Raw genomic sequence first — 57671 nt, forward strand, 5'->3', positions numbered from 1 at the left:
GAAGTACAGCCTCCGATCCAATACGAAAAATTCTATAAAGATCGCCTATTATTGGATAAAGAGCAGATCGAAGAGATGATTCGCTATTTTATTGACTTAGGGAAACAGTTGAATATTCCTGTTATCGCCACAGGAAATGTTCACTATATGGAGCCGGAAGATGAAATCTTTCATGAAATTTTAACGTTAGCACAAAATAAATTTGGAGCAAAAGGAGAGGTCGGTGCTTTCTTCTATACAACCGAGGAAATGTTGAAAGCTTTTGAATTTTTAGGGGAAGAAGAGGCCAAAAAAATTGTTATTGATGCTCCTAATCATTTATTGAATGAATTTGAAGTCTTTGATCCTATTCCTTCAGGGAAATATCCACCTAAAATTGAAAATGCAGAGGAGGATTTGAAAAATCAAACTCTTGCTACCTCTCGGAAAATCTATGGAGATCCTTTGCCTGAAATTGTAGATGCACGTTTGAAAAAAGAGCTCGATTCTATTATTGGAAATGGATATGCTGTAATGTATAAAATTGCCCAAGAATTGGTGCAAAAATCAAACGATGATGGCTATTACGTTGGGAGCCGAGGGTCTGTAGGTTCTTCTCTGGTTGCAACAATGTCTGGTATTACGGAGGTAAATCCTCTAGATCCTCACTATGTTTGTCCCAATTGCCAATATAGTGAATTTATAACCGATGGAAGCTATAGTTCTGGAGTAGATTTGCCAGATAAGGCCTGTCCTCAATGTGGAACAGCGTTAAAAAAAGACGGCCATCAAATTCCTTTTGAAGTATTTTTAGGATTCTACGGGGACAAAGAACCAGATATTGATTTGAACTTTGCGGGAGAATATCAATCCAAAGCCCATAAATTTATTGAGGATACCTTTGGATCCGGCTATGTTTTCCGTGCAGGAACCATAGGCACACTAGCGGAAAAAACCGCTTATGGCTATGTTCAAAAATTTTGTGAACAAAATCAACTTGTAAAAAATCCAGTAGAAATTGATCGATTGAGTAAAGGAATTGTTGGAGTAAAACGAACCAGCGGACAACATCCTGGCGGAATCATGATTGTACCCAAAACCAACGATATCCATGAATTTACTCCTATTCAATATCCAGCGGATGATAAAAGAAAAAATGTAATTACCACACACTTTGATTATCATTCCATTAGTGAGAACATTTTGAAGCTAGATATTCTTGGCCACGATGCTCCGACTATTTTAAGAATGTTGGAAGACTTTACAGGAGTTTCCATGGATTCCATTAACATCCGCGACCCTAAAGTTATGGATTTGTTCTTAAGCTCAGATTCTTTGGAGATGAATGAAGATATTTTCAAAACAGAGACGGGAACTTTAGGAATCCCCGAATTTGGGACCAATTTTGTTATTAAAATGCTCAAGGAAACGCAACCAAAAACCTTTTCCGAATTGGTTAATATTTCTGGTTTATCTCACGGAACGGATGTATGGACGGACAACGCACAAACTCTCGTTAAAAATGGAGTGGCAAGCATCGGAGAAGTTATTTGTACTCGTGAAGATATTATGAATTATCTAATCCAAGCAGGGGCAGAAAATAAAATGGCTTTTGATGTTATGGAAGCCGTTCGAAAAGGGAAAGGACTTCCTGAAAAATATATATCGGATTTGAATGAATTGGTTCTTCCACCATGGTATTTGGAGAGTTGTCAAAAAATTAAGTACATGTTCCCAAAAGCCCATGCAGTTGCCTATGTAATGACCAGCGTTCGAATTGCATGGTATAAAGTCTATTATCCATTGGCTTTCTATGCCGCTTATTTTACAACAAAACTTTCTGATTTTAACGGGGCGATTATGATAAAAGGACTAGAAGGAATTCAAGACAGAATGAAAGAAATTGAAAGTTTGGAAAAAGAGCCTACGAAAAAGGAAAAAGATGAATACAACGTTTTACAAATCGCACTGGAGATGTATTCTAGAGGCTATGAATTTGCCCCTATTGATTTGTATGAATCTCACTACAACCGGTTCAAAATTTATGACGATAAGGTTCTTTTGCCATTCCAATCCCTACAAGGCGTTGGAGAAGTTGTTGCAAAAAATTTAATGGAAGAGGCACAAAAAGGAGAATTCTTATCTGTAGAAGATATGGTTCGTAGAACCTCTGCTTCTAAGTCGGTAATTGAAGCTTTAGAAGAAAATGGAGTTTTGGAAAAACTGCCAAAAAACAATCAGCTTAGCTTAATGGATATTATTGGATAATTTATAGAAAGTATGATATACTATATCTATAAGAAGACGTTGGCGGACTAGAGTGGGAATTCCCACTCTAGTTTTTTTAGCGGGAGGTGAACTTTGAAACAAAAAGAATTGATGACTCATTTGAATGAAATCGGCCAAAAAGCGGCTGAATCTATTGGTTACGAATTGGTAGAGGTAAAAATACAAAGAAAGCAGAACCCAAATATAGTTCTATTTGTTGTCTTTCATCCAGATGGAGTGAAAATCGATGACTGTTCCGTTATTTCAAAGAAAATTGATGAAGAAATGGATGCAGAATTGTTTGATCAACCGTATATGTTAGAAGTTTCTTCTCCAGGTTTAGATCGGCCTATAAAAACGCAAGATGACTTAAGAAGAAACAAGGGAAAACTTGTGGAAGCGCATCTTTATGTTCAACACGAAGGCCAAAAAGAATTTCATGGATATATAGAATCTTTTGATAAGGACACTGTTACATTAAAAATGGAAGACGAAGAAAGCTCTGTTACTTTACCACTTTCTTCTATCTCTCTAATGAGACAGCTCATCCTTTTTTAGGAGGAAAAAATGAACGAAGAATTTGTACAAGCTTTAAATGAAATCGAATCAGAGAAGGGAATTCCAAAAGAAGTTATTTTTGAAGCCTTAGAATCTGCGTTGATTTCTAGCTATAAAAAGAATTTTGGAACTTCTCAAAATGTATTGGTAGATATCAATCGTGAAACAGGAGATATTTCTATGTCAGCAGAAAGAGCGGTTGTAGAAGAAGTTTACGATGATATGGCTGAAATTTCTTTAGAAGAAGCAAAATCTATCAATAGCAAATATGAAATCGGGGATGTTTTGTATGAAAAAATAGCCCCTGAAAAATTTGGTAGAATCGCTGCTCAAACAGCAAAACAAGTCGTAATTCAAAGAATCAAAGACGCCGAAAGAGATATTATCTTTGATGATTTTACCGATCGAGAAAATGAAATTATTACGGGAGAAGTTCAAAGGGTCAATAAAGGAAATGTCTATGTGGACTTAGGAAAAACAGAAGCCATTTTGCCTTTATCTGAACAAATTAGAGGAGAACAATACAACCATAACGACCGATATAAAATGCTAATCCTTGAGGTAAGTAGAACCACAAAAGGACCACAAATTGTACTGAGCCGTTCTCATCCAAATCTTGTAAAAAGACTTTTTGAACTGGAAGTACCAGAAATTAATGATGGTATTGTAGAAATCTACTCTATTGCTAGAGAGGCTGGTTCTAGAACAAAAATTGCGGTCTTCTCTAAAGAAGAAGAAGTAGATCCATTGGGAGCCTGTGTAGGGTACAAGGGAAACCGTGTAAAAGCCATCGTTGATGAACTACATGATGAAAAAATTGATATTGTTATTTGGGAAAAGGATCCAGCGACCTTCATTGGGAATGCTTTAAGCCCTTCTAAAGTAGTAGATGTTTTTGTAGATACCAAGAGCAAATCTGCTTTAGTAATCGTCCCAGATTATCAATTGTCTTTGGCCATTGGAAAAGAGGGGCAAAATGCTCGTTTGGCCGCAAAATTAACCAATTGGAAAATCGATATAAAATCAGAAACACAATTCCAAGAATATCTAGATAATAATGAGCTAACAAAAGAAGATGTTGTTAAACTCTATGAAGAGGGAATTGGAGAAGAAGAGGGAGAAGAAGTTCTTACAGAAGATATAAAAGAGGAGACTTCTAATGACCTTCTTGAAAGTGAAATGGATACGGCTACAGAAAATGAAATGCATTTTTCTGACGAGGAGTAATTCATGCAAAAAGTAAGAAAAATACCTATGCGAAAGTGTATTGGGTGCGGAGAGTCGAAACCGAAGAACGAATTAATACGCGTTGTAAAAAACAAAGAAAATGAGGTTTTTTTAGATTTCACTGGTAAAGCCCATGGTAGGGGCGCTTACTTGTGTAAGGATGAAAATTGTTTGAATAAGGCCATTAAATCCAAAGGATTAAATCGGTCTTTTGGATGCGAGATTTCAAAGGAAGCATATGAAGAACTGAAGTCATCCTTAAAATAACGGAACCTCAAAAAAGGAGGTACTCCATTGTCAACTATGAGAGTGTACACATTAGCAAAAGAGTTAGGATTAAGTAGCAAAGATTTATTGCTTTTATTGCAAGATTTGAATATTGATGCAAAAAGTCATATGAGCACGATTGATGAAAAAGACAAACAAAAGGTTTTGGACAAAATTCAATCAGAAAGCAATCCAACAACTCCTAAAGAGAAAAAAGAAAGCGAAAAGAAGAATACAAAAGAATCGAAAGATTCTGAAGAAAAGAATTCCAAAAAAATAGAGAAAGAAAATAAGAAGTCCTCTGATAAGGAAAAAAACAAAGGCAAAAAAGAGAAAAAATCCTCTGAAGAAGACCCACGAGAAAATCTTTCAAACCACAATCGCAAAAATAAAAAGAACGTAGAACGTTTTAGCAAAAACAATCTAGGGGATGAGGAAGAAGAACCTACTAGACCTAGAAAAAAATCTCGAAGCCAAAAACGCCGAGAAAATAATGCAAAAAGAAAATCTCAAGAAGAAAATAAAGGGGATGAAACTATTATAAAGATCCAGGCGCCAATCACTGTTAAAGAATTCTCTGAAGCAATCGATGTTAATGTTGCTCAGATTATTAAAAAATTAATCGGCTATGGTATTATGGCTACGCAAAATGAAAGTATTGATGAAGATACGATTTTAATTTTAGCGGATGAATTTGGAAAAGAAGTAGAGTTCGGATTCGGTGATGATGAAAAATCAGTGGAAGAAATTTTTAATCTTGATGCAGAAGATCCTGAAGAATCTTTGAAACCAAGATCACCTGTTGTAACAGTTATGGGCCATGTTGACCATGGTAAAACATCACTATTGGATGTTATAAAAAAATCTCATGTTACAGCAAGTGAAGCAGGAGGAATTACACAACATATTGGAGCTTATACTGTAAATGTAAAAGGAAATAAGATTACTTTCCTAGATACTCCAGGCCATGAGGCATTTACGTCTATGCGTTCAAGAGGAGCAAGCATTACAGATATTGCCATCCTTGTTGTTGCAGCAGACGATGGTGTAATGCCACAAACCATTGAGGCAATTAACCATGCCAAAGCAGCAAATGTTCCAATTATTGTTGCGATTAATAAAATTGATCGCGAGGGCGCCAATGTAGATCGTGTAAAACAAGAGTTAACAGAGCACGGTTTAATCCCTGAAGATTGGGGCGGAGATACCATTACAGTAAATGTATCTGCCGTTACTAAAGAAGGGATTCCTGACCTATTAGAAATGATTCAATTGGTTGCAGAAGTACAAGAATTAAAAGCGAATCCAAACCGATTGGCTGTAGGTTCTGTTATTGAAGCAAAATTGGATAAAGGAAAAGGACCTATGGCAACGATTCTTGTGCAAAAAGGAACCTTAAACCATGGTGATTTCCTTGTTTCTGGTACAAGCTATGGGCATATCCGCGCCATGACAGATGATAAAAAGAAAAAAGTTAAAAAAGCAGGCCCATCTTCACCAGTTGTAGTTTTAGGATTAAATGAAGTTCCTAATGCTGGAGAAATGATTTATGCTGTTAAAGATGAAAAAACAGCAAAAGCTGCTGCAGCCAGAAATTTTGAAATCAACCGCGAAGAAAAATTGGCTTCAAAAAGCAAAATATCATTGGATAACCTATTTGATAAAATCAAAGAGGGCGAATTAAAAGACTTAAATATTATTGTTAAAGCAGATGTAAAAGGTACTGTTGAGGCAATCAATCAATCTCTAATGAAATTGTCAAATGAGGAAGTAAAAATCAACATTATCCATTCTGGTGCTGGCGGAATCAACGAAGGGGATGTTAACCTTGCTTCTGCTTCCAATGCTTTAGTTGTTGGATTCAACGTTCGTCCAAATATCAATGCCTTAGATTTAGCAAAACAAGAAGAGGTAGATATTCGCACTTACCGTGTGATTTACGACATTATCAACGACGTAAAAGCAGCGGTAAGCGGTCTATTGGAACCAACCATTGTAGAGGAAGTATTAGGACGTTGTGAAGTTCGCGATACTTTCAAATTACCAAATAACAATATTGTAGCTGGTATTTATGTACTAAAAGGCAAAATTGTTAGAAATGGATTGGTAAAAGTTCTACGAGATGACATTGTTATTTTCGAAGGACCTATCGCTTCCTTAAAGCGTTTCAAAGATGATGCAAAAGAAATTGCACAGGGATACGAAGGAGGTCTAATGGTAGACAATTTTAACGACATCAAAGTGAATGACCTTCTAGAATGTTACGTTGAAAAGGAAGTTAAGAAGGAGTTGGATTAATATGAATAACCGCCGAGTGAGCAGAATTTCTGAAGAAATAAAAAAAGAGCTTTCAGAAATTATTCAATATAAATTAAAAGATCCAAGAATTCCTCCGATTACAACGGTATCCTATGTGGATGTTACACGGGATTTATCTTTTGCAAATATTGGAATTTCCGTATTGGGAAATGAAGAAGAAAAAGAAAATGCCATCGAAGGCTTAAAAAGTTCCGAAGGTTTCATTAAAAAAGAGTTGGGGAACCGTCTAAAATTGCGAGCTATGCCAAAATTAATCTTTGGATTGGATGAAAGTATTAAAAAAGGCATGGAAATGCAAAAATTGATTAACGAAGTGAATCATCCTGGAGAATAATTTATGGATGAAAAATTAAAAGTTTACAACACTATCCAAGAATCTTCCACTATCGGGATTGCTTCTCATGTGAATCCCGATGGGGATAACTTAGGTTCCTGTGTGGCCATGCTACATGCGCTGAAAAATTTAGGAAAAAAAGTATATTTTTTAGATAATGATGAAGTTCCGGAGGATTTCCATTTTTTAGACTCTGTAAAGGATCGGTTTTCTGTTGATTCCTTTCCTGCTGCTTTGGACCTTTTAATTGTATTGGATTCATCTGACTTTGAGAGAATCGGAGAATCTCATTCCAAGCTTCTAGAAATTTCTAAGACCATTGTAAATATAGATCATCACAGAAGCAACCAAGGCTATGGAGACTATAATTTAGTTATGGAAAAAGCAACCTCTACAGGGGAAGTGGTCTATGACTTTTTAACGACTGTAAATCTTCCTATAACGGAACCAATGGCAACCGCTTTATATACGGCTATTTCAACAGACACTGGAAGTTTTCAATACGATTCTGTAAATAGTAAGACCCATCGCATTATCGCGGATTTATACGATAAGAAGGCAGATTCACAATTGGTGGTTCAAAATCTGTACCAATCCAAGTCTGTAGAAAAGGTTCGATTAATGGCTAGAGTTTTAGATAAAATAGAATTCTTTTTTGATGGTCTTGTGGCATTTTCTTCTTGTACACAAGAAGACTTAAATGAAACAGGTGCCAAGTCATCGGATACAGAAGGAATTATCGAACAAATTCGAAATATAAAAGGGATAGAACTGGCCGTTTTTGTGAAAGAAAAAGAGAATTTGAATCGAATTAGTCTTCGCTCAAAATCTTTTATCGATTGCACAAAGGTAGCTTCTGTGTACTCTGGAGGAGGACATGTAAGAGCTAGTGGCGCTACTTCTTATGATTCCTTATCCAAAACCAAAGAAACTCTACTAAAAAGAATAGAGCAGGTACTATAATGGAGGGAATTCTTCTAATTTACAAAGAAAAAGATTGGACATCCCACGATGTTGTAGCCAAAGTTCGAAGAATTTATAATACAAAAAAAGTAGGACATACGGGCACTTTGGATCCTATGGCAACTGGATTGTTACCAATTTGCATTGGCAGAGCAACGAAGTTGGCCGACTATATTTCCCAAGACCGAAAGGCCTATATTGCTTCTGCTGACTTTGGATACCAAACGAACACTTATGATATAACAGGAGAGGTTACAGAAAAATCTGATTCCATTCATTTGGAAGAGTTAGATTCTGTTTTTGAAAATTACCTAGGAGAAATACATCAAATTCCTCCCATGTTTTCTGCGATTAAAGTAAATGGAAAAAAATTATACGAATATGCACGAAAGGGAATGGAAATAGAGAGAAAATCTCGTAAAGTTACCATTTATTCTCTTAAAATTTTGGAAAGAAATAGCTCTTCTCTAAAATTTTATGTAGAGTGCTCTAGTGGAACTTATATTCGCAGTTTAATTGATTCTATGGGAAAAGATTTAGGTTGTTATGCCACAATGACTGATTTGGAAAGAGTTTCTGTCGGAGAATTTGACGTAAAAGAAGCGATTCCTATCTCTGAACTGGAAAAAGTATCTGAAGAAGAAAGAATTGAATTATTAAAACCTTTGGATCAAGCGATACAATTTTTACCTAGAGTAAATATCTCGAACCAATATCGTAAATATGCGTTAAATGGGAGAGCCATTCCTGTAAAAAATCTCCCCAAAGAAAAGATTGACTCCTATAGGGTTTATTTAGATAATGAATTTATTGGCCTTGGATTTTATACAAAAGAAAATGGACAAGCCTATTTTAGAATGAAAAAAGTTATTATTTAGAGGTGAAAATGAAAATAATAGAAATTGACTTAACCACAAAGGCAGAAGAACCTAGTTTCATAGCTCTTGGCAATTTTGATGGCGTCCATCTAGGTCATCAAAAATTAATTGAAACCGTAGTATCTTCTTCTCGAAAAGCCTCTATAAAAAGTTCCATTTTAATTTTTAAGGAACACACAAAAAACACATTAAAAGGGAAAGCTCCAGATTTAATTAGTTCCCAAGATATAAAATATAAACTCTTAGAATCTATGGGCGTTGATATCATTTATGAAATTGACTTTAACGAAGCAATCATGCAGCTTACTCCTGAAGATTTTGTCAATAATCTTTTATTTGATCATTTATTGGTTCGTGGTATTGTTGTTGGTTACGATTATAGATATGGCCATAAGGCGAAAGGAAATACCGACACGCTACAAGAGCATTGCGAAAAATTGGGAATCGACTTGCATATTATTGATGCCGTTTACAAAAATGGATCTGTTATTTCGAGCACCGTCATTCGCAAACACATTGCAGAAGGAAATATCGATTTAGCCAATGAGCTTTTAGGGCATAGATTTACTATCTCGGGGATTGTCCAAAAAGGGAAAGGCCTTGGAAAAACGATTAATATACCTACTGCAAATGTACCATTGCCTGAAAAAATTATCACACCAAAATTTGGAGTTTATTCTGGTTTTGTAAATTATAAAGAAAAAAAATATTTGGCTGCCATTAATGTGGGAAAAAATCCTACTTTTGAAGAAATTGTACCTCGCGTTGAGGTATATATTTATGATTTTAATGAGAATATCTACGGAGAAAAAATTGAGGTTGAGTTCGAGTACTATTTGCGTCCAGAAATTCGATTTGAAACTTTAGAGGAATTAATGGAACAGATGGACGCGGACCTTGAGGAAATACGCCAAAATTCCTCATTTTAGTTTACTTTTTACCACTTATATGGTATTATCTTATAGGTACCGTTTCTCGGCAAAACGATCCTCAACGTTTGCGGGGTAATGGTGAATGAAAATTTAGGAGGAAATTATGTTAACAAAAGAAGTAAAACAATCCATTATTAAAGAATACCAATTGAAAGAAGGAGATACAGGTTCTCCAGAAGTTCAAATTGCTGTATTAACTAGTCAAATTAATTCTTTAAATGAACATTTGAAAGAGCATAAAAAAGACCATCATTCAAGAAGAGGTCTTTTGAAAATGGTTGGTAAGAGAAGAAACCTTTTACGTTATCTAAAAAATAAAGATATCGAAAGATATAGATCTCTTATTGAACGTTTGAATATTAGAGGTTAGTTGTAAGAGCGGGGAATCCGCTCTTTCTTTTTAGAAAGAATTAAGGAGAAATCATGGCAAAGAAATATACAATGCAACTAAATGGTCAACCCTTAGAAGTAGAAATTGGTAAGGTTGCGAAACAAGCTAACGGAGCTTGTTTGGTTTGCCACGGCGAAAGTGTCGTGTTGGTTACAGCTACTGCATCTACTAAGGCAAAAGAAGGGGTAGATTTTTTACCATTAAGTTGCGATTACGAAGAAAAAATGTACTCTTCCGGAAAAATTCCTGGAGGATTTAATAAGCGTGAAGGTCGTCCTAGCAATGATGCTATTTTAGTAAGTCGACTAATTGACCGCCCAATTCGTCCACTATTCCCAGAAGATTACCACCATAGTCTTTCTGTTATGGCGACTGTACTATCTTATGATCCAAATTACCCAACAGATATTTTGGCAATGATTGGTTCTTCGATTGCTTTATCCATTTCAGATATTCCTTTCCAAGGACCTACTGGATCAATCCGCGTAGGTTATAAGGATGGGGAATATATTTTGAACCCATCTGTTGATGCACAAAAAGAATCAAAATTAAACTTAGTTGTATCTGGAACAGACAAAGCCATTATGATGGTGGAAGCTGCTGTGGATTTATTGGATGAAGAGCAAGTGTTAAAAGCCATTCTTTTGGCACATGAAGAAATTAAGAAAATTGTCGCTTTTGTAAACGAAATTACTTCAGAAATAGGGAAAGAAAAGCAAATTGTAGAAGCTTTTGACGTTCCTGAAAATGTAGAAAAGTTTATGAGAGACTCTGTTTATGATCTTGTTACAAATGCTTTGAATATTGCTGACAAAATGGAACAAGGCCATGAATTATCTAGAATCAAAGATGAATTTATAGCAAAATGTGAAGAAGATGAAGTCGAAATTGACGAATTTACAATTGGCTATATATTTGAAAAATTTACACAAGAAGCTTTTAGAAAACAAATCCTTGTAGATAAAAGAAGAAGCGATGGTCGTTCTTTCACACAAATTCGTCCATTAAGTTCTGAAGTGGGACTATTGCCAAGAACGCATGGTAGTGGTTTATTTACAAGAGGACAAACCCAAGCACTAAGTGTTGTAACGTTGGCTGGCTTAGGAGATGGACAAATTATTGATGGATTGGATCCAGAATATACAAAAAGATACGTTCATCACTACAACTTCCCTCCATTCTCTGTTGGGGAATCACGCCCTCCTAGAAGCCCAGGTAGACGTGAAATTGGGCATGGAAACTTGGCGGAGAGAGCCTTAATTCCCGTTCTTCCAACTGCAGATGAATTCCCTTATTTTATTCGTGTTGTATCAGAAGTTTTGGAATCTAACGGTTCTTCTTCTCAAGCAAGTATCTGTGGATCTACCTTATCTCTAATGGATGCGGGTGTTCCGATTCAAAATCCTGTTGCAGGAATCGCCATGGGATTGATTAAAGATGAAGGAGACCCTGTTATTTTAACGGATATTCAAGGGTTGGAAGACCATTACGGAGATATGGACTTTAAAGTAGCTGGTACGGCAGATGCAATTACAGCCTTGCAAATGGATATTAAAATTGATGGTGTTGATGAAAATATATTAAGAACTGCCTTGAAACAAGCGAAAGAGGCTAGACTCGAAATTTTAGATCATTTACATGGTACAATTGAAGCACCAAGAAGTGAGCTTTCTAAATATGCTCCAATGATTACAACATTATTAATTGATCCTGATAAAATAGGAGAAGTTATCGGTAGCGGTGGAAAAACCATTCATAAAATTGTCGATGAAACAGGAGCAAACATTGAAATTGAAGATGATGGTAGAGTCTCTATTATCGCTTCTGATATGGAATCGGGAAATCGAGCAAAACAAATTGTTTCTGAAATTGTAAATGAAATCAAAGAAGGAGACATTTATAAAGGAAAAGTTACAAAGATTGTGAACTTTGGCGCCTTTGTTGAAGTACAATGGGGCAAAGAAGGTTTGCTTCATATTTCTCAATTGGAACATAGAAGAGTAGAAAATGTAGAAGATGTTCTAAAAGAAGGAGATATTGTTGAAGTAAAAGTTATTGGCTTAGATAAAGGGAAAATTAGCTTATCTAGAAAAGCTTTATTGCCAAAACCTGAACGCCAAGAGAAAAAATCGGAAGAGCAATAAAAAAACCGCTTCGGCGGTTTTTTTTGAAGAAATATGGAGGTCTTATGAAAGTTTATCTTTACAATAAATCATCAAATCCCATTCCTGAATATGCAACAATAGGGTCTGCGGGGGTAGATTTGCACGCAGATCTTTCCTCTGAAATGGTTATTGAACCTGGTAAGAGAGCTCTTGTTCCTACAGGAATCCACTTAGAACTTCCCAATGGAATCGAAGCACAAATTCGCGGAAGATCTGGTTTATCCATAAAAAAAGGCGTTGGATTGGCAAATGGAATTGGAACTATTGACAGTGATTATAGAGGAGAAATCAAAGTTATACTTATCAATTGGGGGGATGAGCCTTTTGTCATTCATCATGGGGACCGTATCGCTCAAATGGTATTTGCAAAATATGAACAACCAGAATTTGTTGAGGTAAAATCTTTGGAAGCTCTTAGTGAAACCGAGCGAGGAGAGGGAGGATTTGGACATTCTGGCGTATAAATTATAACTCTTTTCACGATTTGAATCCTTCTATGATATAATAATAGAAACGAACATATATTTGATTTGGAGGATTTATGACAAGAAAAACAGGAAGTAAAAATAAAAAAAATAAAAGTTCAAATAAATTTTCTGAATTTGAAATGCGTCAAAGGCAACAAATATTGGGAGGATTTTTCTTAATATTGGCCATATTGTTTTTTGTGAGCCTTTTAAGTACGGAAATGGGAATTTTTGGAGAGTTTATTCGCAAATCCTTCCATATCTTAATGGGAAAAAGCAGCTATGTATTTTCTATTTTATTGGCTGTTATTGGAAGTTTTTACATTTTCCAAACCCCTTCCTATACAAAAAAAAGAATTTTTTTAGCCACCGGTGTTTTGTTTTTAACTTCTTTGGTTTATTTTCAAGCCAATTCACAGTTAAGCTCTTTAACTTGGTCCAATCGAGTGGAGAGAGCTTCCTTTCCTCCTGTTGATGGAGGAATCTTAGGAGAATACATTGGAGAGGCCTTTATTCAATTTTTAGGAACTGTAGGAACGAGCATTCTATTGATTGCTTTACTGATTTTTTCTATTTCTTTACTAATTACCAAAGAAACGAGACAAAAAATAGTTCAATGGACTCAAAGAAAGTATTCTGAACTTAAAGAAGCAAAAGAAACAAAAAAATCCAAAGAAATGGATCAATCCATCCAAAAAACTTCTTCTAAGAGAAAACCCTCTAAAGAACGAGAAAAAATACAAGAGGGTAACGAATCTCTTCGATCTTCTTCCGAGATTTTTTACGAAGAAAATCATTTGAATAAAGAGCCTGTTATTGTGGACTACAGACCCACTACTCCTGCAAAACCTGTTAAAGAAACCAAATTGAAACAGGAAGAAAAAACGGCTTTTGAACAAGAAATCCGATTGGAGGAAGAGGCTGAATCTTATGAGTATCCTTCTTTGGAGTTGCTAAACGAATACGAAAACACAAGGGTGGATGACAATGAATTGATCAAAAGGAATGCTCGATTGATTGAAGAAACAATGGAAAACTTCAATATCGATTGTAAGGTTAGTTCTATTAATCGAGGTCCCTCTATTACTTGTTATGAATTGCTTCCCGCTCCTGGAGTACGGTTGAATCGAATTGTAGCTCTTTCAGACAATTTGTCTTTAAGTTTGGCGAGTCCCGATATTCGTATAGAGGCACCAATTCCTGGTAAATCTGCCGTTGGAATCGAGGTCCCAAACTCTGAAAAAGATAGCGTTTCTTTGAAGGAAATTTTATCCAGCGATGAATTTAAGAAGATTGATACAAAGGTTCCTCTCTCTTTAGGAAAAGACGTAAGTGGGAAAACCATTATTTCTTCCATAGATAAAATGCCTCATTTATTAATTGCTGGGGCAACTGGTTCAGGAAAATCTGTATGTATCAATACAATTTTAATGAGCATTTTATACAAGTCTTCACCGAATGATGTGAAATTAATTCTTATTGATCCTAAAGTTGTGGAATTAGGAATTTATAATAATATTCCCCATCTTTTGATTCCTGTCGTTACCGATGCAAAAAAGGCAGCCTTTGCTTTATCTTGGGCTGTGGATGAAATGGAGAAAAGATACAAATCTTTTGCTGCTGAAGGAGTAAGAGATATTAATGGATACAATCACAAAGTAGATACAGAAGAAATCAAAGATAGAAAAATGCCTAGAATTGTTATTGTTGTTGATGAATTGTCAGATTTAATGATGGTTGCAGCTAAAGAGGTAGAAGATTATATTACACGTCTTGCTCAAATGGCTCGTGCCGCAGGAATTCACTTGATTATTGCAACTCAAAGACCTTCTGTAGATGTTATTACAGGTACAATTAAGGCCAACATCCCTTCCCGCATTGCTTTTGCTGTATCTTCCCAAATTGATTCTCGAACCATTTTGGATATGGGGGGAGCAGAAAAATTATTGGGGAAAGGGGATATGCTTTTTTATCCGAATTCCGCTCCAAAGCCAATTCGATTGCAGGGAGCCTTTGTAAGCGATGAAGAGGTGGAGAAGGTCATCGATTTTATAAAAAATAATTCTCAAGAAAGTGAATACAATAACGAGGCCATTGAAGCCGTAGAAAGTAAAATCTCTGCCGATTTAACAGATAGAGATGAACTTTTAGATGAAGCAATCCGCTTAGTCCTTACCCAGGAACAAGCCTCTATTTCTTTTATTCAAAGAAAGTTAAAGGTTGGCTATGCAAGAGCCGCACGGATTGTTGATCAAATGGAAGAAACCGGGATTATTGGTCCTCATGAAGGATCTAAACCTAGAAAAATTGTTTTATCAGATGAAGAAATTAATGAATATTTGAATAGTGAGGAAGAATAGTATGAAAGTATCTATTGTTACATTGGGGTGTTCAAAAAACGATGTAGATACAGAACAAATGAAAGCCCTTCTTGATGAAGAAAAATATACCTTTACCTCTAATCTAAAAGAGGCAGAGGCTATTGTTGTAAATACTTGTGGTTTTATTGACCAAGCGAAGGAAGAGTCTGTTGATACCATTTTAGAAATGGCTGAATTCAAAAAAACAGGCCAACTTAAAAACCTTCTTCTGGCTGGTTGCTTAGCTCAACGATATCCTGATGAACTTTTAGAATTGATTCCTGAAGCGGATGGAATCATTGGCCCTGGATATCTATCTTCTATTAATGAAGCTCTTGATGGTATGCGAGCAGGAGAGGTTGTTAAATATACAGAAGTGATAGAAGCTCCTTATCTTGAAAATGTCTTTCGAAAAGAAGTCCACGTAACAGAATACGTGAAAATTTCTGAAGGTTGCAATAACAATTGCACGTATTGCATTATTCCAAAATTAAAAGGGAAAAACCGTAGTAGAAAGATGGAAGATATCCTAGAGGAAGTCCGTTATTTAGCAGAAAATGGTTGCAAAGAAGTGATTCTAATTGGACAAAATACAACGGACTACGGAATTGATTTATATAATGAGTACAAACTATCGGAATTATTACATGAATTAGAATCCATTGAAGACTTAAAATGGATCCGCATTTTATACGCTTATCCAGATCATTTTACAGATGAACTTATCTATGAGTTAAAAAATAACTCAAAAGTTGTTCCTTATATAGATATTCCTTTGCAACATATTTCTGATTCTATATTAAAGAAAATGGCACGTCGTACTTCCAAAAAAGAAATTCTTTCTCTTATCTCAAAATTGCGACAGGAAATTCCCAATATGGTTCTTCGTAGTACTTTTATTGTAGGATTCCCAGGAGAAACAGAAGAAGACTTTGAAGAGTTAATGGAATTTATAGAACAATACCCATTGAATCGTGTTGGCTGTTTCATCTATTCCAAAGAAGAAGGAACTCCGGCTGCATTATTGCCTAATGAAGTTGAGGAGAGTATAAAAGAAGAAAGACAACGTATTTTAATGGAAAAACAGTATGAAATTTCCAACCAGATAATGGAAAATTATCTAGAAGAGACAATTGAATGTTTGGTTCAAGAAAAAGTGGAAGACGGGTTATTTATTGGCCGTACTTTGTATGATGCACCAGATATTGATGGAGTGATTTACATTCGTACCAAAGAAGATTTAGACATAGATTCTTTCATCATGGTCCATGTAGATGAGTCTATGGAATACGATTTAGGAGGTGATTTTGTTGAATATAGCAAATAAACTTACTGTTTTTCGCATTCTTTTGGTGCCTTTCTTCGTATTTTTTCTTATGCAAGAAAGTTCTTCTATGCAACTTCTTGGAGCCATAATTTTTACGGTGGCTGCTACTACGGATTTTCTGGACGGATATTTGGCTAGAAGTCGAAATTTGGTAACAACCTTTGGAAAATTTGCTGATCCTTTAGCAGATAAAATCCTTACTATGAGCGCCTTTGTTCTATTGGTTGAGCAGGAAATCTTACCTGCGTGGGGAGTTATTATCATTATTTCAAGAGAATTTATTGTTACTGGATTCCGTATTTTGGCCGCTTCAAACGATATTACAATCGCTGCCAGTCCTTATGGTAAGGCAAAAACGATTGCTCAATTGATTGCTTTGATTTGGATTTTATTCCAAAATATTTTGCCTTTATCCATAGGTATTGTTATTTTTTATATTTCTTTGGCCCTTACCGTAATTAGTGGCATTGACTATTTATACAAAAATCGCGAGATTATGGACCTAAACAATTTATAGGAGAAGACTATGAAAGCTGAGATTATTACTGTTGGCACAGAACTATTAATAGGAAATGTTATAGACTCTAATTCCGTTTATTTATCTAGACGCCTAACGGAGCTTGGAATTGATGTTCGATTCCATACATCAGTTCGAGACAATAGAGAGGATTTGTACCATGCCATTCAAATCGCATTGGAACGCTGTGATTATTTGTTTTTAGCTGGTGGATTAGGACCAACGGATGACGATTTAACAAAAGAAGTTCTAGCAGAAGTCCTAGGTAAAGAACTTCTTTTAAGCGATGAAACTTGGGAGTTAATAAAGAAAAGACTGGAGTTTTTCTCAAAAAAAATAACACCAAACAACAAAAAACAAGCATTGTATATTGATGGTTCTTATATCATTCCAAATCCAAACGGTTCTGCTCCTGGAGAATATATTGAGATGGATCATTGCAAAGTTTTTTTATTGCCCGGTCCTCCAAAAGAATTTGAACCGATGGCAGATGGGATTTTGGATACTTATTTCAAAGATATTTATGAAGAATTTTTTATTGAATCCTTAAATTTATGTTTTATTGGAGAATCTCAGTGCGAAGAACAAATTCGTCTTCTTAAATTAGAAAAAGATTATTTAGAAATAAATACCTTTGCGAAAACTCACGAAGTAGAAATTAAAATCATTGCCAATGCTTCTGCGGAAAATAAAGAGATGGTAAAACATGATTTTGAAGAAGCGATTTCTGTGCTAAAGGAACATTTTCAGGATTACATCTATGCTATTGGACAGACAACCATTCCAAAAACTCTTGTTTCTATCCTAAGAGAAAAAGGAAAAACTATTTGTTTTGCTGAATCGGTAACCTGTGGATTATTACCAAATTTAATTGGATCCGTTCCTGGAGCTAGTGATTGTCTAAAGGAAAGTTTTGTTGTCTATTCCAATGAATCCAAAGTGAACTTGTTAAAAGTCAATCCAGAAGAAATCGGTGAATATTCTGTTGTTAGCCAAAAAGTGGCTTCCTCTATGAGCAAAGGAGCTTACGAGCTGTCTAAAGCAGATTTTGTCATTAGTACGACTGGAGAAGCAGGCCCTACCACCTCCTCCAATGAAAGTCCTGGCACCGTATGTTATTCCATACGATGCGGGGGAGAAGAAGTCGCCAATGAAAAAGTTCATTTTTTAGGAAATCGAGAAGAAGTTCGATTAAGAGCCGCTAAATATATTCTTGGAAAAACTATTTTCTTATTAAAGGAGGAATAAAATGGAAAACGAAAGCAAAAAAAGAGCACTAGATGAAGCCATTGCAAAAATTGAGCGAGAGTACGGAAAAGGTTCTATTATGCGATTGGGCGATGGTTTGGATTTGAATCTAGATGTTATTCCAACCGGAAGTTTATCTCTTGACATTGCCTTGGGAATAGGTGGGATACCAAAAGGGCGTATTATAGAAATCTATGGTCCAGAATCCTCAGGTAAAACCACTTTAGCCCTTCATATTATTGCAGAAGCGCAAAAACAAGGGGGAATCGCCGCCTTTGTAGATGCTGAACATGCCCTAGATCCTTCTTATTCAAAAGCTCTAGGAGTGGATACAGAAAATCTAATTATTTCCCAACCAGATACTGGTGAACAAGCATTAGAAATTACAGAAAGCCTTGTGCGTAGTAATGCGGTAGATGTTGTTGTAGTGGATTCCGTTGCTGCTTTGGTTCCTAAGGCCGAAATTGATGGCGAAATGGGAGACAGCCATATGGGCTTGCAAGCAAGACTTATGAGCCAAGGACTAAGAAAATTAACTGGTGCCATTAGTAAATCGAAATGCTCCGTTATCTTCATTAACCAATTGAGAGAAAAAATTGGTGTTATGTTTGGAAATCCTGAAACAACCACAGGGGGTAGAGCATTAAAATTCTTTACATCTGTTCGTATGGATATTCGCCGTATTGAAAGTTTGAAAAAAGGCGATGAAATCATCGGGAACCGAGCTCGTGTTAAAGTGGTAAAAAACAAAGTAGCTCCTCCTTTTAAGCAGGCAGAATTTGATATTATGTATGGAAAAGGAATTTCAAAAGAAGGTAATATACTCGATGCAGCTGTTGTCGCTGGAATTGTCGATAAGTCAGGATCCTGGTTTAGTTATGGAGATATTAAATTGGGCCAAGGAAGAGAAAATGCGAAAAACTTTTTTATAGAAAATCCCGATATTGTCCAAGAAGTTGAATCCAAAGTTCGTGAAAATTTTGGTTTGGCAAAAAGTGAAGAAAAAACAGAAGGGGAGGAGTAATCTTTGAGATTCCTCTATTTTACAGATAGTCATATTCGTGGAACGAGTCCAAAATCACGAATTGATGATTTTTTTCTAGCCGTACAAAAAAAACTTATAGAAATTGTAGAATTATCAAAAACCTATGAAGTGGATTATATTTTACATGGCGGCGATCTTTTTGATCGCCCAGATGTTTCCATTTCGGTAATCAATGAAATTGCTCCTATTTTACAGCAATTTGAAGTTCCTCTTTATTCGATTAGTGGAAACCATGATATCTATGGTCATAACCCTAAGACCTTGCATAGAACTACGTTAGGATTATTAAATGCTTTAGGGATTGTAATTGACTTAAATTACAAAAGCATCTTACTTGAGAAAGAAGATACTTGCGTACAATTATCTGGATCTCCTTATATTTATGGCATTGATAGAGAAGAGCATCGCCATTTGTATATCGTTGATAAAGTAGACCCAAAGGCAACTTTCTCTATTCATTTGGTACACGGATTTTTAATGGATAAAAAATTTTTGGCCCAAGTACCTCACACGCTTATTTCAGAAATAAAAGAAACCAAAGCTGATTTAACCATTTGTGGCCATTACCATTTTGGATTCAAAGAACAAGAAATTGACGGTAAGAAGTTCATCAATCCAGGTTCCATTGTTCGTATATCTAATTCTACGGTTGAAATCAATAGAAAACCGAAAGTTCTTCTTATTGATGTAAATGGAAATCAATGCGAAATGAAAGAAATTTTCTTAAAATCTGCTAAAAATGGGAATGAGATTTTGGATCGAACAGAAATAGAAACCCATCGTTTCAAAAGACAAGAAATGTTGTCTTTCAAAGAAACCATTGAACGAACTACCAATTTGAATAAAGTAAATTTTATCGATTTAATTACGGAAATTGCTACAAATTATGAAATCGATAAGGAAGTGCGAGAAGAAGCTTTGGATCGAATTGCTCGTATTCAAGAAGAAGGAAAGAACTAGTTGTTATGTATATAAAAAAACTTATCCTAGAAAATTTTCAATCTCATAAATATTCAGAATTAGATTTTTCTAAGGGTATGAACGTAATTGTAGGCCACTCCGATAGTGGGAAGACCTCTATTTTACGGGCTATCCGCTGGTGCTTATACAATGAGCCGGGAGGAATCGATTTCTTGAGAGAAGGGGAACGCCAAATTTCTGTTACGATTCATTTTCAAAATGGGGTAATTCTAACTCGACTTCGTTCTCCAAGTAAAAACCAGTACATCCTTCAAAAACCAAACGAAGAAGATTTAATTTTAGAAGGATTTGGAACCCTAGTCCCATTCGAAGTGGAGGAAAGCACTCGCATTTCAAAAACAAAATTAGACGATAAAAGAGCCTTACCTTTGAATTATGCTGCCCAATTGGATGGACCTTTTCTTTTGAACGAAAACGATTCCTTTAAGGCCGCTTCTATTGGTAGGCTTGTTGGAGTGCATATTATTGATGAATCCATGAGGGATACTTTACGGGATAAAAAACAAATTACTTATGACTTGAAAAAGAAAAAAGAACAGCAAAAAGATCTTGAAAAACAGTTGGAATCTTTTGACGGATTGGATGATATGATCTTTAAGCGAGATAAAGTATCTCATTATATGCACCAAATTGATGAAATACAGAAAAAAATTTCTCAACTTTCTATCTTTCAAGGAAAATTTTCCCTCTTAAAAGAAGAAATGGAGAAGGCAAGACGTACAATTGCAGATCTTAATATTTTAGAAGAGCTTGAAATCCTGCTTCTTACAATGGAAAATAAATCCAACTTAGAAAAAAAGGTTTCTACCATTTGGAAGAAATTTTTAGAGAATCAGGAAAAAATAGCAAAAGAGAAAGAAATATTATCTTATTATAAAGATTTATCTTCCTTACAATCTTATCAAAGTTTATTACAAGAAAAACTAAATATTTACAATCAAGGTTCACATTTTTATAACCGTTGCCAAAAAATCTTGGAAGAGAAAAAAGAAATTTCTCTCTCTTTAGAAAATTTTTCATCCATTGAATCGATTGATGTAGAAACCTTGCATACCTTAAATCAAAAATATTCTTTGTTATTTCATTTGAATCAGCGATTAAAAGATGTAAAAGGAAGAATTCAACTTGGAATTGAATACACAGAACAATTCCAAAATATTTCTTCTTTAGAAGAATTATTGTCGAAAATGGAATCTTCTCGAAATCTATGGAGAACCCAACAAGAACTTTATAAAAAATACCAAGAAATAAAATCCCATAGAAAAAATTTAGAATCAGCCTATAGTGATGCATTGGAGTCTTACAATCACTTATATCATTCTTTGAATGATTCTCTATTGAAAATGGGAAGATGCCCTCTTTGTAATCAAAGGATAGAGGGGGATGCTATGGAGCACATTATCCATAATTTAGGAGGAGAAGAAAAATGAACTACGATGAACAATTAAATGTACTTTCTAAAAAGTTAAATGTCGCAAAAGATACCAAAAATCGTGCCGAATGGAGATTGGAAGAATTAAAAAAAGAAGAAAAAAAACTTAACGAAGAAATCCAAGCTCTAGGCCTTAAACCAGAAGATTTAGAGTCTCATATAAAAAGCCTAGAAAAAGAAATGGAAGAACTTTTCCAAAAAGCAGAATCTTTACTCCCTAAGGATCTAAAATAATGAACTATGATGAATTAAATCAATCTTTCCAAAGATTAAATTTATTTGTTGAAAGGGAAGAGGGTAAACGACAAATTTTAGAAGAACAGTTATACCAGCTCAATCAAAGTATGGCCAATGAACAAGAAAGGGAAATACTTCTAGAGAGTGTTGTACTCCTTTTCCAACGAGTGGCTGATTACGCAAGAACACAGGCAAAATCTCAAATTGAAGATTTGGTTACCAAATGTTTGCAGTTTATATTAGAAAACGACATAGAGTTTATTGTCGAATTTTCTGAGAGCCGTGGACTGCCTTCTGCTAGCTTTTATACGAAATCGAACTATGAATCTTATAGTGTAAAAACTAGACCTGAACTTTCTAAAGGAGGAGGAATCGTAGATATTATTTCCATTGCTTTACGAATTGCTTTTTTAGAAATTCATAAGCCAAGGTTGGAAGGTCCTCTCTTTTTAGACGAGCCCGGTAAACACGTAAGTAATGATTACATTTATAATTTGGGAGAATTTTTACGAGAATGTTCTGTTTTATTTGACCGCCAGATTATAATGGTTACTCATAATGACTATTTGGCTCAGATTTGTGATTCTTCTTTTAAGGTGATTATTAAAAATGGAATCAGCCAAGTTGAAAAAATTCCAATAGATAGCTCTCACTAGATTTTCAATTATATTTCACTTTTTCCCACAGAATATAGTGAAATATGATATAATTAAAACATAGGTAAAACCTAAATTTGTTATTTGAAAATTAAATATTAGGAGGTGTTCCATTGGAAATTGTACCAATCATTATACTCACAATGGTCTTTGGGATCCTCGGACTTGCAATTGGTTATTTTATTCGTAAAAATTTAGCTGAAGGAAAGTTAAATCGCGCGGAAGAGTTAGCCACTAAAATCATTATCGATGCAGAGCGAGATGCCGAGAATAATAAACGGAATCTCTTACTTGAAGCTAAAGAAGAGATTCACAAAATGAGAGATGTGGCTACACGAGAAGTAAACGTTCGAAGAGAAGAATTACAAAAGATGGAAACTAGACTTTTATCCAAAGAAGATCTTTTGGATAAAAAGGGTTTGTCTTTGGAAAGAAAAGAAGAACAAATCCAAAATCTCAAGGACAGTATCTTGGAAAAAGAAAAATCCGCTGAGGATTTATTACTTGCAAGAACTACCGAGCTAGAGAGAGTTTCTTCTTTAACACAAGACGAAGCCAAACAATTGCTTTTAGCCGAGTTAGAAGGTTCGCTGATTCAAGAGTCTGCTCTTATGATTCGTGAAAATGAACAAAAAGTAAAAGACGAAAGTCGCAAAATTGCTCAAAATGTTATCGTTCATGCGATTCAAAGAATTGCCGCAGATCAAGTTGCCGAAAGTACCGTCTCCGTTGTAAATCTACCAAATGATGAAATGAAAGGTAGAATCATAGGACGAGAAGGCCGAAACATTCGTGCCATTGAATCCCTTACAGGAGTGGATTTGATTATCGACGATACACCAGAGGCTGTTGTATTATCTTCATTTGATCCAATTCGCAGAGAAATTGCCCGTTTGACCTTAGAAAGACTTGTTCAAGATGGAAGAATTCATCCAACTAGAATTGAGGATACGATTGAAAAATCAAGACAAGAAGTAGAACAGGTGATTAAAGAAAGCGGAGAGCAAGCTGCTTACGATGCAGGAGTTCACGGATTGCATCCAGAGTTGATTAAATATTTAGGCCGCTTAAAATATCGTACAAGTTATGGTCAAAATGTACTCAAACATTCTGTGGAAGTTTCTCAAATTGCAGGACTCTTAGCCGATGAAATTGGAATTGATTCTAAATTAGCAAGAAGAGCTGGATTGCTTCATGATATAGGCAAATCTATAGACCATGAAGTGGAAGGGCCACATGTTGATATCGGCGTAGATTTAGCGAGAAAATACAAAGAGCCTGAAGCTGTTATCAATGGAATCGAAGCACATCATGGAGATGTTGAATTCACTTCTCTAGAATCTGTTCTTGTTCAAGCCGCTGATGCTATTTCTGCTGCTCGCCCAGGTGCCAGACGAGAAACTATCGAATCTTATATTAAGCGCTTGGAGCAATTGGAAGAAATTGCCAATTCTTTTGATGGAGTAGAAAAATCTTACGCTGTACAAGCCGGACGTGAAGTTCGAATTATTGTAAAACCAGAAGTGATTAGCGAAGCTGAAGTTGTTACAACTGCTCGAAAAGTAGTAAAAGAGATTGAAGCTCAATTGGATTTCCCAGGACAAATAAAGGTAAATGTAGTTCGAGAAACAAGAGCTATAGACTATGCAAAATAATAAACCTGCTTAAGCAGGTTTATTTTTATTCTCTTTTATATTACAATACATTTGAAAGGAGGCGAATCAATATGTATATAATAGATGACTATTTAGATTACATGAGAGCATCTAAAGGCTCTTCTGAAAATACTATAAAAGAATATTATTATGATGTTCGTTCTTTCCTACGCTTTATAAAGAATCGGAAAGAAAATCTAAACCTTACACCAGAAGAAATGGAAGAATTGCCCATTGATACCATGACTCTTGAAGATCTTCAATCCATTCAAAAGCAAGATATCTACAGCTATGTTTCTTATCTAGATAGAGTTCGAAAAAATAACAATCGAACAAAGTATAGAAAATTATCCTCTGTTCGCTCTTTTTTTAATTATCTATGCAATAAAATGGATTTACTTCAATTAAATCCTACAGAAAATATAGATTTGCCAAAAATTGAAAAAAATCTTCCTACCTATTTAACTTTGGAAGAATCGATTCACTTCCTTAATTCTGTTAAAAATAAAGAGGGAAATTCTCTTTATAAAGCACGAGATTATGCAATTATCACTCTTTTCCTAAATACTGGAATGCGGCTTAGTGAACTTAGCTCCATTGATGTTAAAGACCTAAACTCCGATGGAAGTCTACGAATTATTGGAAAAGGTAACAAAGAACGAATGATTTATCTCAATACCTCTTGTAAAGAATCCATTGTAGAATATTTGAAAATTCGAAGTGAATCCAACTTGCCTAAAGATGGTCCATTATTTTTGAGCATGAGAAAAAATCGAATGAATAACCGAAGCATTCAACATATGGTAAAAAAACATTTACAAGAAGCTGGATTTGATACAGAAAAATATACCGTCCATAAATTGCGTCACACAGCGGCCACATTAATGTATCAATATGGAGATTCTGATTTAAGATCTCTACAAGAAATTCTTGGCCACGAATCCGTAACCACTACGCAAATTTATACACATGTTGGACAAAGCGAAATCAAACACGCTATGTATTCCAATCCTTTATCCAATCCAGAAAATCTGAAAGAGGACTAAAAAAAGAGGCCTCAGAATCCATTCTAAGACCTTTTTATTTTTTATTCATATCCATCTATGTGCTTCTTTTGGGTTTATCAGGATATAAATAGTCACAAAATTATTATTTTGTGACTATTTATATTTTTCTTTCTTTTCCTTTCTCTATTGAATGATACCTTCTCTTTCTTTCTTTTTTAGAAATATCTATGGAGCCTTTATGTTTTTTCTAAATAAAAAATAGAACGATAAAATAAACTTTACCGTTCTATTTTTTTATTTAGAACAATTTTTGATCCTGTTTGAAGCAAGGCAGATTCCAATTGATTGTCTTCTTTAATACGATCTATAACTACGCGAATATCTTCATCTTCATTTCTTATTTTTTCTGCCAAATTCCAAATATTATCTCCTGAATGAATGGTATAGATTTCTCTTTCATAATAAACGATTTTAGGAGAATCATTTTTTACTGTAATTCCCATGGACAGAAACATAGAAAGAATCAATAAAAAAATAACTTTTGACTTAGAATGAATTACGATTTTCTTTTTCATATATAACACCTCTCGAAACATTTGTTCGTACATCTGTTCTTATAATATCGAATATTTGTTCTTTTGTCAATAGGAAAAAGAATATATGTTTGAAATATACGTTCTGTTTTGTTATAATGAAAATATAGAAAAAGGAGATTCCATTATGTATGATGATTTAAGCAAAAAAGAATTAGATATATTATTTTTTATTAAGAGATTTTATGAGAAAAAAGGATTCCCCCCTGCAATTCGAGAAATTTGTGAAGGGACCAATATAAAAAGTACTTCTACGGTCCACTCCAATATGGAAAAATTAGAGTTGAAAAATTATATTCGTAGAGACCCTAGTAAACCTAGAGCCATTGAAATTGTTGCCCAGGACGATGATTTTTTACTTTCAAAAAAGAAAACTTCAGATATACCTATTTTGGGAAGCGTTACAGCTGGTTCCCCTATTTTGGCTGTGGAAAACATTACCGATACCATCCCCCTCTCCCTAGATTTTATTCGAGATCGTGAACTATTTTTCTTAAAAGTCAGTGGAGAAAGTATGATTAATGCTGGTATTTTTGACGGGGATCACGTTTTGATTGAAAGAACGACTACTGCAAAGAACGGAGAAATCGTACTAGCTTTAATCAATGATGAATCAACAATAAAAACTTATTATAAAGAAGAAAATCGCTATCGACTTCAACCAGAAAATGATTTTATGAGTCCAATTTACACAGATCATTTGGATATTTTAGGTAGAGTCATCGGCTTATATCGAATGTTGTAAATAAAAAAAGCAAGTGAATTTAGATCACTTGCTTTTTTTTATGAAAATATTTAACACATTTTCTAATGCAATCCGAATGTGTGAATAGGTTAAACCCCCTTGGAAATAAACGGTATAAGGCTCTTTCATTGGACCATCTGCTGAAAGTTCTATGCTAGAGCCCTCTATAAAGCCTCCTGCGGCCATAATAACTTGATCTACATACCCTGGCATATCCCAAGGATAAGGAGTCACATGGGAATCTACAGGGGAACTGGATTGAATCGAACGACAAAATTCTACTAAGTTTTCCCCGGTTTTTAATTCAATAGATTGTACAATATCACTTCTTGGATCTGTAGACCTTGGGATGCATTTGTATCCCATTTCTTCAAAAATTTTTGCAAATAAAATGGATCCTTTTATACACTGAATGACTCTTTCTGGCGCCAAAAATAGGCCCATTAATATATTTCTTGTTTGACCAAATGTCAGTCCACATTCTTTTCCAATTCCAGGGGCTGTTAATTGAGAGGCCACTTTATCAATCATAGATTCTCTTCCTACAATATAGCCACCAGTATAAGCCAAGCCTCCCCCAGGATTTTTAATTAAAGAACCCGCCATAATATCTACACCAATTTCTGTCGGTTCTTTGATTTCTGTAAATTCTCCATAGCAATTGTCCAAAAAAATGGTTGCTTGGGAAAATTTTCTTACTTCCTCTACTGCTTCTTGAATTTCTTGTACGGTAAAGGCTCTGCGATTTCCATATCCTGTAGAGCGTTGCATTATTATAAGCTGAGGATTTCTTTTTTCGAAAAATTTATTGAAAGACTCCAAATCCATTTTCCCATCTTTCAAAGGAATTTCTCTATACTCTCTCCCTTTTTGAATCAAGCTAGAAGGATCCTCACCAGTAATACCAATTACCTTTTGCAAAGTATCATAAGGACTTCCTGACAAAGAAAGAATCTCATCGCCGCTTTCTGTTAAAGCGTGTAATACCAAGGAAATGGCATGAGTTCCTGATACGATATTTGGACGTACCAAAGCGTCTTCAGTAAGAAAAATTCTAGAGTAAATGCTCTCTACTTTTTCTCTTCCAACGTCTCCATAGCCATATCCCGTTGTCCAATGAAAATCAGTAGAGGCCAAACGATTGGATTGCATTGCATCCAAAACTTTTTTTTGATTAAAATGTAGAATGGAATCCAAATCTGAAAAGCATCCTCTTAACTCTTCTTCTGCTTTTTCTATTCTTCTTCTACTCTCCATGTCCATTCTCCCCTTCTACTACCTTTAATATATACTCCACAGCCTCCTCATTTTTAGGATAAACATCCCGGTCAATAAAAATTGCATCCTCTTCCTTGCGAAACCAAGTTAATTGGCGTTTTGCCAAATTTCTGGAATGTTGTTGGATTTTTTCTATTGTCATCTCTAAAGAATATTCTCCTTCAAAATAAGAAACCATTTCTTTATAGCCAATGGTCCTCATAGGAGAAACAAAACCATATTTCTCATACAAAGTTTTGGCTTCCTCTACAAGACCAAGGCCTATCATTTTCTTTGTTCTTTCGTTGATAATCTCATAGAGTTTTTCTCTATCACGACGCACCACAAAATAATAGGATTCCCATTGTTCATTTTTCTTTCGAAGGTTTTTTGTATGGTTTTTCTTTCCAGATTTCGCCAATTCAATTCCACGAATCAACCTTCTATGATTTCTTAGATCAATGGTTTTTACACGCTCTGGATCTAGCTCTTCCAAAAGCTTTACCAACGCCTCTACCCCTTCCCTTTGGTAGATGTTTTCTAATTCTTCCCGTAATTTTTCGTCTACTTTTTCTTCAGAAAAATCTAGATCATACAAGAGAGAATGAATATATAGCCCCGTACCACCACAGACAATAGGAATTTTCCCTTTTGCCAAAATTTCTTTTATCTTCTCTGTAGCATCTCGCTGAAAATCTGCCACAGAATATTGTTCTTCTGGATTCATAATATCAATGAGATGATGTGGCACCATTTCTTGCTCTTCTTTGGTTACCTTAGCCGATCCAATATCAAAGCCTTTATACACTTGAACCGAATCTGCAGAGATAATTTCTGTATTTAGTTTTTGTGCCAAGTCTATGGCTAAATCAGATTTCCCTGAACCAGTTGGTCCAGTAATAATTATTACTTTCTTCATTCAAACCTCTCGTAAAAACATTTTTTCAAAAGACTGGTTGGTCATTTCAATCATGGTCGGGCGACCATGGGGACAGGAATAGGGAGTATCCATTTCTAATAATTCTTTTAACAAATTCATGGCCGTTAAAGAATTCATCTCATCTCCTGCTTTTATTGCCTTTCGACAAGCCATCCTCATAATTTTATAGATATTTTTTTCTGCCACATTGGTTCCCTCTTCAATTTCTGCAATGGCATCTCGCAAAAAAGAATTGTAATCTAGAACCAAAACACTATAAGGAACTTCTCGCAATAATACGTCTTCTTCCCCAAACCATTCTAAAGTAAATCCTAAAGAATCAAAGTAAGATAAATTTCCCATAAGTTTCATTTTTTCTGTTCTCGACAAAGAAAGACGAATGGGTTCCAACAAAACTTGTTTTTCTATACGTTTTTCAGACAACTCTTTGTAGAATTTTTCAAAAAGAATTCGTTCATGGGCAGCATGTTGATCCATAAAAAGAGCTTTTTTATTCTTTTTATCTTCAAAAATAATATAGGTCTTAAAGAGAACCCCTACAAAGTCCATAGAATCAATGGATAAATCCATCGATTCTACAAAAATACCTGGATCGTAATTTTTGATTTTTTGAAATGCAATGCTTTCTTCATGAACTTCTACTGGTTCTTTTTCACTTATTCTATCTTCTGACTCTTGTTCTATTTCTTCTTTAATTTCTTTTTCTTCTTCGTAAGCTTGTATTTTCTTCTCTGACTCCTCTTTTTTTGCTTTCGCTAAGTCAAAGATGGTTTCTCTCACCACGGTTTCTTCTTTAGGAGCTTCTTTTCTCTCATTATAAAATTTTGTTTCTGGGACTATGCGATGAGGAAATAAAACTCCGCGAACCAATTTCTCCAAAATATCTGTAATATAGTTCTCATTGGATAAACGGACATATTGTTTCTGTGGGTGTACATTTACATCTACCAAAACAGGATCTATAGTAAGATACAATACAAAAACCGGATATCGATTCAAAGGAATCAAGGTATGATATACAGAACGAATCGCTTTCGAAATTTCTATACTTTTTACCTTTCTCCCATTTACAAAAATATACTCTTTGTCTGGTCTCGAACGATGAATGCTATTATTCGATATAAATCCATCCACCTTATAAGACTCAGATTGAAAAGAAATCGGGAGCATATTTTCTGCATAATCTTTTCCCAACAAAGAAAATAAATGATTTTTTTTATTTTTTGAAGGATGCGAATGCAGCAATGTTTTTGATTTATATATTAAATGGAAAGAAATTTCGTCATGTCCCAATGCAATGGATTCAACCAAATCTAAAATACTTTCTAATTCTTTGCGAGTAGAACGCAAATACTTTTTCCGTACAGGTGTATTGTAAAAAAGATTTTTTACTAAAATAGAAGTTCCTTGAGGAGATCCAATTGGCAAAATTTGGTCCACTTCTCCATTGATTACATCTACTTTCGTTCCAATGGTTTCCTCTTCTGTTTTTGTAATAAGTTCCACTTGGCTCACCGAAGCGATACTTGCTAAGGCTTCTCCCCTAAATCCTAGCGTAAATAAATCTTCAAAATCCTCTATTTTCTCTAATTTTGACGTAGCGTGACGACGAAAAGCCATAGGAATATCTTCTTTGGATATCCCTATCCCGTTATCGGTGATTCGAATAGAATCTGTTATCTCATCCCCGATTTGAATCAATATTTTTGTTGCCTTTGCATCAATGGCATTTTCTACCAGTTCTTTACAAACAGAAGCAGGGCTATCAATGATTTCGCCAGCTGCAATTTGAGAAATGGTTTGATTGCTTAAGGGCTTGATTTTCCTCATCCATCTATCCTTTCTGCTTTTAGCTGAAGTTCATTCAAAATTTGTATTGCCTCAATGGGAGTCATTCGATTCACATTGAGTTTTGAAATATCCTCTAAAAATTTTTCTATTTCAGGGTTTTTCGAAGAATTTTGTACAGAAATGGAATCAAAATCCAATTGAACATCGCCTATTTTCCCAAAAGAGTCTTCCTTTTCTATTTTCTTCAAAACTTGATTTGCTCTTTCAATTACCCAATGATTCACTCCTGCTAACTTTGCTACTTCAATCCCAAAGGAGTGATTGCTTTCTCCCGGAATCATTTTTCGTAAAAATTGAATCTCTCCATCTACTTCTTCTGTCGCTATGGTCAGATTTTCCACCATTTCATATTTCTCTGACAATTCCGTTAACTGATGATAGTGCGTAGCAAATAGAACCTTGGACTTTGTTTTTTGACATAGAAATTCTACTGTAGCCCAAGCAATGCTTAATCCATCATTGGTTGAAGTACCTCTTCCTACCTCATCCAATAAAATCAAACTGTCCGAAGTTGTATCTTTCAAAATTTCTGACACTTCCATCATCTCCACCATAAAGGTAGATTGTCCTTTGGCTAAATTATCTGACGCCCCAATTCTTGTGAATACCCGATCTATAATTGGCAAATCACAATAAGACGCTGGGACAAAACTTCCCATTTGCGCCATAATAACAATCAGAGCCAATTGTCTCATATAGGTAGATTTTCCCGCCATATTGGGGCCTGTAATAATTTGAATTCTAGTGCCATCGCTTAACTCTGCGTCATTTGGGACATAGGCGCTGCGATGATTTTTTTCTACCATTGGATGTCGCCCGTCTTTAATAGAGATCTTTCGATCCATATTAAAAATCGGTTTAACATATCCATATTCATCGGCTACAAGAGATAACCCTAAAAGGGCATCCACTTCGCTAATTTTTTCCGCTAAATTTTGAATTTCATACAAATGAGAAAAAATCTTTTCTCGAATGGATTCCAAAATTTCTTTTTGTCGATGAAGAGCCTGCTCTTTTGAATGTAGAATCTGAGATTCCTGCTCTTTTAAGGCAACCGAATAAAATCGTTCGGACCCAACTAAGGTCTGCTTACGGATATAATCTTCTGGAGTCATGTCCAAATTGGACTTTGTAATTTCAAAGAAATATCCTAAAATCTTATTGTACTTAATTTTTAGATTCTTAATTCCTGTTCTTTCTTGCTCGGATTTTTCTAAATCCAATAACCACTGAACGCCCCCTTCGCTTTTTTCAAAGAGAGAATCCAATTCTTCATCAAAGCCTTCTAAAATATACCTTTGATCCACATAATTTATAGGAGGGTCTTCCATAATTCTTTTAGAAATATAGCCATATAAATCCTCTGTAGATTGAATTTTCTGACCATATTCTATCAATACAGGATTTTCTGATAACTCCAACTCTCTTTTTAACTGCTCAATAGAATAGAAACTTCTTTTTAATTGTTCTAAATCCTTTGGAGTCAAAGACAGCTGGGAGATTTTAATGGCCAAGCGATCAAAGTCATAAATACTTTTCAACTCCGTTTTCAAGGTATCTTGAATCATTCGCTCTTCTTGTAACGCAGAAATAAAATCTTGGCGATTTTGAATTCTTTCCATAGATAACAAAGGTTTTTCAATCCATTTTTTTAATCGGCGAGAACCCATGGAGGTTTGCGTTTCATCCAATAATTCGAACAATGTATCTGCCTTGGTAAACTCTGCAATATTTTTCGTTAGTTCTAGATTTAAGCGAGTATTTTCAGAAAGAATCATAGATTCATTCATGGTATCCAAAGTGATATGCCCTAAATGTTCCAAGGACCTCATTTGTGTTTGGGACAAATAATGCAAAATCATTTTACAAGGAAGAATAGATTGCACTTGATTTTCTTTTCCCCACTCTTCAATGGAGGAACTCAAATTGGAAATTTTAGAACTTGTGTTCGAATAAATGTTTTCTTCCTCTATTGGATTGAGCATGAAAAATTTCTGCTGTTTACAAATATTTTCTACAATAGAATAGAGAGGGTCTTTTTCCATTACTAGTAACTCAACCGGACGAATTCTTTGAATCGTCTCCTGAATGATTCTATTTCTATCTTCCTCTGAAAAAAATAAATTCTCTAAAAATCGAAATTCTCCCGAAAGATAATCGCAATAAGCAATAGATAGAGTTTGATTTTCTGAAGCGATAGCCATAATGTATCTCATTTCTGTGGAAGAAATAAAATCTGTATCGGAAAATGTTCCTGGAGTTACAATTTGTGTAATTTCTCTTTTCACGAGCCCTTTTGCCTCTTTTGGATCTTCCACTTGATCGCAAATGGCAACTTTATATCCCTTATTCACCAAGCGGCCCACATATTGCTGAGCTACTCGGAAAGGAACGCCGCACATAGGAATTTTTTCCTCTAATCCACCAGATTTTTTTGTAAGAGTTAAATCCAATAAACGGCTTACCTCAATGGCATCATCAAAAAAAAGCTCGTAAAAATCGCCCATTCGATAAAACAAAAAGGCATCTGGATTTTTGTTTTTTGTTTCTACATAGTGTCGCATGGCAGGCGTTAGCCTAGAAAAATCACTTTTCGATATCAATCAAATCACCCTCTAAAGAGAAAGTATTGGCACTTTGAATCCTTACTTTTACCATCGTTCCTATTTTACTTTCATCATAAGGCATATGAACCAATTTGAAAGTATCCGTACGTCCTGTCATTTTTTCTGGATTGTTTTTACTTTGTCCTTCAATTAGAACCATTTGTTCCGTTCCAACGAGTTTTTGATTCTTCTTATTTTGAATCCCATAAACCGTTTCCAATAAACGGTTAAATCTCTCACTTTTTACCTCTTTGGGAATCTGATTTTCCATATCATAAGCTCTTGTTCCTTCTCTTTTTGAATAAAGGAAGGTAAAGGCATTATCGTATTCAACTCTCTTTACCAAATCCAAAGTGTCCAAAAAATCCTCTTCGGTTTCATCTGGAAAACCCACCATAATGTCTGTGGACAAGGCTATATCTGGGCGAATCTTTCTAACCTTATCAATGATCTCAAAATAATCTTCACGAGTATAATGACGATTCATTAATTTTAATACGCGATTGGATCCAGATTGCACTGGTAAGTGTAAATAATTCGCTAGCTTTGGCAAATCTTTATAACAATTAATCAAATCATCAGAGATATCTTTCGGATGAGAAGTCATATAATTGATCCGCTCTAAGCCTTCAATTTCATGCAAAGCTCTCAATAATTCTGCAAAAGAAATTGGATTATCCAAAGATTTTCCGTAGGAATTTACATTTTGTCCCAACAAAATAATTTCTTTGACTCCGTCCTCTACCAAGGCTTTTGCTTCATCTAAAATATCTTCTAACTCACGGCTTACCTCTCTTCCTCTTGTATAAGGAACGATACAATACGTACAGAAGTTGTTGCATCCATACATAATATTGATATAAGCCGATTGGTTATTTGTAATATTTGTTCTTAGCTTATTGTCCAAATTGGAATAGGATTCTTCAATTTCAACATGGACGTCATTGTCTTCATCACTCGCTAAAATCAATTGTGGCAAACGATAAATATTGTTTGTACCAAAAATCAAATCTACAAAAGGAAATTTTTCTAAGACAAAATCTCTAGAAACTTTCCTCTGCATCATACAACCACAAACCCCTACTCGCAAATCTTTTTTTGTTTTTTTCAGATGCTTCAATCTGCCTAATCTACCAATAACCTTATCTTCTGCACTATGGCGCACAGAGCAAGTATTAATAATAATATAATCTGCTTCCTTCTCATCTTCTGTAGACACAAAGCCCATAGATTCCATTAGCCATTTAATTTTATCCGAATCATGTTCATTCATTTGACATCCATGGGTCTCAATCATAAATTTTTCTCCCCCATGGTTATCTTTTACTTTATCAATAAAAACATTTAATTCTTTGTTTAATGTATTTGTCATAATCTCCTCCACTAAAATTATATTATACCATATTTATAGGATAAGATTGGCAACAAAAAAAGACATACCAAAGTATGTCTTTTTTCATACGATTCAATATGAATTAGTAAGCAACAAATGCTTTTGATTTTGTATTGCAGATTGGGCAAATTTCTTCATCTGCATCAAATGTAATATAACCACAAACTGGGCATAACAAGATGTTTTCAGCATCTAAGTCATTTCCAGCTTCAACAGCTTTTTTTGCTTCTTCATAACGTTCAGCATGAACTTTTTCAGCACCTACTGCATATTCCATAGCTTTTACAGCGCTTTCTTCCCCTTGCATTTTTGCAACTTCGATATATGCTGGGTACATTTGTCCTACTTCGAACATTTCTCCATCGATACCTTTTTGCAAGTTTTCTGCTGTATTTCCAATACCAAAACCAGCCATGCTTACAACTGGAAAATCTCCATGTACATCTTTAAGAGCTTTGAAGTGTAAGTTAGCGTGAACAGATTCTGCATCTGCTGTACAGTTAAATAGTCTCTCAACATTTGGGAAACCTTCTTTGCGAGCTACATCAGCCCAAATTGTATATCTCATGTGAGCTTGACTTTCGCCACCAAAAGCTGAGCGTAAATTATCTTGTGTCATGTGATTCATTTCATATACCTCCTAAAAACCAATTTCATGCTTACAAATTTATTATAATCGATTGTTCAAAAAAATACAATCATAATATACATTCATTTTATAGGTTTTAATTGTTTTGGAGATTTTCAATCGCCGAAGCTTGATCTGCCGCTGTTAAAGCATCGATTAAATCATCCAATCCACCATTATTGATTTCCTCAATTCTGTGACTTGTATAATTGATTCTATGGTCTGTTACCCTTCCCTGAGGATAATTGTAGGTACGAATTCGCTCTGAACGATCTCCTGAGCCAATTTGGCTTTTCTTTTCTTGGCTCACTTCATCGTTTTGTTTCGACAATTCCAAATCATACAATTTTGTTTTCAAAATTTTCATTGCCTTGTCCTTGTTTTTCAACTGGCTTTTTTCATCTTGACAACTTACTACAATTCCCGTTGGAATATGGGTAATACGAACGGCACTGTCAGTTGTATTTACAGACTGACCACCATTTCCAGAAGAACGGAATACATCCACACGAATGTCATTTGGGTTCACATTTACTTCAATTTCATCAATTTCAGGCATTACTATGACTGTTGCGGTAGAAGTATGGATACGACCAGAGCTTTCTGTTTCAGGCACACGTTGCACACGGTGAACACCCGATTCATATTTCAAACGAGAAAAGGCCCCTTTTCCTCTTATCATGATGATGGCTTCCTTATAGCCTCCAATTCCAATTTCATTACTGGAAAGCATCTCTGATTTCCAGCCCTTGGAGTCTGCATAGTGAATGTATTGACGCAATAAAGTTCCCGCAAATAGTGCCGCTTCATCGCCACCAGCGCCACCGCGAACTTCTAAAATTACATTTTTATCATCGTTTTTATCCTTTGGAATTAACAAAATCTTTAGCTCATTTTCTAATTCTTCCAATGCAGATTCCGCTTCTTTGATTTCTTCTTTTACCAAATCCCTCATTTCAGAATCCAGTTTTTCATCAAATAAACTCTTATTTTCTTCCAACTCTTCTTTTGTAGTTTTATATTTTCTGTAAGCCTTAACAATTGGTTCAATTTCAGCATGTTCGATAGCAGCACTTTGTAATTTTTCGCTATCATTTATTACATTTACATCCATCATTTGTTTTTCCAATTCTACATAGCGATCTTCAAACACCGACAAACGATCATACATAACATTCACCTCTCCACTCTCCCCAAACAACTCTTGGGATCCCTTGATAATCTAGGGAATAACTTACATTTTCAAATCCTTCTTTTTCTAAAATCGCCTTTATTTCTTCCAATTGATGAATACCAATTTCAAAAACCAAAACGCCATTGTCATCTAAGTATTTTTTTCCCTTAGAAGCAATCTCTTTATAAAAAACCAATCCATCCAAGCCGCCGTCTAAAGCCATTTGAGGCTCATATTCTAGCACAGATGGCTCCAGATCTTCCATATCACTTGTTGGAATATAGGGAGGATTGGAATATATAACATTAAATGTACCATGTACATTTTCGAATAAATCGCTTTGAAACAAATCCAAATTTAACGCCTTATAATCCGTCTTATTTTTATTGGCAACTTCCAATGCCTCTTCACTAATATCTACACCTAAAAACGTTGATTGAGGAAATTTATGAGCCAAATAAACCGATACGCACCCACTTCCTACACCAATTTCCAGCATAGAATGATAGGATTCCTTTTCTAAATAGTCTACTAATATTTCAACCGATCTTTCTGTATCAAATCTTGGGATTAAAACATTTTGATTTACATAAAATGGCATTCCCATAAAATATGCTTTTTGTAGAATATACTCCAAAGGTTCGTGTTTTTTTCTACGAGATAGAATCCTAAGGTATTCTTCTTTCTCTTGATTAGAGATTTCAAGGGAGCGATTCATAAGAATATCTAACTTAGAAACTTGAAATTTTTCTATTAAAATTTTATAAACTTCATCCAATGGATTTTTTAATACTGGATCTAGTTCTTCTAGACCAATTTGCACAAGTTTATTTATTTCCACAAATCATTTTCTCCTTCTGCTGGTAAAACGGCTACAAGAGAAGCTATTCCTACTTCAATTTGTTGTTCATCTGGTTCCTTTACGGTTGCTATTTTTTGAATCATTAGACCTGGCCATCTCAATAACGCCGTGATTGGATTGTCATAACGACCAACAACGCGATTTAATTCATAGGAAATCCCTGCAATAACAGGAAAGGATAGAATTCGAATTAAAATTCGAGCCACAAAATTGGGCCACCCAAAGAAAGATAGAAATAAAATGGAAAGCAATAGTACCATAAAAATAAAACTCGTCCCACATCTAGGATGCATTCTAGAATATTTTTTGACATTTTCTACTGTCAAATCACACCCATCTTCATAACACGCAATGCTTTTATGTTCTGCTCCATGGTATTGGAATACTCTATAAATATCTTTGTTTTTTGATATAACGAACAGATAAATAAAAAATACAACCAGTCTAAGAATACCTTCAATCAGATTTAGACCAACCGTGTTTTGAATGAATTCTTTTCCCAAAGAAGTTACAACGCTTGGCAATACCATAAATAAAAAAATAGCCAATACAAAAGAAAATAAAATCGTAATTCCATCTTCTATCTTTGTTCTTCGTTCACTTTTAATTTCTTCAGGTTCTTCTTCCCAAAAAGAAGCTGAATAGGTTAGAGCTTCTGTTCCAACGACCATTGCTTCAACAAGCTTGAAAGCTCCTCGAAGGATGGGAAGCCTTAGTATTCTATATTTTTCATCTAAGGAATGATTTTCCTTAATCTTAAGTTCTATCTCTCCATCCGGTTTACGAACGGCATAAGAAGTCTTACTTGGCCCTTTCATCATCACGCCTTCAATTAGCGCTTGGCCTTCAATGGTTGTTTTGAAACCTTTCTTTTTCATCTAGAACTCCTTATTAAAAAAGGTTCGTTTTTCAACGAACCTAAATCATTATCTTCTGTACTTTTTATTGAACTTATCAATACGTCCACCAGTATCAGCTACTTTTTGGCGACCAGTATAGAATGGATGACATTCAGAACAAATCTCAACTTTAAGTTCATCTTTGACAGAGCCTGTTTCGAATGTGTTGCCACAAGCACAGGTCACTGTCGCTTTTTTGTATTCAGGATGAATACCACTTTTCATTGTGCACACTCCTTTTTTTTAATTTCTGTTAAATGAATATAAACAACTAACTTGTATAGTATAGCATGAGTTCCTATATACGTCAAGTATTACTTCGCATATTCTGGTTTTTGTTTTAGATTGTGAACACTATCGATGAAACGAACGGTTCCAGAAGGTAACCGCAACACCAAAGTTTGCGTTTTTGCCATATCCTCTCCAATAAAACGAACCCCTTCTAATAAATCTCCAGAAGAAATTCCTGTGGCTGCAAACAACACTTCGTTCCCTTTTACTAAATCTTCAATTGTATAAATCTTTTCTAAATCAGAATGCAACTCTTCACAACGTTTCTTTTGTGCATCATCGTAATACATTAATTTCCCTTGGAAATCTCCGCCCATACATTTTAATGCGGCTGCTGCAATAACCCCTTCTGGTGCTCCGCCGATTCCCATAATCATATCCACTCCACTGTGTTCAAAGCAAGTAGATAAAGCGGTAACAATATCTCCATCAGAAATCATTTTAATTCTTGCACCCGTTGCACGGATTTCTTCAATCAGTTTCTTATGACGATCCCGATTCAATAAGGAAACCGTAATATCTTCTACATTTTTATTCAATGCCTCTGCTACATTTTTTATATTTTCTGCCACAGGTGCTTCCAATTTAATTCTACCTTTTGCCTTTGGACCACAGGCAATTTTGTTCATGTAAACATCTGGGGCATGTAACAAACATCCCTTTGGAGCCAAAGCAACTACTGCAATAGAATTATTCATACCATTTGCAATGGCAGTGGTTCCATCAATTGGATCTACGGCAATATCTACTGGATCATCTGTTTCCATTTGTAATCCAATTTTTTCGCCAATATATAGCATGGGAGCTTCGTCAATTTCTCCTTCTCCAATCACTACCGTCCCGTTAATATGAACGGTATCAAACATTCTGCGCATGGCATCTACAGCGGCTCCATCTGCTGCATTTTTATCCCCTTTACCTAAAAACTTTGCTCCAGATAAAGCGGCCGCTTCTGTTACTCTTGCTAAATTCAGACTTAAATCTCTATCCATGGATTATCCTTTCATTCCTTCATAGTCACGAATAAACTGCTCAATTCCATTTTCTGTTAAAGGATGATTCAACATTTGTTTGAAAACTTTGTATGGCACTGTGGCAATATCAGATCCTGCTTCTGCCGCTTGAATCACATGTTGTGGTCCGCGGATACTGGCAGAAATAATTTCTGTAGAGATATTCCCCTTTACAAAAATCTTCTTTATGCTTTCTATTAAATCCATTCCAACATGACCAATATCATCGAGTCTTCCTAAAAATGGACTTACAAAAGTAGCTCCTGCCTTAGCTGCTAACAAAGCTTGGGCTGGCGAAAAGATTAGAGTGCAATTGGTTTTTATATTTTCTTCATGAAATTTTTTAATTGCTTTTAATCCTTCCTCGCAAAAAGGAACCTTTATTACAATATTGGGATGAATTTCAGACAAGGCTCTTCCTTCTACAAGCATTTCGTCCGCCTTAAGTCCCATAACTTCTGCGCTAATAGGACCCTCAACAATTTCCACAATCTCTTTCATCACATCTTCTAATTTTAGTCCTTCTTTTGCAATTAAAGAAGGATTTGTTGTTACGCCTTCTAAAATTCCCCATTCGCCTATTTCACGAATTTCTTCTACATTGGCTGTATCAATAAATAACTTCATGCCATCACTTCCATGCTTGGTTGACACTACCAAACACTTCAATTTTTTTCTTCACAATTTCTTTCATTGCGTCTCTGGCAGGAGTTAGAATTTTTCTTGGATCAATTTCTTCTGGATTGGCACGAATAAAGTCGCCCACTGCTGTAGCAAATGTTGCACGAATATCTGTATCGATATTAATTTTACAAATACCTCTTTCTACCGCTTTTCTTAAAGAGTCGTTTGGAACTCCGCTAGATCCATGTAATACCAAAGGAATATCAATAATCTTATTAATTTCTTCGATACGATCAAAATCAAGTTTTGGTTCTCCTTTGTACACGCCATGAGCTGTACCTACAGCAATAGCTAAAGAATCAATTCCTGTTTCTTCCACGAAAATTTTTGCTTCTTTTGGATCTGTAAAAGTTGCTTCCGCTTCTGATACTACGATTTGATCTTCTGTACCACCAATTTTCCCCAACTCAGCTTCTACAGACACGCCTACGCTGTGAGCAATCTTTACAATTTCTTTGGTACGTTCAATGTTTTCTTCCAAAGGATATTTAGAAGCATCAATCATTACAGAAGAGAATCCATAGCGAATGCATTTCATAATTTCTTCAAAATCAGTACCATGATCCAAATGCAAAGCAACAGGAATATCGTATTTATCTGCTACCAATTTTCCTAATGCTGTAATGTATTCGATACCAGCATATTTAATAGCTCCTTGAGAAGCTTGTAAAATAACAGGAGATCTTAATTCATCGGCTGCACCAACAATGGCTTGGATAATCTCCATATTATTAATATTAAAAGCTCCTACAGCGTATTTATTTTGGTCTGCATGCAATAGAATCTCTTTACCTGAAACTAACATATTATCTTTCCTTTCTCTTTAACAAAACAACAGCATGGGCTGTCATACCTTCTTCTCTACCTTCATACCCCATATTTTCAGAAGTAGTAGCCTTCATGGAAACATTTTCGATATCTGTTTTGCAATGCTTTCTTAAAGACTCTCGAATCCTCTCTATATAAGGAGCAATCTTCGGTCGTTGAGCAACCAAAGTAATATCTATATTGCCAATTTCGTACTCTTTTTCTTCCATAATCCCTATAACTGTATCCAGCATAAGAACGCTACTCATACCTTTATATTGAGGATCCGTATCTGGAAACAATTTTCCAATATCTCCTAAGGCTAAGGCGCCCAATATAGCATCCTCCAAAGCATGGGTCACAACGTCTGCATCAGAATGTCCCAATAGTCCCTTTTCAAAAGGAATCTCAACTCCACCTAAAATCAATTTCCGATTTTCCACAAGTTGATGGACATCTAAACCAAATCCTATTCTCATAAATACTCCTTAAATCGATTTAGAATCTATAACTTCTGCCAATATCAAGTCTTCTGGCGTCGTTATTTTTATATTATGATAAGAACCTTGGACTAATTTAATTCGATATCCTGCTTTTTCGACCAAAGAACAATCATCTGTTCCATAATATTTCTCATCAAAAGCTTGTTGATAAGCTTTTAATAAAATGTCTTTTTTGAACCCTTGAGGAGTTTGAACCGCAAATAATTTGGAACGATCCGGAGTTACTTTTGACCACACTCCATCTTCGCTAATTTTTACCGTATCCTTCATGGGAGTCATTAAAGTAGCCGCTCCATATTTTATTGCGCTACAAATGATTTCTTCTATTTCTTCTTTTTGCACAAAAGGACGAGCCCCATCATGAGTCAAAACTATCTCTGTATTTTGAGGAACTCTTTTGATCCCTTCGTAAATACTATCTTGTCGTTCATTTCCTCCTACAACCAATCCAATTTCATGGGATAGCTCCATTTGGTTCAAGATACTCTGAATCATCTCCTCTTCCCCTTCGCGGATGATTAAAAAGATTTCATCAATGTAAGGCAATTCGTCAAATTTCTCCAAGGTCAATTGAATCATAGGACGCCCATTAATGGGAATAAACTGCTTATTTATATCTGAGTTCATTCTTCGACCCATTCCAGCGGCCGCAATATAAACTACTATTTTTACATTATTTAACTCATTCTTGTTCATCGGATTCCTCGTTGGAAATTTCAATATTTCTAGCAGCGTATAATAACAAATCTCTCGCCACTGGCGCTGCTGCTGTACCTCCCGATTTATCAGCTTGCTCTAAAATAACGGCTACAGCAAATTCTGGATCCTCCGCTGGAGCAAATCCAATAAACCAAGCATGATTTTTACCAGAAGAGTTTTCTGCTGTACCTGTTTTACCGGCTACTTGCATCCTTGATAAGGCAGCATTGGAACCAATTCCGTTATTAACTACAGAAACCATATATTCCGTTAATTGTTCGGCAATTTCAGGAGAAATGACTTCACTTAAAACTTTAGGGTCTTTCCGAATAATAGTAGATCCATTGGAATCTTCTACTTCCTTTACAAGAATCGGAGCCTCCATTGTACCTTTGTTTCCTATTGCCGATGCCACCATCGCCATGTTTAACGGAGTTGCCAAAACGTCTCCTTGCCCAATGGCAGAAGCAGCCAAATTCGTAGTTTCCAATTTTTTTCTATGGTCAAAAATGGAAGGAGTGATTTTTAAGTCAAAGGGAATTTCTTGATTGAACATAAACTTATCAGCCATAGCTCCTAATTTGTCTTGTCCCAGTTCTACACCTTTACTTACAAAGTATGTGTTTAAGGAGTTAGCTAAGGCTTCTCTCAATCCTACTTCTCCATTTTCACCAGCTGTAGCATTTCTAAATTCACGCCCATCGATAACTTGCGTTCCTAGATCTTCGTAACTTAAATCTATATTTCCATCTTGTAGTAGAGCCGCTGCCGTTACCATCTTAAAAGTTGAGCCTGGTGGATATCTACCATTAATGGAACGATTTAGCAAAATACCATCTTTGTTTTCTTGAATCGAATCCCAATCTTGTTGAATTTTCTGGGCATTAAAATCAGGCAAAGAAACCATTGCATAAATCTCTCCTGTTTTAGGATTCATCAGTACAATGCTACCTTTTTCTGTATTTGACTCCAGTAACTCTCTTGCCTTAGATTGAACTTTTGTATCAATTGTCAAAATAAGAGAATTCCCGTCTTGGTGTCTTTCTCGTATCATATCTGAAATTTGTTTCAAAGTACGATTCCCGTTTCGATTTAATAAATAATCATTATAGGACGATTCCAAACCAGATTTTCCCAAAGATGGATGGCTATAGCCTATGATGTGAGAATATAAAATTGGATAATTATAAATTCTCTGATAATTTCCTTCCTGTCCTTCAGAAGATGCCAATAATTCTCCATTTCGATCATAAATGCTTCCGCGTTTGATTTTAGACTCTACGATGAATGATCTTCGATTGGCTGCATGATTTTTCATTGGCTCTGCCTCAGCAATAACAAAATAAGTTAAATAAATTACCAAGGATAGAGACAAGGCGATCAACCCGAGCAACAAATAAAGAATCCTTTTTCTATCTTTATTATACATTATTCACCTCTCTCATACTTCCAACTTAAATCTTCAGAGGTTACTTGTAAAATTCCCAATGCAATAAAACTAGATAACATGGAACTTCCGCCATAAGAAATAAAAGGCAAAGTAATTCCTGTCATTGGAATTAATTTAATAACGCCTCCAATATTCAAAAAAGATTGAAGAGCAAATAACACACTTACAGATAAAGCCAAAATCCGATAGAAAGTATATTCTTGTTCTAAAGCAATTTTTACTCCACGATAGGTTAACAAAATATAGAGCATAATAATTCCTATCCCTGTTAAAATTCCCATTTCTTCACATATAACAGGAAAAATAAAATCGGAATAGCTCACAGGAATTAACTCTGGATAACCAAATCCAATTCCTGAACCAAAGAATCCACCTTCAGCAATGGCAAATAATGATTGAGCAATCTGTCTACCTGCATTGTAAACATCAGACCAAGGATCTAACCAAATCGCCACGCGGTTTCGCACATGGCCAAATAAGAAATAGGCCAATACGGCTCCCACGGCCAACAAAGCAATGTTAACTAAAATCGATTTTTTGTCTCGGTCATATACAAACTGAATGCTCATATACATTCCTAAAAACATAACGGCTGTACCTAAATCTTTTTGCAAAAATAAGAGCATCACAAAGAAATATACAATGGCCATCATAATGTAGCTCGTGTGCTTAAATTTCGTGTATTTTTCATAGCTAGAATAAAAACTAGCCAAAATAAACATCAACAATATTTTAATGAATTCTGTTGGCTGAAATGTACCAATTCCTATATTTAACCAGTTTTTTGCTCCCCCGGAAACAACACCAAAAATTAGAGTCATAAAAAATAAAGCTACACTTACGATTAAGTACAGAGATCCTAAGTTGTGTAGGTTTTTGAAGTAACGAATAAAGAAATAGGTCAAATAAAATAACAAAATACCAATAAAAGACCATTGCAGCTGTTTAATACCCGTTTCAGGATTGATACGGAATATTGTTATGATACCAATGGTCAATAATAAAGATACAATAAGAAATATATAGTTGTCCCCCGTTGTAATTTTTCCCAGAATAAAATTGGAAATGTAGATAATGAAAATCAATCCACCTGCCAAAAACATCATTTGACGATCAAATTGTCCATCAAATGTGAAAAAAATTAAAACAATCGCTAGTATTTCAAACAATAAAAGCAAATCTCTTGGTCGACGAATATTTTTAATTTTTGAAGTCATAATCCCTCCTATTTGTCTACAAATAAGAATTGAATGAAACCAACCCCAATTCGATCTCCATTATGAAGTTCTTCCTCTTGATATAGGGGTTCACCGTTCAAATAAGTGCCATTTGCACTATCTAAATCATTAATGTAATAAATACCGTCTTCTTCACGAATATTCAAATGATTTTTTGAAACAAAACTATCTTTAATGACAATATCATTTTTTGTAGAACGTCCAATTAAAGTTTTCTTTTTTAATACATAATATTCTTGCATCTTAAAATTTAAGGAATCCAAACGATTTACCACTTTTAGATATGCCACTTCTTTTCCTCCATCAAAGGATTTCATAGAACGTATATCCAAATAAATCATGCGAATTATCGTAAAAATAAATAGATAAATAATTACAATAAAAATGTATTTTAAGACTTGAGAAAGTAAAGCTACCATATTTCACCTCATTTGCAATTTAATATAATATTATCATAAGGCCGTTTTTTTTACAATAACAGCAATAGATCAAATCACGTCAAATGCTATGATTCGCCTAATTTTATGTTAAAATATATCTGAGGTGAATATGGAAATTTTACGCATCGTATTTAATAAAAATAAATATCGAATTGAACTTTCTAATGAACAAATCATCGAAGTGGTTGAATCTGTTTTTGTTCGATTTAACTTATACAAAGGTAAAGAATTGGATCTATTTGATATTCAAAATATCCAAAAAGATTCAAAAAAACAAGAAGCCATCGATTTTTCTCTTCGAAAATTACGAAACCGAAAAACAGAACATGAAATCTTCTGTTTTTTAGAGAAAGAAGACTTTGAAGAAGAAGCCATTTCTGAGGCGATTGATTACCTAAAAAAATATAACTTTATTAACGATGAAGAATATGCTAATTTATACGTCAGGGACAAAATGAATATTAATTTATACGGTCCCCTTAAAATCCAATCTTCACTAAAAATGAAGGGAATTTCTAATGAACAAATTCAAGACTCCTTAAATCAATATACCGAAGAACATCTGCTAGAAAATATAGAAAAACTCATGTATAAGAAATATCGTAGAAATCATTATCTCGACTTTAAGGACAAACAAAAAATGATGCAATATTTCTACCAAAGAGGCTTTTCTCCTTCGATGCTAGAAAATTATTGGAGGAAATTATGAAACCCCACTATGTCTATATTTTAATTTGCAACGATAATACTTTGTATACAGGCTATACTATAAACTTGGAGAAGCGATTAAAAAAGCACAATGATGGAATTGCTTCAAAATATACTCGCTGTCGCCTTCCTGTTTCTTTTGCCTACGTAGAGAAATTGGATACCAAAAGCGATGCATTAAAACGAGAAATCGCTATAAAAAAACTTTCTCGCTCCCAAAAAATAAAATTAATACAAGAGAATAGGAGTGGATTCAATGAATTCTTTAACGATTAACACCTCTTCCGAGGCTAAAGATCTTATTTATCTAGCTATTTATACTGGGCAACTTTTGATCCGTAATGGGGCAGAAATCTATCGTGCAGAAGATACCGTTGTGCGTATGTGTGAATCTTATGAAAATATTTACGATGTAGATGCTTTTGCCATTAATACGGGGATCTTTTTATCTCTAGAGTTTGAAGGAGAAACCATTACAATCTTCAAAAACGTAGATTCTACAACCGTTAACTTATCTAAAATCGATGAGTTAAATCATTTCTCACGTCAATTTGTTGCTGGCCATTTTACCATGGCAGAAGCCAAAGAGGAATTAAAACGAATCAATGAATTAAAATCTTATTCTCTACTAACAAAAGTTTTCTTTACTGGCCTTTGTACCTCCTCTTTTAGCGTTTTATTTGGAGGCTCTTACATGGACTTTTTTGTTTCCTTTTTGCTTGGAAATATCTTGGCTTATTTCCAAGACATTATGGGGCGTAGGGGCGTTTCTTTTTTCTTATCCACTTTTTTAGGAGCTTTGCTGGTTTCTTTATTGGCCTTTTTTTCCAAATTATGGATATCAGAAATTATTATGGACAAAGTAATTATCGGTTCTATTATGCCTCTAGTTCCTGGTATGATGGTAACCAATGGAATCCGAGATATTATTAGTGGTGACTATTTATCTGGAATTATTGGCGTCGTTAAGGCTCTCTTTACTGCTTTTGCTATTGCATTGGGAGTTGGAGTTACATTGAATCTTCAATTGTTTATAGGAGGCTAAGAAATTATGGATATAAAAATGATATTATTTACTTTTGCTATGGCCGTTCTTTCTACAATCGGCTATTCACTTCCTGTAAATGCTCCTAAAAAATCCATTTTCCCCAGTGCTCTTTGTGGAGCCATTGGCTATTTGGTTTATATTATGGGCTTGGATCTTGGCTGGAGTTATTTGCTTTCTAGCTTTCTTTCTGCCTTTGTCATTGGTGCTTTAGGAGAATTATTCAGTCGAATCTACCTTATGCCTGCGACAATATTTATTCTCCCTGGATTGATTACCTTAGTCCCAGGAGGGGGAATGTATTATTCCATGCTTTATTTAATACAAGACAACACCCCATTGTTCTTAAATGAAGCTATAAACACATTCTTTATTGCTATGTCTCTATCTATTGGTATTGTTGCTTCTACCATTTTCTCACGTTCTCTAAAACTTTTTAGGAAAAGAAGCAAAAAGAGAAATATGAACCCTATGCAATAAACAAAAAGCCATGACTTCTAAATTTGGAAGTCATGGCTTTTTTACTTATAAAATTCTTGTCATCTTGATTTGATCATTAAAAGATTTTGATTTATCAATGGATCTAAGAATAAAGAAACTTACTACAAAAGATAAGAAACCAATAATAATACTAATGTATTGGGCATGGGATGTTACATTTTCCAATAAGGCAAAAGACAACACAACAAAGCCTAAAAACAAAATCAATGGAACTCCGTATACGAGAGCTAAAGATTTTAATACAAAAGAGGTGTCGGAAACAATTTCTACATAATCTCCTACTTTTGCGTTTAAGTCATTTACCAAACGCACATACTCTGGTTTTTGTTCACAGCTCGAATGACAAGATTCACAACTTGTCCCACAAGCACTCATTCTTTTTACCTCTACCTCTGCCAAACCATCATTTACGGAAATAATAATCCCCACTTGCTCCATATTATTCCTCCTCTAATGTTTTAATATGAACTTCTTCTAATTGTTTAGGAGAAAGATGAACCGGTGCTCCTGTTAATAAATCAGTAGCAGATTGTGTTTTAGGGAAGGCAATAACCTGTCTCATGTTTTCTTCTCCTGTTAAAAGCATACACAAACGATCCAAACCAAAAGCCAAGCCTCCATGTGGAGGTGCTCCATAACGGAATGCTTCCAATAAGAAACCAAATTTTTCTTGGGCTTCTTCTTGAGAGAAACCTAAGGCTTGGAACATTTTTTCTTGGTCCTCTCTCTTATGAATTCGGATAGATCCTCCACCCATTTCATCTCCATTGATTACAATATCATAAGCTCGAGCTCTGCAATTTTCTGGATCGGATTCCAATAGGTCGACATCTTCTTTCATTGGCGCTGTAAAAGGATGATGTTTTGCTACATAACGATTTTCTTCTTCGTCAAATTCAAACAATGGGAATTCGATAATCCAAAGGGCATTGATTTTCTCTTTATCAATCAATCCCATTTCAGAAGCAATATGATTTCTAAGGTTTCCTAAGGCCGCAAAAACCGTTGCGTTTTTATCTGCTACAAATAGAATCAGATCCCCTACTTCTGCCTCTGTCGATTGAATGATAGAATCAAAAATAGAATCTTCAATAAACTTCTTAATTGGACTTTGAATTTCTCCCTCGTTTACTTTAGCCCATGCCAATCCTTTTGCCCCATAATCCTTAACAAAGGCTTCTAATTTATCAATTTTTTTGCGGCTAAAGAATTCTGCTCCTCCCTTAACCACAATGCAACGAACGCTTCCACCGTTAGCGATGGCATCTTGGAATACTTTGAAATCGGCTTCTTTTACAATTTCACTTACATCTTGTAATTCCATTTCAAAACGAGTATCCGGTTTATCTACCCCATAGCGATCCATGGCTTCTTTGTAGGTCATTCTTTGGAAAGGAGTTTCCAATTCTATCCCTTTTATTTCTTTGAATAATTTTTTCAAATAGTTTTCATTGATGCTCATTACATCTTCTTCATCCACAAAACTCAATTCCATATCGATTTGAGTAAATTCTGGTTGACGATTAAAACGCAAATCTTCATCTCTAAAACATTTTGTAATTTGGATATAACGATCAAAGCCAGATACCATTAAAAGTTGCTTCATCAATTGAGGAGATTGTGGCAAGGCATAAAACGCTCCTGGTTGTACACGACTTGGCACCAAATAATCTCTGGCTCCTTCTGGTGTTGGTTTGGAAAGAATCGGTGTTTCAATTTCAACGAATCCATTCTCATAAAAATAATCTCTTGTTATTTTATACATTTGAGAACGCATTCTAAAAATTTCTTGCATATGGGGTTTTCTTAAATCCAAGGTACGGTTTTTCAATCGAACCATTTCGGTTACATCATCATCGTCTCGAATATAGATTGGTGGCACATCCGATTCATTTAAGATTTCTAACTCGTTTACCAAAATCTCAATTTTTCCTGTAGGAATCCCATCATTTATTGAACTTCTCATGCGAACCGTTCCTTCAATGGCTACTACATATTCTGAGCGAATCGATGTAGCTCTTTCAAAAACCTCTGCTTCAATGGTTTCATCAAAAACAACTTGAACGATTCCTGAATAATCGCGAATATCAGCAAAAATCAAAGAACCTAAATTTCTAGATTTTGCAACCCAACCATTAATTCGAACACTTTCTCCAATGTTCTCTTCTCTCAAATTTCCGCAAAAATGTGTTCTCTTAAGGGAATGACTCATTGTAATATTTTCCTCCTAACAAATTCTAGTTTCTTGTTTATTTTTAATGAAACGTATATTTTTGGCTATATTCTCTTCCAATAGATATTTCCAAGCGAATCCCGCTCCTTTATCCATTCCTTGGCAGCCGGCCAATAATAACACGTCTCCTTTCCCCATCTTTCCTATGATAGTATAAACCGAATCTTCTAATTTTTCAAAGATTTCGATTTCATAACCAGAAGATTCTACCGAATTTTTGAAACTCTTTATTTCTTCCTCTGTAACCCAATCTTTTTTTCCTGTTGTATCTCTACTTATAGTTGCCAAAACATTTTTAGGATTTAGTTTTTTCATCCATTTTACCAATTCATCCGCATTTTCACGATTTAACTCTTTTCCTCTATTGCCACGAATCGCATAAAGTATATATAAATTTTCGTATTGCATTTCTTCCAAAGTCTTCATCGTTACTTCAATATTTTTAGGATTGGCATAATGGTCGTCTATAATCTTAAATTCTTCATCATAAATCAATTCAAAGCGACGTTCCACCCCTGTAAAAGCGTGAATTCCTTCTTGAACCGCCTCATCCTCTAGACCTAAAATTCTAGCCATAGTAATCGCTACCATAGCGTTCAACACAGAATGGTATCCAGAGACACTTAACTCTATTGGAATTTTTTTCTGCTTATCTTTTTCTAAATAAGTAAATTTGCCCTTTCCTGTAGCCAAATCCAACCCTTCAATGGTTATATCTCCCTCTCCCTCCATGGAAATCAAGTGAGTCTTCCCAGATGTTTGACGACTTAAAGATTCAATCCATGGAAAATCGATGTTCAAAATTACATCCGTTGAAGGTTTGGCATCCCGAATTAGGCGACTTTTGTATTCTAAGTACTTTTCTAAAGACCCATGTTGCTCAACATGTTCTTTTGAAACGTTATGAAATGAAACGATATCGTATTCTATTCCAAAATTTCGGTATAATTCTTGGGCAGAAGAGCTTACTTCCATTACAACAACATCCACGCCCACATCTGCCATTTCTCGCAAATATTTTTGTAAATCAATGCTTTCAGGAGTCGTTAACTCAGAAGGAATTACAACATCTCCATATTTAATCTCAACGGTTCCTATGATTCCTACTTCCATACCATAAAATTTCAGCATATCTGCAATCATATAGGCCGTTGAAGTTTTACCGTTTGTTGCTGTAATTCCAATGACCTTCATTTCCTTTGAAGGATATCCATAGAAACAGTTTGCCAATTTTGCCATAGAAATTCTTGTATTCTCTACTTTTACTTGAGGGATTTCACAGTCTACAAATTCTTCTACAAGGGCAACCTTGGCTCCTTTTTCATAGGCATTTTTAACATACTTATGTCCATCCGTCAAAGCCCCTTTTAATGCAACAAAAATTTCATTTTCCTTGCTAGTTAAAGAGTTATTATTAATACTCAACAGATCTAATGTGTCTGAAATATTGCCTCTTGTATCGACAATATCAATTGATTTTTTCAATTCATTCCATAACATATTCATTCACCTTCTCTAGAAAGAATTTTTTCTCCTCTATAATTTCATCTAAACGTTCTTCATAATCTCTTAGATTACGGAAATTGGAATTTTTTAGGATTTTTCCTTCTTTCCCATCAAAGATTTTGCTTGTAGAACCCATACCAACACCAATGGTAGATTGCAGTTCTTCCATCATAATCATATTGTAAATGGATTCATATCCTTCTTTTGCGTATCCTATGTTTTCGGAATTTCCTAAAATTCGTTTTTGTCTATACATATAATAAGGTAAGAACCCATGATTTATATTCCGTTCCATGGCTTTATCCTGTATGGAAGAAATATCTTCAAAAGAAAATTGATTTTTCTCATAAAGCTTTGATCCATTTTTTAGGGAAAGCATATGAATGGTTATACTTTCTGGGGATAATTCATAAATTTTTTCTAATGTATCTTCAAAGTCTTTTTCATTTTCTCCAGGAAGACCAGCTATTAAATCCATATTTACATGAATCTTTGGAAATTTTTTCACCCTTTTATAGGCTTCCACAATATCTTCCACTGTATGGTTCCTACCTAAATCGACTAAGGTTTGATCTTTCATTGTTTGAGGATTTACACTTATTCGGTTTACCCCATACTTTGATAGCAAATTTAACATGGAATCCGTAATGGTTTCTGGTCTACCTGCTTCAACAGTAAATTCAATATCTTTGCCATAAGGTTTCAATATAGATAGAATTCTTTCCAATTGCTCTTCTGGTATGGAAGTAGGCGTTCCTCCTCCAATATAAATAGAACTGGGCCATTTCTTTCCGTTTTCCAACACAACTTGTAGTTCTTTTACAAGAGAATTTATATATTTCTTAATGCGAGATTTGTCATTATTTAGAATGGTTGGATAGGAGCAATAGTGACATCGACTTGGGCAAAAAGGAATATTTATATACAAAGAATACCCCGCAGAATCTAAGTCTTTGGTTAATTTCTCTTCCTTTTTTGCCATTTCAATAAGCAAATGGCTCAATTTTTCCTCAACCAAATAATGATTTATCAATAAGCGATAGACTTCATCCTCTTCTTTTTCCAATAAATGATTGCGCACAAATTTTATCGGCCGAATTCCTGTTAAAATCCCCCATTTATTGGGAACTTTTTTCTCTTTTGACAAGGAGGTAATCAGCCACCGAGCCACTCGGTGTCGCAAATGGATAGGGTTTTCTTCATAGGGGAATTTTTCTGTAAAAGATTCCTTGGGGAATTGAACCTCTACTTCTACAAATTCTTCCTTCTTAGAATAAGTTAGAAACAGCTCTTCATTGTCTTCATAATAAGGATAATAAATTCGGAGAAGCTCAAAAAAACTATGAGCATCTCCGGAATTGGCACCTATTATTTTAATCATAGAATTTGCAATAGAAATGGATTTTGTACTTTTTCTCTTCCAATTGTTGTAGATTCCCCATGTCCAGGCAACAATTGAATGGATTCATCCATTTCTTTTATTTTTTTCAAAGATTTCTCCATTCGTGACCAATCTCCCATTGGTAAATCTGTTCTACCAATAGATCCTTCAAAAATCGTATCTCCCGTAACCATTACTCCATCCATTAAATAACAAACAGAACCAGGTGTATGCCCTGGAGTATGAATCACTTGGATTGTACCTAAATCAAAATCCAATGTATCCCCATCTTGAAGGAGTACATCCACAGGCTTATTCGGTTGTGGCATTCCCATCATATGAGCCATATTGTATTCTTTGTTATTATACATAATCTGTTCTTCTTCATGCATGTACACCTTTACGTTAAAAGCGTCTCTGCATTCATTTAATGCACCAATATGATCTCCATGAGCATGGGTCAATAGAATGGCTTCCACTTCTACGCCATTTGCCTTTACCTCATTAATTATTTTATTCGCGTCTCCTCCTGGATCAAATAAAAGTCCTTTTTTATTTTCACCATATAACACATAGGCATTGGTCGCTCCACAAACTAAAATTCTTAATCCCTTCATTAAAAATTCCTTTCACTATCTAATAAAATGGTAACTGGCCCGTCATTTATAGAATGCACTTTCATATCGGCACCGAACCTTCCTGTTTCAACTTCTATTTCCAAATTTCTACAAGTTTCCACAAATTTTTCGTACATAGGTTCAGAAATTTCTCCTTTTGCTGCGCGAATATAACTAGGACGATTTCCTTTCCTTGCATCTCCATATAAAGTGAACTGACTAACAACCAATAAAGATCCGCCTACATCTAATAGACTACGATTCATTACGTCGTTCTCATCTTCAAAAATTCTTAAATTCGTAACTTTTTTTACCATAAAATCCAAGTCTGCTTGTTCATCCGAATCTGTAATTCCTAAATAAACCAACAAACCAGGACCAATGGTTCCTGTCGTTTCTGTATCTACTTTAACAAAAGCTTCTTTTACTCTTTGTACAACAGCTCTCATATAACCTCCTAGGATTTTACACGATAGGCATCATAGACATTCTCTATTTTTCGAATTTTATTTAATAAATATTCCAAATCACTAATATCATGGATCTGAATCACAGATCGAATGACTAAAGTGTGATCTTTGTTTGCTCTTGCAGATAAATTAATCAATCCCAAGCGAGAATCATTGATACGGTTGGCAATATCTCCCAATACATTTCCCTTATCTGCTGCTCTGACTTCAATTTCTGCGTGGTAAGAATCTTTTTCACTTATATCCCATGATACTTCTATTAAACGAGAATCTTCTTTCTCATTAATTATATTTACACAATCGGATCGGTGCACACTGATACCACGCCCCATGGTTATATAGCCAATAATTGAATCTCCGGGAACGGGATTACAACATTTTGCCGTTCTTACTTTTACATTGTCTATTCCTTTTACAACAATCCCATTGCTAGAAGTGCTTTTCACCTTCTTTTTACCAATGGCAATGTCTTTTTCTAAGGAAATTTCTTTTTCTTTCTCTTTGTTTTCTTGCTGAATATAATCTACAAGTTTTGCTGTAACTTGGTTTACAGTCATACTACCATAACCAATAGCAGCATACAAATCATCCATGGAAGGAACTTTCAACCGCTCACGGATTTCTTCCATCCACTGATCTCGAACCAAAATATGAGGCGGATATCCCAAGCGTTTTGCTTCTTGATCGATTGCCTCTTTCCCTCTTAAAACATTTTTATCTCTGTCCTTAACCTTAAAATACTGGCGTATTTTTGTTTTTGCTTGAGGACTTTGAACAATATTTAACCAATCCAAGGAAGGACCAGAATTTTTGTTCGTAATAACTTCAATAATGTTTCCATTTTGCAATTTGAAGTTTAAGGGAACGATTCTACCATTGACTTTTGCACCAACGCAAGTGTTTCCAACAGCAGAATGGACACGATAAGCAAAGTCAATCGGAGTAGATCCATCTGGTAAATTGATAACATCCCCACGAGGTGTAAAGACGAATACTTCGTCAGCAAAAAAGTCAACTTTCAAAGTTTCCATAAACTCATTTGGATCTTTTAGGTCTTTTTGCCACTCTAATAGTTGTCTTAGCCAAGTCAAATTCTCATCAAAAGAAGTGGATTTATTGACTCCTTCTTTATACTTCCAATGGGCTGCGATACCATATTCTGCTGTTTTATGCATATCCCAAGTACGGATTTGTACCTCAAAAGTTTCTCCACTCCCATCAATTACTGTAGTGTGAAGGGATTGATATTTATTGGGTTTTGGCATAGAAATATAGTCTTTGAAACGCCCTGGAATTGGCTTATACATAGTATGAACAACCCCCAAAGCACCATAACAATCTTTTATATCATCTACAATGATTCGAACCGCAGACAAATCATAAATTTCATCAAAAGATTTTCCCTTGTACATCATTTTTTTATAGATACTATAAAAATTCTTTGGTCGCCCATGAATATCTGCCGATACACCCATTTTTTTCAATTGCTTCGAAATGGAGTCAATAATATTGTTAATCAAAGCTTCTCGTTCGTTTCTTCGCTTATTTACCATATCAATTAACATATAATAATTTTCTGGATCCAAGTAGCGAAGAGATAGATCTTCTAGCTCCCATTTTACCTTACTAATCCCCAATCGGTCCGCCAAAGGAGCGTAAATTTCTATGGTTTCTAAAGCTTTTTCCTTTTTCTTTTCATCTCGCATATATTCTAAGGTTCTCATATTGTGAAGACGGTCGGCAAACTTAACGATAACCACTCGAATATCTTTTGCCATTGCAAGTACCATTTTACGAATATTTTCTGCTTGTTTTTCTTGTTTCGTCTGATAGTTTAACTTTTTAAGTTTTGTTACCCCATCAACCAAATCAGCAATTTCTTCGCCAAAATCTTCTTTTACATCATCATAGGTTACATCTGTATCTTCAATAACATCGTGTAAAAGTCCTGCAATTATCGTCGCCGTATCCATATTCATTTCTGCTAAAATCAAAGAAACATTCAAGGGATGAATAATATATTCTTCACCAGAGTTTCGTAGCTGCCCTTTGTGATGATCGCGGGCTAAATGGTATGCCTTCAAAATCAAATCTACATCGGCATTTGGATTGTATTCTAATATATTGTCAATTAATCTTTGAATCATAATCTCACCACTTTATCGAAATCGAAAATCCTTTACCTCAAATTGTACCGTCATTTGATTTCTAAAATTATTTATCTTAGGGGAGTATACCAAATCCAATCGGTAATCTCTCGTTTTATTTTCTTCATATTTTTCCAAGAATTCTTCTGCCCCTTGGAATAAAATTCCTTGGTATATTCTCCCATTTTCTGTCAATTGAATGCTTAGTACGTTATTATTTTTACCCAATAATTTTAGATTTGAAATTTTCAAATCTGTTACACCAAACAAAGGAGATTCGTTCCCATTTCCAAAAGGTGCAAAAATATTTAGACGTTCTATAAATGGAATTTTCACATCCGCTAAAGACAGTAAGCCGTCCACTCGCACAATGGGCTCCAGTTCTGCTTCGCTATATTCCACATTCTTTAGAACACTTTCCTTAAACCCTTCAAAGTCTTCTTCCTTCAAACTTACTCCACAGGCCATTTTATGTCCACCAAATCCAAGCAAAAATTCTTCACTCTTCTTTATTTCCTGAACAATATCGACTCCCTCAACCGATCTTCCAGAACCCTTAAGTCCGTCTTTGCCTTTTGTAAGAACAATAGTGGGCCGATTTAACCTGCCTTTGACTTTTCCAGCTATGATCCCAGCAATACTCTCATGAATGGTTTCGTCTTTTAATATGCAAAACATCTCACCTTTTTCTATCGATTGATTTATTTGCGTCTCAAAAGACTCCATTGCATCTTGAGTCATCTGTTGTCGAATCCCATTTAGCTTTCTTAACTCTGTTGCAATTTCTTTCGCTTCCATTGCATCTTTTGTTAAAAATAACTTCAAAGCTTTTTCTGCAGAATCCAATCTACCGGCCGAATTAATAGTCGGTCCTAAGACAAAGCCCAAATGATACCCTGATATATCTGATTTGATTCCACAAGCTTCTTTTAACGCCTTTAGACCCACATGCTCTGATTGATTTAGCCGATTTAGTCCTAATTTTACTATTGTTCGATTTTCTCCTTTCAGCTCCATTACATCACAAACGGTGGCTATAGCAGCAAAACCAATAAAATCAGAATCCATCTCCTGAATTTTCCCTTGAACGGTGTATAGATAATGGATGAATTTGTAAGCTACAGCAGCTCCACATAAATTTTTATAAGGATATCTACAAGCCGACTGTTTTGGATTTATAATCGCATCGGCCTCAGGTAAGTTTTCGCGACGTATATTCTCTTCCTCTAAATAAGGAATTTCATGATGATCTGTGACTACCATCTTCACCCCTATTTTTTTCCCATAATGTATCGCCTCATGGGCACTAATTCCATTATCACAAGTAAGAATCATGCCAATTCCATCTTCTTTGGCCTCTTCCACCATAGAAAGATTTAATCCATAACCGTCTTTTATTCTATGAGGGATTTTATAATCTACCTCATAACCCAACCCTTTTAATCCTAGAAACAAGATAGTAGTTGCCATAACTCCATCTACATCATAATCGCCGACAATCCTTATCTTCGATTTCTTCATCCTAGCTTCCATAAAAAGATTGCCAGCTTTAATCATATCCTTCATTGTAACGGATGAATGAAAATTGCGAGGGTTTGGTTTCAAAAACTCCAAAATTTCTTCTTTGGTTTCAATGCCCCGATTCAATAGGATTTGATATTCAATTTCATTGATTCCCAAAGACAAAAAATCCACTTTGGAATTTCCGGGAACTTTTTTAATAAACCACTTCGCCATTTTCTCCTCCGTCTATTCTACTTCATTGGCATAGATGCTT

General features: G+C 35.0%; 56 protein-coding genes (2 of these 56 running past the window's edge). 28 read left to right on the forward strand and 28 right to left on the reverse strand.

The genetic code is table 11. The features are described 5' to 3' along the window. The 23 genes from LQU94_RS02505 to LQU94_RS02615 all read left to right on the forward strand — a co-directional run. Positions 1–2247: the 3' portion of a PolC-type DNA polymerase III gene (locus LQU94_RS02505; protein ID WP_230634946.1), read on the forward strand. 1962 nt of this gene lie to the left of the window's left edge; only the last 2247 of its 4209 coding nucleotides appear in the window; its start codon lies off the left edge, out of view; its stop codon occupies positions 2245–2247. A 93-nt stretch (positions 2248–2340) separates the two neighbouring features. Beyond that, positions 2341–2805: a ribosome maturation factor RimP gene (rimP, locus tag LQU94_RS02510; RefSeq protein ID WP_230634948.1), complete on the forward strand. Its 465-nt coding sequence runs from the start codon at positions 2341–2343 to the stop codon at positions 2803–2805. 9 nt (positions 2806–2814) lie between these two features. Continuing rightward, positions 2815–4032 carry a transcription termination factor NusA gene (gene nusA / locus LQU94_RS02515; RefSeq protein WP_230634950.1) on the forward strand — a complete coding sequence of 406 codons (1218 nt, stop codon included), beginning with the start codon at positions 2815–2817 and terminating at the stop codon, positions 4030–4032. Positions 4033–4035: 3 nt separating this feature from the next. Next, positions 4036–4299, forward strand: coding sequence for an RNase P modulator RnpM (gene rnpM, locus LQU94_RS02520; protein ID WP_230634952.1), 264 nt, complete (start codon positions 4036–4038; stop codon positions 4297–4299). Positions 4300–4326: 27 nt separating this feature from the next. Next, positions 4327–6597, forward strand: coding sequence for a translation initiation factor IF-2 (gene infB / locus LQU94_RS02525; protein ID WP_230634954.1), 2271 nt, complete (start codon positions 4327–4329; stop codon positions 6595–6597). A gap of 1 nt (position 6598) precedes the next feature. Beyond that, positions 6599–6952, forward strand: a complete 354-nt coding sequence (gene rbfA, locus LQU94_RS02530) for a 30S ribosome-binding factor RbfA (protein WP_230634956.1) — start codon at positions 6599–6601, stop codon at positions 6950–6952. A gap of 3 nt (positions 6953–6955) precedes the next feature. Beyond that, entirely contained in the window at positions 6956–7915 is a 960-nt protein-coding gene (locus LQU94_RS02535) for a bifunctional oligoribonuclease/PAP phosphatase NrnA (protein WP_230634958.1), read from the forward strand. Beyond that, on the forward strand, positions 7915–8793 hold the full coding sequence (truB, locus tag LQU94_RS02540) for a tRNA pseudouridine(55) synthase TruB (RefSeq protein WP_230634960.1): 879 nt from the start codon (positions 7915–7917) through the stop codon (positions 8791–8793). Before LQU94_RS02535 ends, truB begins: the two co-directional genes overlap by 1 nt. A gap of 8 nt (positions 8794–8801) precedes the next feature. After that, a complete protein-coding gene (locus LQU94_RS02545) occupies positions 8802–9722 on the forward strand; it encodes a bifunctional riboflavin kinase/FAD synthetase (RefSeq protein WP_230634962.1) in 921 nt (306 codons plus the stop codon). Between the two features lie 106 nt (positions 9723–9828). Next, positions 9829–10095: a 30S ribosomal protein S15 gene (gene rpsO, locus LQU94_RS02550; protein ID WP_230634964.1), complete on the forward strand. Its 267-nt coding sequence runs from the start codon at positions 9829–9831 to the stop codon at positions 10093–10095. Positions 10096–10148: 53 nt separating this feature from the next. Continuing rightward, a complete protein-coding gene (gene pnp, locus LQU94_RS02555) occupies positions 10149–12260 on the forward strand; it encodes a polyribonucleotide nucleotidyltransferase (protein ID WP_230634966.1) in 2112 nt (703 codons plus the stop codon). 44 nt (positions 12261–12304) lie between these two features. Beyond that, positions 12305–12745, forward strand: coding sequence for a dUTP diphosphatase (dut, locus tag LQU94_RS02560; RefSeq protein WP_230634968.1), 441 nt, complete (start codon positions 12305–12307; stop codon positions 12743–12745). Positions 12746–12822: 77 nt separating this feature from the next. Next, complete coding sequence (locus LQU94_RS02565) at positions 12823–15108, forward strand: DNA translocase FtsK (RefSeq protein ID WP_230634970.1); 2286 nt, start codon at positions 12823–12825, stop codon at positions 15106–15108. 1 nt (position 15109) lies between these two features. Continuing rightward, positions 15110–16435, forward strand: a complete 1326-nt coding sequence (gene rimO, locus LQU94_RS02570; RefSeq protein ID WP_230634972.1) for a 30S ribosomal protein S12 methylthiotransferase RimO — start codon at positions 15110–15112, stop codon at positions 16433–16435. Next, on the forward strand, positions 16419–16952 hold the full coding sequence (gene pgsA, locus LQU94_RS02575) for a CDP-diacylglycerol--glycerol-3-phosphate 3-phosphatidyltransferase (RefSeq protein WP_230696354.1): 534 nt from the start codon (positions 16419–16421) through the stop codon (positions 16950–16952). The genes rimO and pgsA overlap by 17 nt, the downstream gene beginning before the upstream one ends. Before the next feature lie 9 nt (positions 16953–16961). Next, the gene (locus LQU94_RS02580) at positions 16962–18200 is read left to right on the forward strand and encodes a competence/damage-inducible protein A (protein WP_230634974.1); all 1239 of its coding nucleotides are present in this window, start codon (positions 16962–16964) and stop codon (positions 18198–18200) included. Between the two features lies 1 nt (position 18201). Further along, positions 18202–19224 (forward strand): recombinase RecA, encoded by a 1023-nt coding sequence (gene recA / locus LQU94_RS02585; RefSeq protein WP_230634976.1) that lies wholly within the window; start codon positions 18202–18204, stop codon positions 19222–19224. A 3-nt stretch (positions 19225–19227) separates the two neighbouring features. Next, entirely contained in the window at positions 19228–20205 is a 978-nt protein-coding gene (locus LQU94_RS02590) for a metallophosphoesterase family protein (RefSeq protein ID WP_230634979.1), read from the forward strand. Positions 20206–20210: 5 nt separating this feature from the next. Then, positions 20211–21656 carry an AAA family ATPase gene (locus LQU94_RS02595; protein WP_230634981.1) on the forward strand — a complete coding sequence of 482 codons (1446 nt, stop codon included), beginning with the start codon at positions 20211–20213 and terminating at the stop codon, positions 21654–21656. Next, the gene (locus tag LQU94_RS02600) at positions 21653–21892 is read left to right on the forward strand and encodes a hypothetical protein (protein ID WP_230634983.1); all 240 of its coding nucleotides are present in this window, start codon (positions 21653–21655) and stop codon (positions 21890–21892) included. Before LQU94_RS02595 ends, LQU94_RS02600 begins: the two co-directional genes overlap by 4 nt. Then, the gene (locus tag LQU94_RS02605) at positions 21892–22551 is read left to right on the forward strand and encodes an ATPase (RefSeq protein WP_230634985.1); all 660 of its coding nucleotides are present in this window, start codon (positions 21892–21894) and stop codon (positions 22549–22551) included. The genes LQU94_RS02600 and LQU94_RS02605 overlap by 1 nt, the downstream gene beginning before the upstream one ends. 113 nt (positions 22552–22664) lie before the next feature. Beyond that, the gene (gene rny / locus LQU94_RS02610) at positions 22665–24206 is read left to right on the forward strand and encodes a ribonuclease Y (RefSeq protein ID WP_255702370.1); all 1542 of its coding nucleotides are present in this window, start codon (positions 22665–22667) and stop codon (positions 24204–24206) included. A 71-nt stretch (positions 24207–24277) separates the two neighbouring features. After that, a complete protein-coding gene (locus LQU94_RS02615) occupies positions 24278–25252 on the forward strand; it encodes a tyrosine recombinase XerC (RefSeq protein WP_230634987.1) in 975 nt (324 codons plus the stop codon). Positions 25253–25491: 239 nt separating this feature from the next. Here the strand turns inward: LQU94_RS02615 and LQU94_RS02620 are convergent, their stop codons facing one another. Continuing rightward, on the reverse strand, positions 25492–25788 hold the full coding sequence (locus LQU94_RS02620; RefSeq protein WP_230634989.1) for a LysM peptidoglycan-binding domain-containing protein: 297 nt from the start codon (positions 25786–25788) through the stop codon (positions 25492–25494). A 145-nt stretch (positions 25789–25933) separates the two neighbouring features. Here LQU94_RS02620 and lexA point away from each other — a divergent pair, with 145 nt between their 5' ends. After that, positions 25934–26551 (forward strand): transcriptional repressor LexA, encoded by a 618-nt coding sequence (gene lexA, locus LQU94_RS02625; protein WP_230696356.1) that lies wholly within the window; start codon positions 25934–25936, stop codon positions 26549–26551. Between the two features lie 24 nt (positions 26552–26575). On the opposite strand, the gene LQU94_RS02630 is transcribed toward lexA, so the two are convergent. From LQU94_RS02630 to LQU94_RS02715, 18 genes are all read right to left on the reverse strand, one after another. Further along, positions 26576–27808: a methionine gamma-lyase family protein gene (locus LQU94_RS02630; protein ID WP_230634991.1), complete on the reverse strand. Its 1233-nt coding sequence runs from the start codon at positions 27806–27808 to the stop codon at positions 26576–26578. Then, on the reverse strand, positions 27798–28727 hold the full coding sequence (gene miaA, locus LQU94_RS02635; protein WP_230634993.1) for a tRNA (adenosine(37)-N6)-dimethylallyltransferase MiaA: 930 nt from the start codon (positions 28725–28727) through the stop codon (positions 27798–27800). The genes LQU94_RS02630 and miaA overlap by 11 nt, the downstream gene beginning before the upstream one ends. Next, the gene (mutL, locus tag LQU94_RS02640) at positions 28728–30578 is read right to left on the reverse strand and encodes a DNA mismatch repair endonuclease MutL (RefSeq protein ID WP_230634995.1); all 1851 of its coding nucleotides are present in this window, start codon (positions 30576–30578) and stop codon (positions 28728–28730) included. It lies immediately after the preceding gene. Continuing rightward, entirely contained in the window at positions 30575–33202 is a 2628-nt protein-coding gene (mutS, locus tag LQU94_RS02645) for a DNA mismatch repair protein MutS (RefSeq protein ID WP_230634997.1), read from the reverse strand. Before mutS ends, mutL begins: the two co-directional genes overlap by 4 nt. After that, on the reverse strand, positions 33186–34577 hold the full coding sequence (gene miaB / locus LQU94_RS02650; RefSeq protein ID WP_230634999.1) for a tRNA (N6-isopentenyl adenosine(37)-C2)-methylthiotransferase MiaB: 1392 nt from the start codon (positions 34575–34577) through the stop codon (positions 33186–33188). Before miaB ends, mutS begins: the two co-directional genes overlap by 17 nt. Before the next feature lie 103 nt (positions 34578–34680). Continuing rightward, positions 34681–35226 carry a rubrerythrin family protein gene (locus LQU94_RS02655; RefSeq protein ID WP_230635001.1) on the reverse strand — a complete coding sequence of 182 codons (546 nt, stop codon included), beginning with the start codon at positions 35224–35226 and terminating at the stop codon, positions 34681–34683. 97 nt (positions 35227–35323) lie between these two features. Continuing rightward, positions 35324–36397 (reverse strand): peptide chain release factor 1, encoded by a 1074-nt coding sequence (gene prfA, locus LQU94_RS02660; RefSeq protein ID WP_230635003.1) that lies wholly within the window; start codon positions 36395–36397, stop codon positions 35324–35326. Next, a complete protein-coding gene (gene prmC, locus LQU94_RS02665) occupies positions 36390–37241 on the reverse strand; it encodes a peptide chain release factor N(5)-glutamine methyltransferase (protein WP_230635004.1) in 852 nt (283 codons plus the stop codon). The genes prfA and prmC overlap by 8 nt, the downstream gene beginning before the upstream one ends. Further along, positions 37232–38140 carry a DUF1385 domain-containing protein gene (locus tag LQU94_RS02670; protein WP_230635006.1) on the reverse strand — a complete coding sequence of 303 codons (909 nt, stop codon included), beginning with the start codon at positions 38138–38140 and terminating at the stop codon, positions 37232–37234. The genes prmC and LQU94_RS02670 overlap by 10 nt, the downstream gene beginning before the upstream one ends. A 48-nt stretch (positions 38141–38188) precedes the next feature. Beyond that, a complete protein-coding gene (gene rpmE / locus LQU94_RS02675) occupies positions 38189–38386 on the reverse strand; it encodes a 50S ribosomal protein L31 (protein WP_230635008.1) in 198 nt (65 codons plus the stop codon). 89 nt (positions 38387–38475) lie between these two features. After that, positions 38476–39444 carry a class II fructose-bisphosphatase gene (glpX, locus tag LQU94_RS02680; protein WP_230635010.1) on the reverse strand — a complete coding sequence of 323 codons (969 nt, stop codon included), beginning with the start codon at positions 39442–39444 and terminating at the stop codon, positions 38476–38478. 3 nt (positions 39445–39447) lie between these two features. Beyond that, positions 39448–40092, reverse strand: coding sequence for a fructose-6-phosphate aldolase (gene fsa, locus LQU94_RS02685; RefSeq protein ID WP_230635012.1), 645 nt, complete (start codon positions 40090–40092; stop codon positions 39448–39450). Positions 40093–40096: 4 nt separating this feature from the next. Next, entirely contained in the window at positions 40097–40954 is an 858-nt protein-coding gene (locus LQU94_RS02690) for a class II fructose-1,6-bisphosphate aldolase (protein ID WP_230635014.1), read from the reverse strand. A 1-nt stretch (position 40955) separates the two neighbouring features. Continuing rightward, positions 40956–41435: a 2-C-methyl-D-erythritol 2,4-cyclodiphosphate synthase gene (gene ispF, locus LQU94_RS02695; RefSeq protein ID WP_230635016.1), complete on the reverse strand. Its 480-nt coding sequence runs from the start codon at positions 41433–41435 to the stop codon at positions 40956–40958. A 9-nt stretch (positions 41436–41444) separates the two neighbouring features. Further along, positions 41445–42155 carry a 2-C-methyl-D-erythritol 4-phosphate cytidylyltransferase gene (gene ispD, locus LQU94_RS02700; protein ID WP_230635018.1) on the reverse strand — a complete coding sequence of 237 codons (711 nt, stop codon included), beginning with the start codon at positions 42153–42155 and terminating at the stop codon, positions 41445–41447. Then, on the reverse strand, positions 42142–43587 hold the full coding sequence (locus LQU94_RS02705) for a penicillin-binding protein 2 (RefSeq protein ID WP_230635020.1): 1446 nt from the start codon (positions 43585–43587) through the stop codon (positions 42142–42144). The genes ispD and LQU94_RS02705 overlap by 14 nt, the downstream gene beginning before the upstream one ends. After that, positions 43587–44825 (reverse strand): FtsW/RodA/SpoVE family cell cycle protein, encoded by a 1239-nt coding sequence (locus tag LQU94_RS02710; protein WP_230635022.1) that lies wholly within the window; start codon positions 44823–44825, stop codon positions 43587–43589. Before LQU94_RS02710 ends, LQU94_RS02705 begins: the two co-directional genes overlap by 1 nt. Before the next feature lie 8 nt (positions 44826–44833). Further along, on the reverse strand, positions 44834–45265 hold the full coding sequence (locus tag LQU94_RS02715; RefSeq protein WP_230635024.1) for an FHA domain-containing protein: 432 nt from the start codon (positions 45263–45265) through the stop codon (positions 44834–44836). A 130-nt stretch (positions 45266–45395) separates the two neighbouring features. Between LQU94_RS02715 and LQU94_RS02720 the strand changes: the two genes are divergently transcribed. The 4 genes from LQU94_RS02720 to LQU94_RS02735 are packed head-to-tail and all read left to right on the forward strand — an operon-like array spanning position 45396 to position 47519. After that, entirely contained in the window at positions 45396–45995 is a 600-nt protein-coding gene (locus tag LQU94_RS02720; protein ID WP_230635026.1) for a RecX family transcriptional regulator, read from the forward strand. Continuing rightward, positions 45992–46270, forward strand: a complete 279-nt coding sequence (locus LQU94_RS02725) for a GIY-YIG nuclease family protein (protein WP_230635028.1) — start codon at positions 45992–45994, stop codon at positions 46268–46270. The genes LQU94_RS02720 and LQU94_RS02725 overlap by 4 nt, the downstream gene beginning before the upstream one ends. After that, the gene (locus LQU94_RS02730; protein WP_230635030.1) at positions 46251–47039 is read left to right on the forward strand and encodes a threonine/serine exporter ThrE family protein; all 789 of its coding nucleotides are present in this window, start codon (positions 46251–46253) and stop codon (positions 47037–47039) included. The genes LQU94_RS02725 and LQU94_RS02730 overlap by 20 nt, the downstream gene beginning before the upstream one ends. A 6-nt stretch (positions 47040–47045) precedes the next feature. Further along, positions 47046–47519: a threonine/serine exporter family protein gene (locus tag LQU94_RS02735; protein ID WP_230635032.1), complete on the forward strand. Its 474-nt coding sequence runs from the start codon at positions 47046–47048 to the stop codon at positions 47517–47519. A gap of 45 nt (positions 47520–47564) precedes the next feature. On the opposite strand, the gene LQU94_RS02740 is transcribed toward LQU94_RS02735, so the two are convergent. The 9 genes in view from LQU94_RS02740 to scfB are tightly spaced (at most 15 nt apart) and all read right to left on the reverse strand, a layout consistent with a single transcriptional unit that may run on beyond the window. Continuing rightward, entirely contained in the window at positions 47565–47978 is a 414-nt protein-coding gene (locus LQU94_RS02740; RefSeq protein WP_230635034.1) for a SoxR reducing system RseC family protein, read from the reverse strand. Between the two features lies 1 nt (position 47979). Continuing rightward, positions 47980–49752: an aspartate--tRNA ligase gene (gene aspS, locus LQU94_RS02745; RefSeq protein ID WP_230635036.1), complete on the reverse strand. Its 1773-nt coding sequence runs from the start codon at positions 49750–49752 to the stop codon at positions 47980–47982. Positions 49753–49767: 15 nt separating this feature from the next. Continuing rightward, positions 49768–51273, reverse strand: coding sequence for a Mur ligase family protein (locus tag LQU94_RS02750; RefSeq protein ID WP_230635038.1), 1506 nt, complete (start codon positions 51271–51273; stop codon positions 49768–49770). Next, positions 51260–52660 carry a coproporphyrinogen dehydrogenase HemZ gene (gene hemZ / locus LQU94_RS02755; RefSeq protein ID WP_230635040.1) on the reverse strand — a complete coding sequence of 467 codons (1401 nt, stop codon included), beginning with the start codon at positions 52658–52660 and terminating at the stop codon, positions 51260–51262. Before hemZ ends, LQU94_RS02750 begins: the two co-directional genes overlap by 14 nt. Then, positions 52657–53277: an MBL fold metallo-hydrolase gene (locus LQU94_RS02760; protein ID WP_230635042.1), complete on the reverse strand. Its 621-nt coding sequence runs from the start codon at positions 53275–53277 to the stop codon at positions 52657–52659. Before LQU94_RS02760 ends, hemZ begins: the two co-directional genes overlap by 4 nt. Beyond that, positions 53277–53726, reverse strand: a complete 450-nt coding sequence (dtd, locus tag LQU94_RS02765) for a D-aminoacyl-tRNA deacylase (protein ID WP_230635044.1) — start codon at positions 53724–53726, stop codon at positions 53277–53279. Before dtd ends, LQU94_RS02760 begins: the two co-directional genes overlap by 1 nt. 8 nt (positions 53727–53734) lie before the next feature. Then, a complete protein-coding gene (locus LQU94_RS02770; RefSeq protein WP_230635046.1) occupies positions 53735–55894 on the reverse strand; it encodes a bifunctional (p)ppGpp synthetase/guanosine-3',5'-bis(diphosphate) 3'-pyrophosphohydrolase in 2160 nt (719 codons plus the stop codon). Positions 55895–55906: 12 nt separating this feature from the next. Then, on the reverse strand, positions 55907–57631 hold the full coding sequence (gene recJ / locus LQU94_RS02775) for a single-stranded-DNA-specific exonuclease RecJ (protein ID WP_230635047.1): 1725 nt from the start codon (positions 57629–57631) through the stop codon (positions 55907–55909). Between the two features lie 12 nt (positions 57632–57643). Then, positions 57644–57671, reverse strand: the 3' end of a protein-coding gene (scfB, locus tag LQU94_RS02780) for a thioether cross-link-forming SCIFF peptide maturase (protein ID WP_230635049.1). 1325 nt of this gene lie beyond the right edge of the window; the window shows 28 of its 1353 coding nt (coding positions 1326–1353); the start codon falls outside the window, past its right edge — the gene reads right to left on this strand; it ends in the stop codon at positions 57644–57646.

The organism is Peptoniphilus sp. KCTC 25270 (genome assembly GCF_021012875.1).
GTDB lineage: Bacteria > Bacillota > Clostridia > Tissierellales > Peptoniphilaceae > JAJMZJ01.

What these genes read in the sequence shown, in the direction of transcription:
- LQU94_RS02600 (WP_230634983.1), top strand. Translation starts at nt 21,653, where the DNA reads ATGAACTACGATGAACAATTAAATGTACTTTCTAAAAAGTTAAATGTC.
- rpsO (WP_230634964.1), top strand. Translation starts at nt 9,829, where the DNA reads ATGTTAACAAAAGAAGTAAAACAATCCATTATTAAAGAATACCAATTG.
- LQU94_RS02750 (WP_230635038.1), bottom strand. Translation starts at nt 51,273, where the DNA reads ATGTTATGGAATGAATTGAAAAAATCAATTGATATTGTCGATACAAGA.
- LQU94_RS02730 (WP_230635030.1), top strand. Translation starts at nt 46,251, where the DNA reads ATGAATTCTTTAACGATTAACACCTCTTCCGAGGCTAAAGATCTTATT.
- recJ (WP_230635047.1), bottom strand. Translation starts at nt 57,631, where the DNA reads ATGGCGAAGTGGTTTATTAAAAAAGTTCCCGGAAATTCCAAAGTGGAT.
- LQU94_RS02565 (WP_230634970.1), top strand. Translation starts at nt 12,823, where the DNA reads ATGACAAGAAAAACAGGAAGTAAAAATAAAAAAAATAAAAGTTCAAAT.
- rpmE (WP_230635008.1), bottom strand. Translation starts at nt 38,386, where the DNA reads ATGAAAAGTGGTATTCATCCTGAATACAAAAAAGCGACAGTGACCTGT.
- hemZ (WP_230635040.1), bottom strand. Translation starts at nt 52,660, where the DNA reads ATGATTAAAATAATAGGTGCCAATTCCGGAGATGCTCATAGTTTTTTT.
- miaA (WP_230634993.1), bottom strand. Translation starts at nt 28,727, where the DNA reads ATGAAGAAAGTAATAATTATTACTGGACCAACTGGTTCAGGGAAATCT.
- LQU94_RS02630 (WP_230634991.1), bottom strand. Translation starts at nt 27,808, where the DNA reads ATGGAGAGTAGAAGAAGAATAGAAAAAGCAGAAGAAGAGTTAAGAGGA.
- lexA (WP_230696356.1), top strand. Translation starts at nt 25,934, where the DNA reads ATGTATGATGATTTAAGCAAAAAAGAATTAGATATATTATTTTTTATT.
- rnpM (WP_230634952.1), top strand. Translation starts at nt 4,036, where the DNA reads ATGCAAAAAGTAAGAAAAATACCTATGCGAAAGTGTATTGGGTGCGGA.
- glpX (WP_230635010.1), bottom strand. Translation starts at nt 39,444, where the DNA reads ATGGATAGAGATTTAAGTCTGAATTTAGCAAGAGTAACAGAAGCGGCC.
- prfA (WP_230635003.1), bottom strand. Translation starts at nt 36,397, where the DNA reads ATGTATGATCGTTTGTCGGTGTTTGAAGATCGCTATGTAGAATTGGAA.
- LQU94_RS02655 (WP_230635001.1), bottom strand. Translation starts at nt 35,226, where the DNA reads ATGAATCACATGACACAAGATAATTTACGCTCAGCTTTTGGTGGCGAA.
- LQU94_RS02620 (WP_230634989.1), bottom strand. Translation starts at nt 25,788, where the DNA reads ATGAAAAAGAAAATCGTAATTCATTCTAAGTCAAAAGTTATTTTTTTA.
- dtd (WP_230635044.1), bottom strand. Translation starts at nt 53,726, where the DNA reads ATGAGAGCTGTTGTACAAAGAGTAAAAGAAGCTTTTGTTAAAGTAGAT.
- LQU94_RS02725 (WP_230635028.1), top strand. Translation starts at nt 45,992, where the DNA reads ATGAAACCCCACTATGTCTATATTTTAATTTGCAACGATAATACTTTG.
- LQU94_RS02615 (WP_230634987.1), top strand. Translation starts at nt 24,278, where the DNA reads ATGTATATAATAGATGACTATTTAGATTACATGAGAGCATCTAAAGGC.
- fsa (WP_230635012.1), bottom strand. Translation starts at nt 40,092, where the DNA reads ATGAAGTTATTTATTGATACAGCCAATGTAGAAGAAATTCGTGAAATA.
- LQU94_RS02710 (WP_230635022.1), bottom strand. Translation starts at nt 44,825, where the DNA reads ATGACTTCAAAAATTAAAAATATTCGTCGACCAAGAGATTTGCTTTTA.
- LQU94_RS02735 (WP_230635032.1), top strand. Translation starts at nt 47,046, where the DNA reads ATGGATATAAAAATGATATTATTTACTTTTGCTATGGCCGTTCTTTCT.
- recA (WP_230634976.1), top strand. Translation starts at nt 18,202, where the DNA reads ATGGAAAACGAAAGCAAAAAAAGAGCACTAGATGAAGCCATTGCAAAA.
- ispF (WP_230635016.1), bottom strand. Translation starts at nt 41,435, where the DNA reads ATGAGAATAGGATTTGGTTTAGATGTCCATCAACTTGTGGAAAATCGG.
- LQU94_RS02760 (WP_230635042.1), bottom strand. Translation starts at nt 53,277, where the DNA reads ATGAAGGGATTAAGAATTTTAGTTTGTGGAGCGACCAATGCCTATGTG.
- miaB (WP_230634999.1), bottom strand. Translation starts at nt 34,577, where the DNA reads ATGACAAATACATTAAACAAAGAATTAAATGTTTTTATTGATAAAGTA.
- pnp (WP_230634966.1), top strand. Translation starts at nt 10,149, where the DNA reads ATGGCAAAGAAATATACAATGCAACTAAATGGTCAACCCTTAGAAGTA.
- LQU94_RS02670 (WP_230635006.1), bottom strand. Translation starts at nt 38,140, where the DNA reads ATGAAAAAGAAAGGTTTCAAAACAACCATTGAAGGCCAAGCGCTAATT.
- LQU94_RS02535 (WP_230634958.1), top strand. Translation starts at nt 6,956, where the DNA reads ATGGATGAAAAATTAAAAGTTTACAACACTATCCAAGAATCTTCCACT.
- LQU94_RS02770 (WP_230635046.1), bottom strand. Translation starts at nt 55,894, where the DNA reads ATGATTCAAAGATTAATTGACAATATATTAGAATACAATCCAAATGCC.
- LQU94_RS02740 (WP_230635034.1), bottom strand. Translation starts at nt 47,978, where the DNA reads ATGGAGCAAGTGGGGATTATTATTTCCGTAAATGATGGTTTGGCAGAG.
- nusA (WP_230634950.1), top strand. Translation starts at nt 2,815, where the DNA reads ATGAACGAAGAATTTGTACAAGCTTTAAATGAAATCGAATCAGAGAAG.
- rbfA (WP_230634956.1), top strand. Translation starts at nt 6,599, where the DNA reads ATGAATAACCGCCGAGTGAGCAGAATTTCTGAAGAAATAAAAAAAGAG.
- ispD (WP_230635018.1), bottom strand. Translation starts at nt 42,155, where the DNA reads ATGAACAAGAATGAGTTAAATAATGTAAAAATAGTAGTTTATATTGCG.
- LQU94_RS02720 (WP_230635026.1), top strand. Translation starts at nt 45,396, where the DNA reads ATGGAAATTTTACGCATCGTATTTAATAAAAATAAATATCGAATTGAA.
- LQU94_RS02605 (WP_230634985.1), top strand. Translation starts at nt 21,892, where the DNA reads ATGAACTATGATGAATTAAATCAATCTTTCCAAAGATTAAATTTATTT.
- LQU94_RS02595 (WP_230634981.1), top strand. Translation starts at nt 20,211, where the DNA reads ATGTATATAAAAAAACTTATCCTAGAAAATTTTCAATCTCATAAATAT.
- LQU94_RS02705 (WP_230635020.1), bottom strand. Translation starts at nt 43,587, where the DNA reads ATGTATAATAAAGATAGAAAAAGGATTCTTTATTTGTTGCTCGGGTTG.
- mutL (WP_230634995.1), bottom strand. Translation starts at nt 30,578, where the DNA reads ATGAGGAAAATCAAGCCCTTAAGCAATCAAACCATTTCTCAAATTGCA.
- LQU94_RS02545 (WP_230634962.1), top strand. Translation starts at nt 8,802, where the DNA reads ATGAAAATAATAGAAATTGACTTAACCACAAAGGCAGAAGAACCTAGT.
- dut (WP_230634968.1), top strand. Translation starts at nt 12,305, where the DNA reads ATGAAAGTTTATCTTTACAATAAATCATCAAATCCCATTCCTGAATAT.
- aspS (WP_230635036.1), bottom strand. Translation starts at nt 49,752, where the DNA reads ATGAGTCATTCCCTTAAGAGAACACATTTTTGCGGAAATTTGAGAGAA.
- rimO (WP_230634972.1), top strand. Translation starts at nt 15,110, where the DNA reads ATGAAAGTATCTATTGTTACATTGGGGTGTTCAAAAAACGATGTAGAT.
- LQU94_RS02690 (WP_230635014.1), bottom strand. Translation starts at nt 40,954, where the DNA reads ATGTTAGTTTCAGGTAAAGAGATTCTATTGCATGCAGACCAAAATAAA.
- LQU94_RS02715 (WP_230635024.1), bottom strand. Translation starts at nt 45,265, where the DNA reads ATGGTAGCTTTACTTTCTCAAGTCTTAAAATACATTTTTATTGTAATT.
- truB (WP_230634960.1), top strand. Translation starts at nt 7,915, where the DNA reads ATGGAGGGAATTCTTCTAATTTACAAAGAAAAAGATTGGACATCCCAC.
- LQU94_RS02580 (WP_230634974.1), top strand. Translation starts at nt 16,962, where the DNA reads ATGAAAGCTGAGATTATTACTGTTGGCACAGAACTATTAATAGGAAAT.